Here is a 54373-nt window from a genome sequence, read left to right on the forward strand (position 1 = left end):
GGAATTGTCGAAATCCGGCGCCATCGGCCGGTAGAGCGGGTCGCCGACATTCTGGCGGTCGACGATGGCCGCCATGCGTTGCAGCGAATCCCGCACCTGGATTTCCGAGCAGACCTTGTGGCGCAGCCAGTTGGCGATGTGCTGCGAGGAGATGCGCAGCGTGGCGCGGTCCTCCATCAGGCCGACATCGTTGATGTCCGGCACCTTGGAGCAGCCGACGCCCTGGTCGATCCAGCGCACGACATAGCCAAGGATGCCTTGCGCATTGTTGTCGAGCTCGCGCTGGATCTCGTCCGGCGTCCAGTTCGGCCGCACCGCCACCGGCACCGACAAAATGTCGTCGAGCCTGGCCTTGGGCCGGCCCTTCAGCGCCGCCTGCACGGCGTGCACATCGACCTTGTGATAATGCGTGGCGTGCAGCGTCGCCGCCGTCGGCGACGGCACCCAGGCGGTGTTGGCGCCGGCCCTGGGATGCGCGATCTTCTCGGTGAGCATCGCCGCCATCAGGTCCGGCATTGCCCACATGCCTTTGCCGATCTGGGCATGGCCGGCGAGCCCGCATTCGAGCCCAATGTCGACATTCCAGGCCTCGTAGGCGGAGATCCAGGCGGCCTGCTTCATGTCGCCCTTCCGGATCATCGGGCCGGCTTCCATCGAGGTGTGAATCTCGTCGCCGGTACGGTCGAGGAAGCCGGTGTTGATGAACACAACGCGCTCCTTCGCGGCGCGGATCGCTTCCTTGAGATTGATCGTGGTGCGCCGCTCCTCGTCCATGATGCCCATTTTGATGGTGTTCTTCGCCATGCCGAGCAGCGCCTCGACGCGGTCGAAGATCTCGACGGCGAAGGCGACCTCTTCCGGCCCGTGCATCTTCGGCTTCACCACATATATCGAGCCGGCGCGGGAATTGGCGCGCCGTCCGTTCGGGCCGACGTCGTGCAGCGCGATCAGTGCGGTGAGCGCGGCATCCATGATGCCTTCCGGCACCTCGTGGCCGTCGCGATCGAGGATGGCCGGGTTGGTCATCAGGTGACCGACGTTTCTCACCAGCATCAGCGAGCGGCCGGGCAGGGTGAGCGTGCCGCCGCCGCGCGAGGTGTAGGAACGGTCGGGGTTGAGCTTGCGCGTGAAAGTCTTGCCGCCCTTGGTGATCTCCTCGGCGAGGTCGCCCTTCATCAGGCCGAGCCAATTGCGGTAGACGACGACCTTGTCCCGTGCATCGACCGCCGCGACCGAATCCTCGCAGTCCTGGATGGTGGTGAGAGCCGATTCCAGGATAATGTCTGCAATGCCGGCCGGATCGGTCTTGCCGATCTGGTTGGCGTGGTCGATGACGATCTCGATATGCAGGCCGTTCCTGACCAGCAGCACGGCTTCCGGGGTGGCGGCATCGCCGCGATAGCCGACGAATTGCCTGGGATCGGCCAGCGTCGTGGCGCCGGCGCCCTCGCCCAGCCGCAGCATGCCGTTGACAAAGGAAATGCCGTTGACGCCGGCCCATTTGCCCGTTGTCACCGGTACCGACTGATCGAGGAAATCCTTCGCCCAGGCAATTACCCTGGCGCCGCGCACGGGGTTGAAGCCCTTGCCCTTCCCGGCGCCGCCGGTCTCGGGAACGGCGTCGGTGCCGTAAAGCGCGTCGTAGAGCGAGCCCCAGCGCGCATTGGCGGCGTTGAGCGCATAGCGCGCATTCATCACCGGCACCACCAGCTGCGGCCCGGCGACCACGGCGATTTCCGGGTCGACGTGCTCGGTCGAGACGCTGAAGGGCGGGCCTTCCGGCATCAGATAGCCGATCTGCTTCAGGAAGGTTTTGTAGGCCTCCATGTCGACCGGCGCGCCGTTGGCGCGGTACCAGGCGTCCAGTTTTTCCTGCATGGCGTCGCGCCTGGCGAGCAGGGCGCGGTTCTTCGGCGCGAGGTCGTGCACGATGGCGGAAAAGCCGGTCCAGAAGGCGTCCGGGTCGATACCGGTGCCCGGCGCGGCCTCCTGCGCGACGAAATCATGCAGCTCGCGGGCGATCCGCAACCCGGCGATCTCGATGCGGTCGGTCATCAGGGCTTCTCCAGATGGTAAGGCTTGGCCGGGCGTTTGGCATGTCGGAGGGCGAGGGTCAATTCAGCTTAGGGTGTAGGGAGGATTTTGGCGGTTAGCGAATCTCCCCCCTTGAGGGGGAGATGGCCGGCAGGCCAGAGGGGGTCCTAGCGCATGAAGCGCCAACGTCCCTTTGGCGCAGATCACGCCGGCGCTCCACGCGCGGCGACCCCCTCTGTCGCCTTCGGCGACATCTCCCCCTCAAGGGGGGAGATTTGGCGCTACACCGCAATCCGCGGCCTGCCCGAGGCCACCGCAACCACATGCGCTTCGATGAACATGCGCTGGCTCTCGACTGTGGAAACCCTGAACTCGGTCGCCACGTCGATCTCGGCGCTGTCGGTGCCGGCATCCCTGGCGCGCTCGGCGACGATAGCGCGTACATCGGCTTCCGCCGCCGCGATCGCCTTCGCCTCGTCGGTGAAATCGCGCACCGTTTGCCCCGATGCCAGCCGGAACAGCCCTTCCTTGGGCTGGCTGACGCGCGCCTCGGCCGAGACGCGCACCTGACCGACGACGGCGCCGAGCGCATTGGCGACGTCGGTATCCTCCGGCACCACGCAGCCATTGCCGACCAGCGGCGGCAGGCCGGCATAGTGGAGCGGCGCCGAGGCGCCGAGGCCGATGACCGGGCGGTCGAGCGCGACGCTCAGCCGAGCAATGCCGGGATGGGCGTCGACTGCGCGCTGCACCAGCGCATGCGCGACGGTGGCAGCGCCATCCAGCCCGTCCTCGGCGAAGGCGGTTTCGAGGATGTATTCGGCCGACCAGCGCGTCAGCGTCACCAGCACGCGCTCGCAAAGCGCCTCCGGCGTGGCGGCGATCGCCTGGCCGCGGCCGTCGCGCTTGCGGGCGAAGAGCTCGGCGCCGAGGCGGGCGGCGGCGGCATCCCAGTTGGCCTGCTTGCTCAGCACATGGGCAGCATCGGACGGCGTGAAGCCCGATATGTGCACGAGACCGCGCGCGACCAGCCGGTTTAAGGTGGCGTTCTGGGCGTTGGAGGTCAGTAGCCGGTCGAGCGAAAGCGGCGTGGCGCCGATCGCCTCGTAGAGTTTTGCCTCCGGCGCGGTCAGCCCGGCGGCGAGCCGGTCCGGCACGCCGGTTCGCACCGCGAAGCGGCCGTCCATGCGGCCGGGATTGGGTGCGCGCAGCTGCCGTTCCAGCTCGGTGGTGACGGCCTCGCCATGCGCCATGCCGGCCAGCGCCAGCGGCACCAGGCGGCGCGGCCCGAGCAGGATTTTCGGGTTGAGCGCGCCGTCCTCCAGCGCCACTTCCGAATCGCCGCCGAGGCCGAAGGTGCGCATGGCGACCGCCTCGACCATGGTGCGGAAGCCACCGACGGTGGCGCCCTCCGGATCGAGTCGCGGCCGGCCGGCGTCGAGCACGGCGACGTCGGTGGTGGTGCCGCCGATGTCGGAGACGACGGCGTCGTCGAGCCCGGTCATGTGGCGGGCGCCGACCAGGCTGGCGGCGGGGCCGGATAGGATCGTCTCGATCGGCCGCTGGCGGGCGAACGCCGCCGAGACCAGCGCGCCGTCGCCGCGCACCACCATCAGGGGGGCGGCGATGCCGCGCCGGGCGAGAAAGCCTTCGGTCGCCGCCACCAGGCGGTCAATCATCGAGATCAGCCTTGCGTTGAGCAGCGTTGTCAGCGCGCGGCGCGGGCCGCCGAGCTTGGCCGACAATTCGTGGCTGGCAGTGACCGGCAGCCCGGTCTTTTCGCGGATGAGGTCTCTGGCGGCGAGCTCATGCGCCGGGTTGCGGGTGGCGAAATAGGCGCAGACGGCAAAGCCCGATACCGATCGCCCAAGCTCCGGCAGGGCGGCCTCCAGGCCGGAAAGATCGAGCTTCGCCGCATTGCCGTGCACGTCATGGCCGCCGGGGCAGAACACCACCGGGTCGGTGCCGAGCGCCGTCTTCAGCCCGTCGCGGGCAAGGTCCGCCTCGGAAAATCCGATCATGATGAGCGCCACGCGGCCGCCCTGGCCCTCGACCAGCGCGTTGGTGGCAAGCGTCGTGGACATCGACACAAGCTTGATCGCGGCCGGATCGGTGCCGGCCTTCTCCAGCACCGCATCGACCGCGCCGGAAATGCCGACGGCCAGATCATGGCGCGTGGTGAGCGACTTCGCCTTGGCAAGAACCTTTCCGCGCGGGCCGCCCTGTTCCGACCACAGCACTGCATCGGTGTAGGTGCCGCCGGTGTCGATACCGAGGAAGATAGGGGGAGGCTTGGCGGTCATTTCGGGTTGGCAGTCCGGGAGCAAGAGCTTTGGTGCCTGCCCCTTAGCGGATACCGGCTGGCGGATAAAGGTGGGAGAAGTGGGCCAAGAGGGGAGGGCGCCGGGATATTTATTGGAGACGTCGGCGCGAGGCCCCCCTCTCTGGCCTGCCGGCCATCTCCCCCTCAAGAGGGGAGATCAGATGTCGCCGGCGCTTTCTCCAATCGCCAACGTCGCAAAGGGGCGTCGGCGTCCAAGCTGCCAATCTCCCCCCTTGAGGGGGAGATGCCCGGCAGGGCAGAGAGGGGGGCCTCGCGCCGGCCTGCGCAGCAGTCCTTCAAGCGCCGGCGTTTCCTACTTCGCCGTGACGGTGCCCGTCATCGAGCTGTGGATCGTGCAATGGAACGGATGCGCGCCGGCGGCCGATATCTTGACCTTAGCGCTCTTGCCCTTGGCGAGTTGGCCGGTGTCGAAGGAGCCGTCGTCCGCCGTGGCGGTGTGGGTCTTGGAATCGGCGTTGGTGAACGTCACGGTGTCGCCGACGGCGACATTGATCTTGGCCGGGTGGAATTTCATGTCCTTGATCTGGACCGCATGATTGGCGGCATAGGCGGGCATTGCGAAGGCGAGCAGAGCAAGAACGAGCATGGTGCGCATGATGGATCTCCTCCTGAAGCGCAAGTCCTCATCCTGAAACTAGCGCCGGCGCAGCGTTTGTCACGCCACGAACCCCACTCTTTTGTGCGACCCATCGCAGAACGGCTTATTTGCCGAGTGGCCGCAGCGGCAGAGGAAAACCTTGGTGGTGCGGGCGATGGTGTGGCCGGTGCCGGTGACGATCTCGGCATTGCCTTCGACCTTCAGCGGACCGTTGACGGTGGGGGTCACGGTCAGCGGGCCGTCCCGCGCCTCCAGCACCTGCGCCTCCTTCAGCGGCGGCTCGCCGGTGGCGGTGAAGCCGGCCTTGATGTGGCTGTTGTCGCAGAACGGCTTGTTCTGAGACAGGCCGCAGCGGCAGAGCGTGGCGCGAAAAAGCGTCTCGCCGTTGAGCACGATCTCGGCATGCACCGCCAGCGGGCCGTTTTCCCTGAGCCGCACGGTGTTGACCGCCGGCGGCTGCTCCTGCGGCCCGCCATCCTTGCGGGTGTAGGTGATGGCGCCGGAGGGGCAATTTTCCGCCAGGGCCACCACCTGCTCGACGCTTGCGGCGTCGGGATGGATCCACTCGCCGGGCGCATTGGGCACGAAGACATGCGGGTTGCCGAGCACGCAATTGCGCGAATGGATGCAGCGCCTGCCGCTGAAGGAAACGTCGATCTTCTCGCCTTCGACCGTGCCTGCCATGGGTGGGGTCTCCTGTGATGGAGACAGGCTAGGGCCGTCGGTGCGAAGGCGTCAAGCTGGCCCTCTCCTTCTCCCCTTGCGGGAGAAGGTGGCTCGGCGCGCAGCGCCGAGACGGATGAGGGGTGCGCGAAGAAACGCGGCGCGGCAAAATAGAATGCTTTCAAGCGCTTAATTCTTCAGCGCAGCGATCCTTCCAGCACCCTCATCCGACCGAGCTTCGCTCGGCCACCTTCTCCCACAAGGGGAGAAGGAGAGCGCCGCCACTACTCCGCCAGTTCGATCTCCTCGGTCTGGCCGCCGCTGCAGGTGTAGCAGCAGTCTTCACATTTTTCCTTGTTGCCGGGACCGACGCCCCAATAGGTCTGCTCGTCGCCGTCGACCCAGGCGCCGTAGCAGATCGATTCGCCCTCGTTGCAGGAGATCGGCAGCTCCTTGGTCTCGCCGTCGTCGAGGTAGAAATCCTTGCCATTGCCCGGCCAGACATAGTCGCGGTCCTGGCTGTAGAGCTCGAGCCGCATGGCGTTGGGATGGCTGTTCTTGATCTGGAAGGTGACGTCGCCGGCATGGGCAGCGGGCGCAAACAGGACGGCAAGCGAAAACGCGGCGGCAAGGCGGCGCGCGGCAGAAGAAGACATGGAAACCCCCGATGACGAATCGGCCCCCACGGCCGATCGGGGATTCTTCGCATGATGCGGGCCGGCGCTGAAGGGGCGACGGCGAGAATTCCTGACTGAATTTGGGGTGAATGGCGCGAGTAATCTCCCCCCTTGAGGGGGAGATGGCTGCGAAGCGGCCAGAGGGGGTCGGTCCGACCGGGCTCGGCCTGCTGCGACAGATGGAGGTCGGCGCTCCACGCGAGGCGACCCCCTCTGTCGCCTGCGGCGACATCTCCCCCTCAAGGGGGGAGATTACTCCACCAGGTCGATCGTCTCGGTGGAATGCTCGGTGCAGATGAAGCAGCAATTGTCGCAGGGCTGGTCGTTGTCGGGGCCGACGCCGGCGGAGATGCTGTCATCGCCGTCGACCCAGGCGCCCCAGCAGATGTGCTCGCCCGGATTGCAGGAGATCGGCACCGATTTTTGCGATTGCGGGCGGATGAGAAAAACCTTGTCGCCGCCCGGCCAGACTTCGTTGCGGTCGCGGCTGAACAACTCCACCGCCACACCCTGCGAGCGCAAATTCTTGACGAAGAACGCCATGTCGGCGGCGCCAGCCGGGCTGGCGATGAGAAGGGCGGCGAGGGCGAGGCGAATCATGGCGGGGTTCCAGGGGTGGCGGGGAATAGAGCACGGGCGCAGGAGCGGCGCGAGTAATCTCCCCCCTCGAGGTAGGGCTATCGCATATGAGTAAAGAGGCGGAGCAGGTCTTGATCGGCCCACCGTGCTTTGAGACGTTTGTGGCTGAGAGGAATCTTTTCGGGATCGGCTCTAAGAACATTGAGGGCGAGGCGCCGAAGTATGGCGTGATTGGCGGCTGTGTTGTTCTTGCGGCCTCTGATGTTGTCTTCGCCGAGCAGGACGTCGAGTTGCCAGTGCAGGTCATTCTCGATGCTCCAGTGGCGGCGTACTGTGGCGAGCAGTTCGTGTGCCGGCATTTTGCGCGACAGCGCATAGCAGCGGACCTTGTGTGTGGTCTTGCCTTCGACGGTGCGCCAGCTTTCGACGCGGGCGATGGCGCAAAGGTCGAGAAGGGCATTCTTGCCCGGCATCTGCGCGAAGGGAATGACGAAGGCGCGCCTGACCTCGTGACGACCATGCGCTTGCTCTTCGGTCTGATGGAACTTGGTTGCCTTGCTGGCCGCCGCCTTGTCGAGCGTGGCATTGGCCTCGGTGGCCAGTTTCGACTGGTTGCCCTTGATGGCGATCACGTAGTGGCCGCCGCCCTCGCGCACAGTCTTGGTCATGCGTCGATGGCAGTGCAAGGCATCGGCGGTGACGGTCAACCCCTTGAGCGACAGCAGTTCGAGCGCCGCGATTGCGGCCTGGACCTCGCCGCCCTCCTGCGCCACGGTCTGGGCCAGGCTCATGAAGGTGTCGCAGCCAAAGGCGGTCACCACCAGAGGCGGCATATGCGAGCGGCCCTTGGCGTAGGCGCGTCTGAGGCTCTTGCCGTCGATGGCGAGTTGGCCTGTGGGCGCATCGATGCGCGCCTGCGCGCCGAAAGCGGCCATGAAGCGCATGAAGGCATCGTTGAGGGCAACAGGATCGAGAGCCGCCAGCACCCGGCTGAAGGTGTCGTGGCTGGGCGCGCCGCATTCGAGCGGGATGAACTGCCGCAACAGATCGAGCCGGTTCTTGGCAAACAGCTCCATTTCCGTGCAGTGCGTGGCCCCGCAAAGCACCGCCGCAAGCGCTACGAACAAAATCTCCGGCAACGGGTGCTGCGCGGTCAAGTCCCGCGGGTCCGGGACCTCGCCGAATACATCCAGAAATACCATCGCGACCTCCGATCATTCAGAGGTCCCTCAGAATCGATTTCCACATGCCGCACAAGAGTCCTTTTCTACTCATGTGCGATTCCCCTGCCCCTCGAGGGGGTTGAGGAGCGGTCCGCGCAGCGGACGGAAAGCCAATTGCTTGGCTTTCCGAGTGACGAAAGCCGGCGGGCCAGAGGGGGTCGGTCCGGCCGAGCTCGGCCTCCTGCTGCATATGGATGCTGGCGCTCCACGCGCGGCGTCTGTCGCCTTCGGCGACATCTCCCCCTTAAGGGGGGAGATCAGCGCACCATGTCCGAACCGGATAGATAGGTAACAGAATGGACCGATTAGATGGGTGACAGTTTTCTTGTCCGCCGGGAGGACCGGCGATGGTTTGGCGAGAGACTGGGCTCATGGATGAGCGGCTTCGTTTTGTTGCGGAATGCCTATCTGGCGAGGAGACGATGACGCAGCTTTGTGCTGCCTTCGAGATCTCGCGCAAGACCGGTTACAAATGGCTTGGACGTTACCGGGCGTTCGGGCCGGAAGGCCTGCACGACCAGCCGCGGGCGCCGCTCGAGCACGGCCGTGCCACGGCAGCGGAGCTGGTGGAGCGGATCGTGGCGCAGAAGGAAGCGCATCCGCTGTGGGGGCCGAAGAAGATCATGGCCCGGCTGAAGCGGGCGGAGCCCAGCTGCAGCTGGCCGGCGGTGTCGACAGCCGGCGAGATTCTGAAGCGGCATGGCCTTGTCGGGCGTCGGCGCGCGCGCTGGAGAGCGGCGGGCAACGGTCCATGGCCGGAGCCTGAGGCGGCGAACGCGCTGTGGACGGGAGATCACAAGGGCTGGTTCCGGACCGGCGACGGCTGGCGCTGCGAGCCGCTGACGGTGATGGATGGGGCGTGCCGCTACCTGTTGGCGCTGGCGGCGATCGGCTCGACGTCGGAGGGTGAAGCCTGGCCGGTGTTTGAACGGACATTCGAGGAGCATGGCCTGCCGGATCGGTTCAGAAGCGACAATGGGGCGCCGTTCGCGTCAGCCGGCGTCACCGGGCTGACGCCGCTTGCGGTGCGCTTCATCAAGCTCGGTATCGTGCTGGAGCGCATTCAGCCGGGCAAACCGCAGCAGAACGGATGCCATGAGCGCTTCCACCTGACCATGCTGCCGCTGGCCAAGGCGCCGGAGGCCGACAGGGCCGCCCAGGCTCGGGCTTTCGAGGCTTTCCGGCGCGAGTATAACGAGGAGCGCCCGCACGAGGCGCTGGGTATGGACACGCCGGCACAGCATTACCGCCCCTCGACCCGCGCCATGCCGAAGACGACACCAGAGCCGGACTATCCGGCCGAAGCTGCGGTGCGCAGCGTGCGCCAAAACGGCGAGATCAAGTGGAACGGCGACTTCATCTACGTCTCAAAAGCGCTGGCCGGTGAAGCGATTGCCGCAACCGAGACCGAGAATGGGGAATGGGCACTCCACTTCTATGCCCATCCGCTCGGCTTCATTGACGGCCGACACAAGAAACTGGTCCGCCGCAGTGCCGTTCAACCCCGACCAGACGGCACTGCGGCGGACAGCAACTCAGGGAGAAAACTGTAACCCATGTATCCGGTTCAAAGTGTTACCCATCTATCGGCTGGACAACCAGCGGCGCGGTCATGGGGCGGTCAGCGGGCGGGCCTCAGCAGCGTCCAGATCCAGCCGATGAAGGTGAGGACCAGGAACGGGTAGCCGGCGGCGGGCAAAGGCGAGGAGGTGGGCAGCAAGGGCGCGCCCCACAGCACCATGCCCACCGAGACGACGAACAGCAAAGCGGCGACGAAAGCGGTGAGCCGCATCCACAGCGCAAAAGTGTTCGGCGCACTGACCATGACGAGCGCCGCCGCCCAGAGCGAGATGCCGCCGACATAGGAAGGCACGCTGGCTGGCAAGCCCGCCGCATTGCCGGCCAGCAGCAGGCTCTCGCCGGCGAGGAAGGTGAGGAAGCCCGCCGAGACGAGGTCGTTGTCCAGCCGCTGGTATTTCACCACGAGCAGCGCCGCCGCCACGACGAGCGCCACGCCGTCGATCGCCCACAGCGTTTCGCGCAGCGCGTCGCTCGCCACGAAGGTGCCGGCAAGGCCGAAGACGCCGCCGATGGCGAGGCCGATCGCGGCGACGGTGTCCGAGGTGGAGCGCATGTGATGGGTCCCCGAGCCGGGGAGAGGATACGCCAAGGTGGGGCGTTTCAAAAGGGTAGCCGCCAAAGCGCGCCCCAGCCAGGCTACCAAAGCTGGCTAAACCAACGACGAGACCTCCGACCCTATCGGATCAACGTTTCAAACAACTTGGTCCACTTCTCAACAATCGATTTGTCGACCGCATTCAGGTCAAGTGTCAGGAGGCGTTTTTTCACCGCAATCGCTATGGGAACCTTCCATCCCTTCTCCAAAGTCTGACCCTGCTGAGCCGCCCAATTTTCAATCTGCGGCACAATCGGCGTACCGGGTTTATGGGTGTCTGCAAAAAGCTCGTCTAGACGAATATTCCTGTCTAGAGCTTCAACTATGACGTCCGCAGGAACCAAGTCCTCGATCTCGGACCCGGGCACATCCGTGAACGTGGCGACGTTATGCAGTTTCGATTCGTGACCCTTGTATAGCTCCTGCTTGAGTTCCTGTGTCGCCTTGCGACCCACAGTGTCGTCGTCTAGAAGCACAGCGGGGAGATCATCATCTCTCCCCAATAGGATACCCGATATCACCTTCACACTCTTAGCCCCACCGCTAGGCGGAAAAACCAACTCCTTCTTTGGTTTGATCTTCCCCGCCGATATCAGGAGCGTTTTGACAGCAGTCAGAATATACTGATCAGAGGGGCCTTCGACGATAATTGGCTCACATCCAATCAAAAGACTTTCAGCGACGTGAAGGTTCAAGGCTGAATTAAGTGCGTATGTCGCACCTGGCTGACTCTTCTTCGATTCTCCCTCGTTAAGATTACTCGTTGCCTTCGTCGTTCCGTTCTCGGAAACATATACTTTTCTCGCCTTGTCCAAATTGTCAGCATCGACAAGGAAGGGGGAATGCGTCGTAAATATTATTTGATTCGTCGCGGACAAATTCTCAAAGAAAAGCGCCAGATTCTTTTGAGCTAGCGGGTGGAGAGACAGGCCAGGTTCATCCAGAAGCAGGATCGCATTCTTGTGCTCCCCTTCGCTCTCAACGAGGAACACCAGGTAGAAACTCAAGAACCACTGAAGACCCGTGCTTCGTCCTTCAAGCTCAACTTCGTCAGGCCTGCGATCATCGCTAACCCGCTTCTCTCACCGAATCTATCGCCGGGCTGCGCTTTGAGGCGGCGCGGCCATTGGCATGGCTGTGGAGTTCGAGGACGGCGGCGATCAGCGCCGCGGTGTGGCGACGGTCAGGTCTTCAGCAATGTGTCCTCTATTGTTTGTGAGAAGGGTTCAGGTCCGGCGGCATTACAGAGCCGCGGCACGTATTCGGGCGTGAGCCAGGGCGAACTCCTCGGCATAGGGACACGCTGAGGCCATCGCCACCTTGATGCGACGAACCGAGACGCGCACCTGCGCGCCGATCTTCAGCAGTTTCAATCTGATCGTGCCGCAACTGGCGTTGGCGAGCCGGGTATGGGCAAGACCGAGGCGACGCAAGGCGCAGATCAGGACATACGCAAACGAGGCGAACCACAGCCGCAGCTGATTGGCGCGCATGGTGTTGGCACTGGTGCGATCAGCGTAGAGGTCGAGCTGGCACTCCTTGATCCGGTTCTCCATGTCGCCGCGGGCGCAGTAGAGCTCCTCGTAAAGCACCCGTGCCGCCCAGCGCCCCGGCTTGAGTGACGTCACGATGAAGCGCGGATTGGCGCCCTGCGTCGTCCATTCGGCCTTGGCCACGACCCGCCTGCGGCGCGACCAGCTGTCTTTTGTCGACCACCTGAAGTCGCGGAAGACCCGGGCGGCCTGCCCGCTTGCCCGAGATGCCAGGCAGGCTTCCTTCAAGGTCGGGGCGATCTTGGTTTCCAGCCGTTCATTGCGGGCGAGGCCGAAGACGTAGTCGACGCGATTGATCTCGCACCAGGCCATCAGTTCCTCGCGCGCAAAGCCGGAATCAGCGCGCAGGATGATGTGGACCCTGGGCCAGGTTTTGCGGATCTGGGTCACGATCCGCTCAACCTCCTCGACCGCTCCTTTGCTGGCATCGATGTTGGAACGCCTGAGCTTTGCCGCCAAAAGGTGCCGGCCGCAGAAGATGTAGAGCGGCAGGTAGCAGTAGCAGTTGTAGTAGCCGTGAAAGAACCTGCCTTCCTGCCGGCCGTGCAGCGGATCATCGGTGGCGTCGAGATCGAGCACGATCTCGGCCGGCGGCTTGTCGTGGGCTTTTAGGAACAGGTCCACGAACAAGGCCTCCAACGCTAGCCTGTCGTAGCTGATCTTGTGATAGCGCGTCGGCTCCCCGACCCGGCCATGCTCCAGCCGGTTGAGCGTCGACTTGCCAGCAAGCACCGCACAATCGTCTCGCTTCGGCGTCAAGCGTTCCGACACAAGTGCGAGCACCGGGTCGTGGCGAAGCGTGTCGTGGTCGTCGATGTCCTCGTATCCCAGCGCGATCGCTGCGATGCGTTGCCCGACCAACGTGCGGACGCTGTGAACCGTGAGATCCGGATCGCGGTAATCGACGAAGCACGAGGCCACCCGGTCGAACAGCCCGATGGCCCGATCAACGTGACGCAGAAGCAAGGCGCCCGCGTCTGAGGTAATGGCTCCGCCGTCGAAACCAGCCACAACTTTGTGGCCGTCGAAGCCTTCAAATTCAAGCTGCTCGGAAGTACAGTGTGTCTGCATCGGACCCCGTTCCTGAATCTGATAACTCTTTGTTGCAAAAGCAGTTTCTCAGATTCTCGGGGCCGATGCACTTCTTTTGGTGAGATATTCGGGCTAACCCATATCCTGAAATGGTCGCCGTCCGCCTCAAAGCGAAATCGATAATCGCCCTGTTTCCACCAGTCCTTAAATTTGCCCGTCAGCTTCGTGCCGGCGGACTGCAGAAGTATCGAGCGCTCTTTCTTCTTTAGATTTATCGCCTCTATCTCTGCGTCTTTCGGTTTCCGGTTGGGATCTTGTGGGTCTTTGAAGTCACGACCAAGCTCCAGTATTTCCTGCGGGTTTAGTCCGACAAACCCGAACAAGACCCGGAGCGTTCTTGCTTTGGCAGCCTCTTTCAGTCCGAGTCCCTCGCGTGCCAAGTTGTCAACTACGTGCGGTAGATATATCTCCGAGTCAAGGTTTCCGTAATTTGAGTAGTAGAGGAAAACCGGCATCCTTTTGTGGAACTCGTCCCAGACACCTTCAAATTCACCGGGAGATTTCCGATGAAATACCGACGACAGCCTCCCCATTTGCTCAATTGATTGAAGGATCCTTGGATGGATGGAGCTTGATTTTGCATGCTCTGGGTTATGCAGTGATTTTATTTTAGCCAACAACGAATCAAGTTCGGACCCCTTGATTTGATCGTTGAGTGAGGATTGAGCTGAAGCTACCTCACGAAGGACGCGCTCCTTAAGGCCACCCTCGCTGGCAAGCTCGCTTGTGGCTGATATACTGGTTTGAAGGCTGTCAAAAATTGAGCGCACCTCATCCGTTTTTATCGAATTGGGCGCGACGGCCTTGGGAAATGACCATTCATAGCTTCCATCAAATCTTCGGGAGAGGTGAACTATATCTATTTCCGACTCTCGATAACCCGTGAGCTTAGCGATTGCGCCAGCATCTTCTTCTAAATTAAATACTGCCTCAACAAACTTATACCCGTTTGGATTTTTTCTTATATCGCCGTATTTATTTTTCGGATAATCAGCTGTTGGCTCGATACTCCCTTCTTTTGCTGGATTAAGCTTCCATAGCGGCAACAATAAATTGGTTTTACCGGACTCGTTGACTCCAACAAACGCAGTAACGTTGTCCAGCTCAATCCAGCCGCTATCCTCTACGGATCGAAAATTCGTGACCCGGAACTTGCTCAGTCTCATTGCCACCCTCCCTGTCTCACTTTGTGAGTGTTACTCGATTCGAGGGAGGTTAGAAATAACTGCGCTAGCTGAGCGGCATATGCAAAGCAGGTGCGATTAACTTTTGCGAATGAGACTTCCTCAGCGAGATTGCCTCTTATGGCATCCGCGCCATTGTGAACAATTTCACGCATAGGTTCGCGCTCAATACGACAGTCCTCGCGTTGGCGAGTTGCGCGCCCGATAGCGTCACCGCACTGCCGCAACCCCCGGGGGTGGGACTCGCTGCCTGCTGCAGCTCGACCCACCGGGTCGATGCGAGCGGCCGAGGGCCGGACCCCTCAATCCCCCATCTTCAGCGCCTGGATGAACGCCTCCTGGGGAATATCCACCTTGCCGAACTGGCGCATGCGCTTCTTGCCCTCTTTCTGCTTGTCGAGCAGCTTGCGCTTGCGGCTCACGTCGCCGCCGTAGCATTTGGCGGTGACGTCCTTGCGCAGGGCCGAGATGGTCTCGCGGGCGATGATGCGGCCGCCGATCGCGGCCTGGATCGGGATCTTGAAGAGGTGGTGCGGGATCAGCTCCTTCAGCTTCTCGCACATCTGCCGGCCGCGCTTTTCGGCCGCCGAGCGGTGCACCAGCATGGATAAAGCGTCGACCGGCTCGTCATTGACCAGGATCGACATTTTCACCAAATCGCCCTCGCGATAGTCGGTCAGATGATAGTCGAAGGAGGCGTAGCCCTTGGAGATCGATTTCAGCCGGTCGTAGAAATCGAAGACGACTTCGTTGAGCGGCAGGTCGTAGGTCAGCATGGCGCGCTTGCCGACATAGGAGAGATCGGCCTGGATGCCGCGCCTGTCCTGGCAGAGTTTCAGGATGCCGCCGAGATAGTCGTCGGGGGTGAGGATGGTGGCGCGGATCCACGGCTCCTCGATCGAGGCGATCTTGACCACGTCGGGCATGTCGGCCGGGTTGTGCAGTTCCTTCACCGTGCCGTCATTGAGGTTCATGCGGTAGACGACGGAAGGCGCCGTGGCGATGAGGTCGAGGTTGAACTCGCGCTCCAGCCGCTCCTGGATGATCTCCAGATGAAGCAGGCCGAGGAAGCCGCAGCGGAAGCCGAAGCCGAGCGCGGCGGAGGTTTCCATTTCATAGGAGAACGACGCGTCGTTGAGGCGCAGCTTGCCGACGGCGGCGCGCAGATCCTCGAAATCGGCGGCGTCGACCGGGAACAGGCCGCAGAACACCACCGGCTGCGCCGGCTTGAAGCCGGGCAGCGCGGTCGCGGTCGGGCGGCGGTCCTCGGTGATGGTGTCGCCGACACGGGTATCGGCCACTTCCTTGATCGAACCGGTGAAAAAGCCGAACTCGCCGGGGCCGAGCTCGTCGACGACGATGCGGGCCGGCGTGAAGACGCCGGTGCGCTCGACCAAATAGCGGGCGCCGGTGCCCATCATGCGGATGGTCTGGCCCTTCTTCAGCACGCCGTCGATGATGCGCACCAGCACGATGACGCCGAGATAGGCGTCGTACCAGGAGTCCACCAGCATCGCCTTCAAGGGGGCGGCGATGTCGCCCTCGCGCGGCGGCGGCAGTTGGTGGACGATCGCTTCGAGCACATCAGGGATGCCGAGACCGGTCTTAGCCGAGATCAGCACGGCGTTGGAGGCGTCGATGCCGATCACCTCCTCGACCTGCTCGCGGATACGCTCGGGCTCGGCGGCCGGCAGGTCGACCTTGTTCAGCACCACGACGATCTCGTGGTTGTTGTCGATGGCCTGGTAGACATTGGCCAGCGTCTGCGCCTCGACCCCTTGCGAAGCGTCGACCACCAGCAGCGAGCCCTCGCAGGCGGCGAGCGAGCGCGACACTTCATAGGCGAAGTCGACATGGCCGGGCGTGTCGATGAGGTTGAGCACATAGTCCTCGCCATTTTGGGCGCGGTAGTTCAGCCGTACCGTCTGCGCCTTGATGGTGATGCCGCGCTCGCGCTCGATGTCCATGGAGTCCAGCACCTGCTCCTTCATGTCACGCGCGTCCAGCCCGCCGGTGAGCTGGATGAGGCGGTCGGCAAGCGTGGATTTGCCATGGTCGATATGGGCGACGATGGCGAAGTTGCGGATGTGGTCGAGCGGGGTGGTCATGCGGCGCGCTTTAGCAGGGGCGGGTTGCAGGGGCAAGTTGCCTTTCCCTTCTCCCCTTGTGGGAGAAGGTGTCGCCGAAGGCGACGGATGAGGGGTGTTCCAGGGAACGCCAGCGCCTCACTCCGCTGGAACACCCCTCATCCGTCTCGGCGCTGCGCGCCGATCCACCTTCTCCCACAAGGGGAGAAGGAAAAAGGCGTCCCACATATTCAAATCCGCTTAAACTTTCATCCATCCCTTTAGGGCATCTTCGCCCATGGATGGTAAATCGGCTCCCTGCCAAGGCTCGCTCAATGCTCAGACATGCCCAGAAATTCAGCCCGGCCGGGATGGCCGGATCGGTGAAGCAATTCCTCTCCTCCAGAAGCGGCTCGCTGGCGCCGATGCTGGTGATGGCGGTCATCCCACTGCTGCTGGCGGTCGGCTTTTCCGTCGACTACACCTCGGCGATCCAGACCCGCAGCAACATGCAGAACGCGCTCGACGCGGCGATTCTGTCGATCACGACGCTGCCGACGACCACAACTGACGCCGACCGCCAGACGGCGCTGCAGCAGGCCTATGTCGCCAATAGCGGGCTGGGCACGGTGAAGCTCACGGCCGTCAACGTCGCCGCCGACGGCACCGCCAGCTTCTCGGCCAAGGCGAATTATCCGATGCCGACCACTTTCATGTCGATCGCCAGGGTCAATTCGGTGCAGGTCGGCGTCGGTTCCTCGGTGCGCAAGACGCCAGCGCTGGTGCAGACGACCTTCAGGGTGACGAAAGTGTCGGGCTATTGGGGCAAGACGATGTACCTCTACGGCACCAAATTCGGCGACACCGTGGCCAAGCCGCTGATGACGATCAGCTACGCCTATAACGGCTATGGCGATCCGAAGGGCTACGGCACCACAACCGTCAACACCATCAACGGCTCGACCACAACGACGGTGCAGAAGCAGGTCTGCACGACGAAGACCGTCAGCAATTTCAACAACCTTCCCGTCGGCGCCATCACCCAGACCAGCGGCAGCAAGAAGTATGTGACGACCTGCGCCGACACCTTCTATCCCGCCAACGGGGCCGGCGCGGTGATCGACGTCAGCCAGATGGACCAGCTCTATCTGGAGATGGACGTGCCTTCCGGCAACCCGAAGGTGTTGAAGTCCAACGATCCCAGCACTTCGGACCGGCTCTACATCGGTGTCAGCCAGAGCACCATGCCCGAAGTGGCGGTCGGCCAGACCGTCAACATCTTCACCGCCGTGCCGTGCGGCCAGACCGGCTACCAGGCCTGGGAAGACGGCGGATCGGCGGTGCCGACGTCCGCCTCCGTGGGCACCACCCAAGCCGACTTCTTCTACACCGTGCAGGGCAAGTGCAACTACAACCAGCGCCCGTCCGAGACGGTGCTGACGCAGTAGGGCCTCTCTTCCCTTCTCCCCTTGCGGGAGAAGGTGGCTCGGCGCGCAGCGCCGAGACGGATGAGGGGTGTTGGACGGAGTGCGACCGCGGGCTAATCTCACTCTATGCCGCATCAACCGGTCACACGAGCCAAGCGCAGTTTTGCCCGTTCGCTCCGCCGTGAGATGACGGAAGCGGAGAACAAGCTTTGGCAAGAACTGCGCGATCGCAGGCTCGACCGGATCAAGTTTCGGCGTCAAGTTCCCATTGGAAAATATATCGCCGACTTCGTCTGCCTCGAAGCACGCCTGATCGTCGAAATCGATGGCAACCAGCACGCGGACTCGGATTCCGATCGGATCCGTAGCGCCGAGTTGAAGGGAAACGGCTTTCGCGTGCTGCGCTTTTGGAACGACGATGTCCTAAAGGATTTGGACGGCGTCTGCGGGACGATTATCGCTTATGTGAGAGATACCAGCCTGCAACCATGGCGGTGAAGTGTCCCCGTCGGCGTCAAGCTGGAGCACCCCTCATCCGTGTCGGCGCTGCGCGCCGAGCCACCTTCTCCCGCAAGGGGAGAAGGAAGAGCGTCAGCGCCCCCAATCACAAACCGGTGATGGTTGTAACGAAGCCCGTGGCGGCGGCGAAACTGGGGATGTGGCCGGCTGACGGCCCCCGCCGCAACGGAGACTTCCCATGAAGAAAGCAACAACCGGCAAGGTCTGGCTCGCCGCGCTGGCGGCGCTTGTCGCGACTGCGGGCACGGCCGCCCCACAACCGCTCACCGTGGTCGAATTGTTCACCAGCCAGGGCTGCTCGTCCTGCCCGCCGGCCAATGCCAATCTGATCAAGGTCAAGGACCAGCCGGGCGTGCTGGCGCTGTCGTTCAACGTCACCTATTGGGATTATCTCGGCTGGAAGGATACGTTCGGCCGGCAGGAATTCACCCAGCGCCAGGTCAACTACGAGCCGTCGCTCGGCCATGACGGGCCGTTCACGCCGCAGGTGGTGGTCAACGGCCGCACGGACGCCGTCGGCGCCCGGCCGGGCGAGATCCAGGGCCTGATCGCCAGCAGCGGCCAGGCCGCCGGGCCGTCGCTTTCGCTCGCCGGCGGCAAGATCTCGATCGGCGCCGGCAAGGCGCCTTCCGGCCGCGCCGACATCTGGCTGGTTCGCTATAACAAAGGTGTCGTCGAGGTGCCGGTGGCGCGCGGCGAGAACACCGGCCGCACGCTGCCGCATGCCAACGTCGTGCATTCGCTGCAGAAACTCGGCAGCTGGAGCGGCGAAGCGAAGACGCTGCCGCTGCCGGCCGCCACCGGCGGCCTCAGCACCGCGGTGCTGGTGCAAACGCCGGGCGGCGGGCCGATCCTCGCCGCGGCAGCCGACTGATTATTCCCATGCGACGCCACAGGACGCGGCAACGCATCATCCGGCCCGCATCCGCGCGTCACAACCCCCACGGAAACTCTAAGAGGAGACCACCATGACCAGATATCTGACGCTGCCGGCACTCGCCTTGGCGCTTGCGGCCACGGCTTTCGCCGCCGGCGCCCGCGCCGACGATGCGACCAACGCCATGAAACCGGCCGCGACGACCGAGGCGATGAAGCCGGCGACGGATGCGATGAAACCGGCCGACGCGATGGCACCGGATGCCATGGCGACGCAGGCGATGAAACCCGCTACCGATGCGATGAAGCCCGCCGATGCCATGAAGCCGGCGGATGCGATGGCTCCGGCTCAATAAAGTTGAGCTATGGCTGTTGACTCCCCCTCACCCAGCCTCCGCTTCGCTCGGCTGACCTCTCCCCGGCGGGGAGAGGAGGCGGTCAGCGCCGGCGCCAGTCTCTTCTCCCCAGTGGGGAGAAGGTGGCCCGAAGGGCCGGATGAGGGGGAGCGCCGCACGGCAAAGTGAGAACCCGGGGGCGGCCTCTTTCGTATATAATGAACAGCAACAAGGGAGATTGAACATGAACGGCATCGACAAAAAACCCGCGCGGCGATCACCATTCCTCGCTGCGCTGGCGGCGCTTGCGATCACCGCGGCAGCGGCAATTTTCTGGCAGACGCCGGCCCGCTCGGCCGAGGACGCGGTGGTGATCCCGCCGCCGGCAATGGATGAAAAGGCTGCCGGCGGCAGCGAGAAGGCAATCTTTGCCGGCGGCTGCTTCTGGGGCGTGCAGGGCGTGTTCCAGCACGTCAAGGGCGTGACCAAGGCCGTCTCCGGCTATACCGGCGGCAGCGCCGAAAACGCCGTCTACGAGATCGTCGGCACCGGCCGCACGGGACACGCCGAGTCGGTCGAGATCACCTACAATCCGTCGCAAGTGACCTACGGCCAGCTCTTGCAGGTGTATTTCTCGGTCGCCCACAATCCGACGCAGCTCAACTACCAGGGACCGGACTCAGGCACCCAGTACCGCTCGACGATCTTTGCCGAGAACGATCAGCAGAAGAAGATCGCCGAGAGCTACATCGCCCAGCTCGACAAGGCCAAGGTGTTTTCGAAGCCGATCGTCACCACGCTGGAGACCGGCAAGACCTTCTATCCGGCGGAAAACTACCACCAGGATTTCCTGACGCTGAACCCGACCTATCCCTACATCGTCTACAACGACCTGCCCAAGATCGAGAACTTGAAGTCGCTGTTCCCGCAGCTCTACAGCGAGAAGCCGGTGCTGGTGCTGGCGTCGAGCAATTAGGGTCAATCTCCCCCCTCGAGGGGGAGATGGCCGGCAGGCCAGAGGGGGTCGGTTCGACCGGGCTCGGCCTGCTGCAGCAGAAGGAGGCTGGCGCTCCACGCGCGGCGACCCCCTCTGTCGCCTTCGGCGACATCTCCCCCTCAAGGGGGGAGATTGCTCTCAATCATACGTCAGATCCGTCGCCTTGCCGCTGAAGACGCGGTAGGCGTAGAAGGAATAGAAGATGATGACCGGCAGCACGACGACGGTGCCGGCCAGAATGATGGCGAGGCTTTCCGGCGCGGAAGCCGCCTGCCAGATGGTCAATTTGTCGGGCACGACATAGGGGTAGAACGACCAGGCGAGCCCGGCAAAGCCGAGCGTGAAGATCGCGGTGAGCGCCAGGAACGGCCTGATCGCATGGCGGTCGTCGGGCTTCGGCAGGTCGAAGGTCTGCCGCCATAGCCACAGGAACAGCAGCGCCGACAGGATGGGCAGCGGCGACAGATAGAGGATCTGCGGCCAGACGAACCATTTGTCGAAGATGCGCGGGCTGGCGAAGGGCGTGGCCAGCGACACGGCAATCATGCCGAGCGCCGTCAGCACCAGCGCGGTGCGCAGCCAGCGCACCGCCTTCTTCTGCAGATCGTCCTCGGTCTTGTAGATCAGCCAGGCGGCGCCCATGGCGGCATAAGCCGCCGACAGGCAGAGCGCCACCAGCGCGCCGAAAGCCATGCCGCCAAGGCCGACATCGAGGCCGAGCACATAGACGCCCAGCATGTAGCCCTGCGCCAGCGAGGCGGTTGCCGAGCCCAGAAAGAAGATGCGGTTCCAGCGGTGCTTCTTGCCGGCCGGCACCTTGGCGCGGAAATCGAAGGCGACGCCGCGCAGGATCAGGCCGACCAGGAGCACGAAGACCGGAAGGTAGAGCGCAGTAAGGATGGTGCCGTGCGCCATCGGGAAGGCGACCAGCAAAAGCCCGACCGCCAGCACCAGCCACGTCTCGTTGGCGTCCCAGAACGGGCCTATGGCCGCGATCATGGTGTCCTGCTCGGCGTCGCCGGCGGCGGCGAACAGGATGCCGATGCCGAGATCGAAGCCGTCGAGCACGACATAGATCAGAATGGCGAGGCCCATCAGGCCGGCGAAGATCAAAGGCAGCGCGGTTGGCCAGTCGAAGGTCATCGTTTCACTCCCCCGCGGCCGGCTGCGAAAGGGCCGCGTTCATGACGCCAGGCAACGGCGAGGTGTCGCCGTCCTTGGCCGCCTTCAGCGCCAAATGCGCCAGCACGCCGAGATAGGCGATCAAGAGCAGCACATAGAGCATGAGATAGACGGCCAAGGTCAGCGCGACGTGGCTGCCGGCGACCGGGCCGACGGCGTCGGCCGTCTTCAGGACGCCGGTCACCAGCCAAGGCTGGCGGCCGATCTCGGTGGTGTACCAGCCGGCGAGCGTTGCCAACCAGCCGGAAATGGTCATCGGCACCATAATGATGGCCAGCGGCTTCGGCAGGCTGTGCCGGCGCCAGAGGAACCAGGCCGCCGACCAGGAAACGATCAGCATCAGGATGCCGGTGCCGACCATGACGCGGAAGCCCCAGAACACCGGGAACACCGGCGGATGGTTGCCGGGATAGTCGTTGAGGCCGGGCACGACGCCGCCGGTCGAGTGACGCAGCACCAGGCTGGCGCCGTCGGGAATGGCGATCTCGAACCTGTTCTCCTTCGCTGCTTCGTCGGGCAGCGCGAACAGGACCAGCGGCACGTTGGGGCCGGTGTTCCAGTTGGCCTCCATGGCGGCGATCTTCTGCGGCTGGTGCGCGAGCGTGTTCAGGCCGTGCTGGTCGCCGGCGAAGATCTGGATCGGGATCAGGATGGCGGCGGTGAAGACGCCGGTGCGCAGCGCCTTCCACATCGATTCCGAGCGGTCGCCGTAAAGGTAGCGCAGCGCCGACAGGCCGGCGATCAGGAACGAGACGGTCAGGCCCGAGGCCAGCAGCATGTGAACCAGGCGGTAAGGCATCGACGGATTGAAGACGATAGCCCACCAGCTGACCGCATGCGCGACGCCGTCGCGCATCTCGAAGCCGGCCGGAGTCTGCATCCAGGAGTTCAAAGCGATGATCCAGAAGGCCGACACCGTGGTGCTGCCGGCGACCAGCACCGTCGCCAGAGTGTGGATGCGGTTGGAGACGCGACGGAAGCCGAACAGCATGATGCCGAGGAAGGCCGCCTCGAGAAAGAAGGCGGTGAGGATTTCGTAGGCGAGCAGGGGACCTGCGATGTTGCCGACGGTCTTCATGTAGCCCGGCCAGTTGGTGCCGAACTGGAAGCTCATGGTGACGCCGGAAACAACGCCCATGGCGAAGGACAGCGCGAAAACCTTCACCCAGGTGAAATAGGCGTGCATCCAGGCGGAATCGCCTGATGCGTTGTAGCGCAGCTTGAAGAACAGAAGCACCCAGCCAAGTGCAATGGTGATCGCCGGAAACAGGATGTGAAACGAAATGTTCGCGCCGAACTGGATACGCGACAGAATGAGCGGGTCCATGGCGGCTCCGGCTGCTGTTATTCTTTGAGGGTAGGCCTCAAAACCCGTCCCGGTCAAAGCGGCGCGGCGTCACGCGAGGCGCGTTGTCGCAGCGCCAAGCGCGGCCGTGCCGCGGCCTTGATAAACGCCTCGCGTGACAGCTTGCCGACGACGACACACCGCATTAGAGCCGGCCAAGGTCCCTCGACTGTCCAGAGATGTCAGGAGCAGGATCGATTTGCGGTTTGCATGAAACGACATCCGACCTATATGAGGTCACCTTTTCCAGCCAAGCCGTTTTCAGCATGTCATCCATCATCTCAATTTCCGGTGTCACGAAAACCTATGCCACCGGCTTCAAGGCGCTGAAGGAAATCAATCTCGACATCGAGCGCGGTGAGATCTTCGCGCTGCTCGGGCCGAACGGCGCCGGCAAGACGACGCTGATCTCGATCGTCTGCGGCATCGTCAACCGTTCCTCCGGCACCGTCACCGTGGACGGCCACGACATCGGCAAGGATTACCGCGCCGCGCGCAGCCTGATCGGGCTGGTGCCGCAGGAATTGACCATCGACGCTTTCGAGACGGTCTGGGCGACGGTCAGCTACAGCCGCGGCCTTTTCGGCAAGCCGGCCAACCCCGGCTTCGTCGAAAAGGTGCTGCGCGATCTTTCGCTGTGGGACAAGAAGGACGCCAGGGCGATCACGCTGTCCGGCGGTATGAAACGCCGGCTGATGATCGCCAAGGCGCTGTCGCATGAGCCGCGCGTTTTGTTCCTCGACGAGCCGACGGCAGGCGTCGACGTCGAGCTGCGCCAGGACATGTGGGCGATGGTGCGCAGGCTGCGCGAGGACGGCGTCACCATCATCCTCACCACACATTACATCGAGGAGGCCGAGGCGATGGCCGACCGCGTCGGCGTCATCAACCGCGGCGAGATCATCCTGGTCGAGGGCAAGGCGGAATTGATGCGCAAGCTCGGCCGCAAGCAGCTGACGCTGGAACTGCGCGCGCCGCTGAATACGCTGCCGGACGGCCTCTCGCGCTATGCGCTGGAGCTGTCGCCGGATGGCGGACAGCTGACCTACACTTATGACAACCAGAGCGACCGGCCGGGCGTCGCCTCGCTGATCCGCGACCTCCAGGCGGCCGGCGTCCAGTACCGCGACATGGACACCAAGAACAGCTCGCTCGAGGAGATCTTCGTCAACCTGCTGAGGCAAGAGCCATGAACCCGCGCGCGACCGTGAATCTTCGCGCAGTCTGGGCGATCTACCGGGTGGAGATGGCGCGCGCCTTCCGCACCGTGCTGCAGAGCATCATCTCGCCGGTCATCTCGACATCGCTCTATTTCGTCGTCTTCGGCTCGGCCATCGGCTCGCGCATCACCGAGATCGACGGCATCAGCTACGGCGCCTTCATCGTGCCGGGGTTGATGATGCTGTCGCTCTTGACGCAGTCGATCTCGAACGCGTCCTTCGCCATCTATTTCCCGAAATTCGTCGGCTCGATCTACGAGCTCCTGTCGGCGCCGGTCTCCTATCTGGAGATCATCCTTGCCTATGTCGGGGGTGCGGCGACCAAATCGATCCTGCTCGGCCTGATTATTCTGGCGACGGCGGCGCTGTTCGTGCCGCTGAGGATCGAGCACCCGTTGTGGATGATCGCCTTCCTGGTGCTGACGGCGGTGACCTTCAGCCTGTTCGGCTTCATCATCGGTATCTGGGCGAAGACCTTCGAGCAGCTGCAGCTGGTGCCGCTGCTGATCGTCACGCCGCTGACCTTCCTCGGCGGCAGCTTCTATTCCATCCATATGCTGCCCGGCATCTGGAAGACGGTCACGCTGTTCAACCCGGTCGTCTACCTGATCAGCGGCTTCCGCTGGAGCTTTTACGGCAAGGCCGACGTCTCGGTCGGCGTCAGCCTCGGCATGACGCTGGTGTTCCTGGCTGTCTGCATCGCAATCGTGGCGTGGATCTTCAGGACCGGGTATCGGCTGAGGAACTGACGCGGCTTGGGTTCCTTCAAATCGCCTTCACCAGCCGCAGCAGCCCCAGCATTTCCATCAGCGTCCCTTTGCGGAAGGCGACGTAGGTCGGTTCCTCGACACCGTGGAAGCGGCGCTTGAAGGCTGCTTGGCCCTGCAAGTTGAACCTTGAGCGGTTGACCCAAGGCGACTGGTAGGCGCGCTGGAAGGCGCCGCGCCAGAAGCTCGATTCGGCAAAGCCGCTGGGCTCGACATCGACCAGCGGCGACAGACCCAGCGTGACCACCGAAATGCCCTCCTCGCGAAAGCGGTCGACGGCGAACTTGGTCAGCCCGATCTCGGCATGCGGCGTGGCGTCGACCTGCTTGCGCTTGAAGGCCGTGGTGTAGCCGATGACCTTGCCGTCGCTGAACAGCGGATCGAAATCGAGCAGAGCGACGAGCTCGCCCTCCGGCCCGTGCAGGACGAAGCGACGCATGTCGGCGCCGAGGTGATAGGCGAAGGGGCGGTTGAGGAAGCCCATTTCCCAGCGCTTGACGATGCGCTCGCCGCGCCAGTTCTCGGAAAGCCTCGTAACTTCGTCGAGCAGCATGTTGTTTCTGTCCTCGGCGAAGGTGAAGCCTTTCTTCATCAGCCAGCGTTCGGAATAGCGCACCGTTTCGTTGCGCTTGCCGGAGAAATCATGGGCCGGCAGCTCAAGCCTGGTGTCGATGCCCAGCCGGTTGACCTGGTAGCCGAGCCCGGCCAGCACCTTTGCCGTGGCGGCGCTGATTTGAACGAACCACGGGCCGCCCGCGGCTTCGACGAAACGCTTGATGTAGGCGGGCCGATCCGCCGTATCGACGACCGGATCGCCAAGGGCAAAATGGTGCTTCATCTTGCTGCCGAAGGCGATGTAGCCGTCGCCGTCGCTGAAGTAGGACAGTTTTGGCTGCACGGCGGTGGAATAGGCGAGCGAGAAATCGCCATGGCGGCGGACCAGCGCCAGGCGTTCGATATGCGTCAGCTCGCGCCGCTGGACCTTGGGCGCGGCGCCTTCGAGAAAACCGTCGATGTAGATGCGCAAGGAGGGCATGGGTCCACGTGCCGATTTTGATGGATCCCCCCGAATCAATCGCCTCGTCGCGATTGAATAACGATCATATCGCGCACGCGCCATATAGGACGCCGCCGGCTCCCGCAGAAGGGGAAATCCGAGCCCGATTGGTGAGCGACGGTGAAGGAGCCTTCTTGCTTCTTGGGATGCTGGAGTTTTTGACCTTCACTTCCCGAAGCTCGCCGGTTACATTTTAGTGACAGCGGCGTGATCCGCCTTCGGATATTTATTTGCCGGCTGATCACTGCTTTAATCGCCCAGAGGTAGAAGCGTCCTCGGTCGACGCGGCGACGGCAGCCGCTTAGAGGGAAGAAAACTGAGCTTCCGGGGGCGCTCGCCGCGGTCGCGCTGATCACGCTCGGGCCCTATATGCGGCGGCTGTTGACGGAACTGCGGCAAGATGAAATCGACCACAAGCGCGCTGCTCAACAGAATAGAATTTCCGGTGCTGCTCGCCGGGCTGCTGATCGCTGCTGGCCTCTGGGGGTTCGTCGAGCTGATGGAGCTGGCGCGCGCGGCCACGCCGCATGCCTTCGACACCGAAATCCTGCTCGCCTTCCGCCATGCCGGGCAGCCCGACAATCCGATCGGCCCGCTTTGGCTGCAAGGCGCGATGCGCGACATCACCAGCCTCGGCAGCACCAGCGTGCTGGTGCTGGTTACGACGGCGACGATCATCTATCTGCTGCTGATCCGCAGACCGGCGGCGGCACTGCTGATGTTCGTGGCGGTGGCGGGTGGGAAAGTTCTCTCGATCCTGCTCAAATTCGAGGTCGACCGGCCGCGGCCCGAACTTGTCTCGCATCTCGTCAACGAGACGTCGCTGTCCTTTCCGAGCGGCCATGCCATGCTGTCGGCGATCACCTATCTGACGCTCGGCTCGCTGGCGGCGCGTTTCCTGCCGGACCGCACGACCAGGATCTTCGTGCTTGGCCTTGCCGTGCTCACCACAGTGCTGGTCGGCATCAGCCGCGTCTATCTCGGCGTGCATTGGCCGTCGGACGTGCTTGCCGGCTGGTGCGCCGGTTTCGCCTGGGCCATGCTGTGCTGGCTTGCGGCGCGCCTGCTGCAGCGGCGCAAGGTGCTGGCGGACAGCGAGTGAGCCGCGCCGGCGAGATGCTTCTCAAACCGCCGCTTCGATCGGTTCGGCAAGTTTCGGGTTTGCGCGCGCGGCGATCAGGCAGCCGGCGACGATCAGGCATGCTCCTGCCAGCGTGGTCCAGGCCACCGCCTCATCGAAGAAGAACCAGCCAAGCGCGATTGCCCAGATGAAGGCCGAATATTCCGTCGGGATCAGATATTGCGCTTCGGCGCGGGCGTAGGACCAGCTCATCAGGAATTGGCCGGCGAGCGACAGCACCGTCACCCCGACAAGGGGGAGCCATAGATCCCTCGGCATTGCAACGGCGAGCCACGGCGCGGCGAAACCAAGGATGATCGCGACGCAGAGGTTCTGGAACAGCATGATCTCGACCGGTTTGGCCAACAGCGCCTGCCGCCGGGCGAGGATCAGATTGTAGCCATAGAATACCGTCGATACGAGCACCGCCGCCGTGCCGAGCAGGGCATCCTGCGAATGGCCGGCCTGACCGAACTGGCCGGCCAATATGATCGCGACGCCGGCGATGCCGGCCAGGGACGCCCACACCGCCTGCCGTCGGATTCGTTCGCCCAGCAACAGCGCGGCGAGGAAAAGGGCGAACAGGGGCGCGACAAAGCTGAGCCCGATCGCCTCGGCGAGCGGCAGCCTGGCCAGACCCCAGAAGAATGAGACCAGGACGATGCCGACGACCGCGGCGCGCAGCGCATGCAGCCTCAGCACCGGCAGGGTCGGTTTCGAACGCGGCCCTGCCGACCAGGCCGCGCCGGCGACCAGCGTCGCGACCATGCTGCGCCACAGCACCGTGTTGTATACACCGACCGCAATGACCAGCGACTTCATCGCCGCGTCCATCCCGGACAGCAGGAAGATCGCCAGCGCGCATATAAGCACCGGGATCATCGGCGAAACGGCGCCGCTCAGGCTGGATGTCTTCACGGCTTCGCTCATGCGGCGGACGGATATCCCGGAGCGAATGGCAGAACCAGATGGCAGTTCCGCCGATACGGCGGTCCAATCCTGATATGGAGGCCAATCGTGGATATGGAGGCCGATCCTGATAGACGGTATTCGCGCAGCGACGGCTGTCAGTCGATCTTCAGCGCCGCGACCGCGCCTTCGTTCATCAGCGGGACATAGATGGTCGAGTTGCCGTCCGTGCCGATGTCGGCGCTGCCCGGCTTAAAATGCGCCACCGCTTCCGGGGCATCGCCGGTCTGGTAGCGGTAGAGCGTGCCGGTCATGTAGGCGGTCGCATAGATGATGTCGCCAATGGCGATGACGCCGTCGAGGTCGGCGAAGTTCTGCGCGCCCGGCAGCGGCGTTATCTTTTTACCGGCAAGGTCGACCGACAGCAGGCCACCCGGCTCGGCGGTGCTGAAATCGGCCTTGATGCCCTTGCCCCAGGAGGCGACGATCAGCCTGCCGCCGTCGGCAAAGACGCCGTTGGGCGAAGCCAGAAGTGGGTCCTTCACGAACAGTTCCGGCCGGCCGCCGTCGATGCGGTAGATGGCATCGGCCAGCATATCGGTGACGTAGACCTTGCCGGCGCTGTCCTGGGTCATGTCGTTGAGGAAGACCGCGCCAGGCACGTCGATGGTCGAGACCAGCTTGCCGCTGGCAAGATCGACGACGCGGATTTTGGTGATGTCGGCGACATAAAGCTTGCCGCCGGCGATCGCCATGCCCTTGGGCGCGTCCATGCCATCGGTCCAGTGACGGGTGATGATCTTGCCGTCCAGCGACAGCAGCGACAGATAGCCGTTGCCGTCGGCATCGCCGGGATTGCCGACGATATTGGAAACGACGATGCGTCTGTTGGCGGCATCGAAAAGCGCCGATTCCGGCTGCTCGAAACCGGCCGCGCGCCAGATTTCTCCGGCCCGGGCGGCGGGAACGGTTGCAATGGAGATGATGGCGAGAAAGGTCGAGGCGATGAGGGTTTTCATGGGTGCTCTCCTGTGATGACGACGGAGAGCTACTTTTTTCGATACTTTTCCGGAAGACAGTTCAAGTCTAGTATCGAAGATCGATACGAATTCGCGCAAAAGAGGTGCATCCCATGAACGGTCCGATCTTCGAAGCATTGAAACGGACGCTGAAGGCGAAGGGCCTGACCTATCGCATGCTGGCCGAGCGCATGGGGGTTTCCGAACCGACGGTGAAGCGCATCTTCCACGAACGAAACTGCAAGCTCGACCGGCTGATGGAAATCTGCGCCGCGGCCGAGGTCGAGCTGGAAAACGTGCTGGGCTCGATGAACAGGGGGCCCGGACCGGCCAATCACATCGCGCCGGAAATCGAGCGCAAGCTCGCCGGCCGGCCGGCGCTGCTGTTCGTCTTCGTCATGCTGTCGGAAAAATTCACGCCGGAAGGCATCATGCGCTCGCAAGGCCTGAGCGAAGCCTCGATGTTCCTCTATCTGCGCGATCTGGAGGAGCTCGGCCTGGTGGCGCTCGGACGCGGCCTGTCTGCAAGGCTGCTGGTCGAGACGCCGATCCAGTGGAATTTCGAGGGGCCGCTCAGGCCATCCTTCGAGATGACCAACAAGAATTTCATCGGCTGGGCGATCGGCCATCTGGAGCGGGAGGCGACCTTCGTCAGCTTCTCCAGGCGCATGCGGCCGGAGACGGCGCAGATGGTTCGGCGTGAGGCGGAAGAGCTGGCCGAACGCGCCAAGCTGCTTGCCCATCACGACCAGCACACAACACCGGAAGACCAGCTTATCGGCTACAAATGGACGTTTGCCTTCGGCGCGACGCCGTTTGCGTCGATCATGCCGATCGGCCCGCACGCGCGGGACGCAGGCGCGCGAACGGATAGCGGGGCGAAAGGGCGGCGGCCGCTGCCGGCGTGACGGTTGAAATCCAGCGCTTGGCACCCCCAGTCCGGACACCCGGGGAGAGTATTGGATGTCGTGGAAACTCGATGAGACCGTGCAAACATCCGCGGGCACAGTGGCAGCGGGTCGACTGGGTAGCGGGCCTGCGCTCGTGCTGGCTCATGGTTGGCCGTGGTCTTCGTTCTCATGGCATCGGATCATTCCGGACCTCGCTAGGCGGTATCGCGTCCATTGGTATGATATGCCCGGCTACGGACAATCCGAAAAAGACGCGCGGCAGCGCACGTCGCTCGACGTGCAAGGAAAGATATTCGCCGAGATGCTTGCCTGTTGGGATATCGAACGTCCGATCGTCATTGCCCACGATATGGGTGGAGCGATAACACTACGAGCGCATTTGCTGCATGGCTGCGACTTCGACCGGTATCTGCTGATGAACGTTGTCGCGATGCGCCCTTGGGGATCGGAGTTCTTCGATCATGTCGGTCGCCATGTCGATGCCTTTCTGGGCCTGCCGCCGCACATCCACAGGGCTATCGTAGAGGCCTACATCAAGGGAGCCATCATAAATGACATCGATTCCGGAGATTTCGAGAAGCTTGTCGAGCCGTGGCTTTCCGAGGAAGGGCGCGCGAGCTTCTATCGCCAATTTGCGCAAGCCGATGAAAGACTTACCGCCGAAGTCGAGCCGATGTTTGGGGACATACGCTGTCCGGTAAAGATAATCTGGGGTGAGGACGATCCATGGATTCCGCTGACGCGAGGCAAAGCGCTTCATGCGTTGATCCCGCAAGCGTCGTTCGAAACACTTCCTGGCGTCGGCCACCTGCCTCAGCTTGAAGCTCCGGATCTGGTGCTGAGGCGGCTGAGCGCATTTTTGGGTGGACCTTGATGACATCTCCGCGCGACGCCAGTCGTCGATGGTTTCGCAAGGCCCGGCGGCCGCAAAGATACTCCCTCACCCTGCGGGAGGGCAGGGGTTGGACATGCGATGGTAGAGTCTATTGCCTGACACAGTCCCTCGGAGAGGCCAGATATTCGCTCCAAGTCAGCTGGCGGCCGCGCCTACCTCTTCCGGCTGGCCGGCGAGATCGCCGCGTGCCTTGCGCGCAAGCTTCTTCGTCGAACGCTTCGGGCTGTCGCCGAACAGTTCGGCGGCGTCGGCCAGACAGGCCTTGCTGAGGCTCTTTTCCGAGCGCTTCAAAAGCTTGCGCAGAAGCCTGGTCTCTTCGGGCGGACCAAGCGGCTCGCCATCGGCGTCGAGCAGGCCGCGCATGACGAAGACGTCGTGAAGGTCGCCGAGCTGGTCGCCCAGCTTGTCGACGGCTTTACGGCGACCCTTGATCGGCGTCGGCCACAAACGGCCGAGCAGCGACAGATGCATGGAGTGCGTCTTGGCCGCCTTGCGCAGGTCATGGAAATCGTCGGCGGCGCCGCGCGAACCGGCCTTGTCCAGCCCCTTCCTGGCGCGCCGCAAGGTGGCGCGGGCGCCTTCGGCCAGGATGTCGGCGGCCTGCTCGGGCTGATCGGGCAGGGCCAGCCTGCCGATCCGCTCAAGGCCTTCCTGACAGGCGGCGACGGCCGCGTTGATGGCGGCGTCGAGGCCGGCGCCGGCATGAAGCTCATGCTGGCGCAGCACCAGCCGGTCGCGGACGGGGTCGAGGCCGCCGCCGGCGCTCTGCTCCGGAAAAGCCTCGGCGAGGCGATCAATGGTCTCGATCAGCGCGGTCGCCTCGCGCGGGCCGGCAAGCAGCGCCGACACCTGCTTGTAGCATTCGTTTTCGGTCTGGCAGAACGGTTCGTCCCCGGAACGAACCAGGCGCAGCAAGGCGCGCACGCTCTTCAGCCGCTTGCGGCATTTGTGCAGCCCCTGCTCCGGCTTCTCGCGCGCCAGTTCAAGATGACTGAGCGCCCTGCCGATTTCGTCGGCAAGGATACGTCTGACCTCGCCGGTCAGCGGCAGGCGCGGATCGATGCGAAAGCTCATGCGGCGATCTCCGGAATCCCCCCAAGGGCGAGCGACGCGTTGTAGAACCTCGATTGGCCGGTGACCTCGCGACCGAGCCAATCAGGCAGCATTTCGTCTGGTACGTCCTCCGGCGTCTCGAGCTCGGCGACCACCAGCCCCGCGAGCATTCCGCCGAATACATCGACTTCATAGAGATAGCCGCGGTGTCTAACATGGTGGCGTGTCTTCTCGATGACACGTCCGAGCGCGAACGCCGTCAGCTCCTCGGCCTCGGCAAGAGGGATGGAATATTCGAACTCGTCGCGCTCACGCTCGCTGGCGCCGAATTTGAGCGTCAGCTCGGCGGAGCTGCCGTTGCTGATGCGCACGCGCACCGTGCGCCCCGGTGTGGCGGCAAGGTAAAACTGGCGAATGCGGATTTCCGCTTCCACCAGATCGCGCCAGGCGGCGCCGGCGACCAGAAACTTGCGCTCGACTTCCTTGCCCATGGCCGCGCACTAAAGCGTGCGGGAAATGAGAAGGCAAGCCGCGCAGGAAACGAAATTGACTTTAATCAATCGATTGATTAAAATGCCGACCATGATCAAAGTGCCGGACAGCAAAACATCGCGCCATGACACCTCGCCCGCCGAGCAGACGCGTGCTGCACTGGTGCGCGCCGCGCTGAAACTGTTCGGGCGGCAGGGCTTCGACGGCACCTCGACGCGCGAGATCGCGGCCGAAGCCAAGGCCAATATCGGCTCTATCGCCTATCATTTCGGCGGCAAGGAAGGACTGCGCGCCGCCGCCGCCGATTACATTGTCGACACCATCCAGGGAATCGCCGGACAGGCGCTCGGCGCCCCGCAGGCGACTGCACCGCCGAACAACCCCGAAGCGGCGCGGGCGCTGCTTTCCACCGCGCTGGAGCGGATGGTGGCGTTTGTGGTGGCGACTCCCGAAGCAGGCGAGATCGTACAATTCGTACTCGGAGAGCTGTCGCATCCGACGGCGGCGCTCGACCGCATCTATGCCGGCGTGTTCGAGCCGACGCATCGCCGGCTTTGCCAGATCTGGGAGCAGGCGACCGGCGAACCGGCCGAAAGCGAAGCCACGCGGCTTACCGTGTTCACGCTGATCGGCCAGGTCGTCTATTTCCGCATCGGCCGCGAGGCGGTGATGCGCCGGATGGGCTGGCGCGAGATCGGCGAGGCGGAGGCGGCCAAGGTGGTGGCGGTCGCGACCGGCAATTTGAGAGCAATGCTGGCGGCACGCGGTGCAGCCGCCGGCAAGGAGGACAAGTCATGAGTTTCCTGTGTTCGCTGCCGCTCGCCGCACAGTTGTTCGGCGCCTGCGCGCCGGCGGCACCGCTCGCCGTCGGCTATGTCGAGGGCGAATATGTGCTGCTGGCGCCGATCGAGGTGGCGCAGGTCGAGACGGTCGCCGTCAAGCGCGGCGACCGTGTCGCGCCCGGCGCGCCGGTGGTGACGCTGGAAAGCGCCGACGCCAAGATCGCCGTGGCGCAGGCGCAGGCGGCACTTGCCCAGGCCCAGGCGCAGCTTGCCGACCTGCAGGTCGGCAAGCGGCCGGAAGAAATCGCTGTGCTGAAGGCCGCCGTCGATATGGCCAAGGCGCAGGCCGCCGACGCCAAGCGCAAATATGACCGGGCCAGCGACCTCTACAAGCGCGGCACCGGCACCCAGGCCGATTATGACACCGCCTCGGCGACGCTGGAGACCGCCACCGCGCAGGTCGGCCAGGCGGAAGCCAATCTCGCCGTCGGCGGCCTGCCGGCGCGCGCCGAGACGATCAAGGCCGCCGACAACCAGGTCAAGCAGGCGAAGTCGGAACTCGACCAGGCGCAATGGCGGCTGTCGAAGCGCGTGCTGGCGGCGCCCTCGCCCGGTCGCGTCAACGACGTCATCCGCAATCCCGGCGACACCGCCGGGCCGACCGCGCCGGTGCTCTCCATGCTGCCCGATGGCGCCATCAAGCTCAGCGTCTATGTGCCCGAAAGCGCCTTCTCGTCGGTCAAGGTCGGCACCATGCTCAGCGTCCATTGCGACGGCTGCAGCGCGGACGTGAAAGCGCGCGTCAGCTACGTCTCGCCCGATCCGGAATTCACCCCGCCGGTGATCTATTCGCTCGAGAACCGGCAGAAGCTTGTCTATCTGGTCGAGGCGCGGCCGGAAGGCGGCGCCGGCCCGCTGCAGCCCGGTCAGATCGTCGATGTCGACTTGGCGGACCTCGGGGCGGACCTCGGGGCGGACCTCCAGAAATGAACGTCATTGACGTCCATGACCTGGTCAAGCGCTTCGGCGACAAGACCGTCGTCGACCATGTGACGATGACGGTGGCCGAGGGCGAGATCGTCGGCTTCCTCGGGCCGAACGGCTCGGGCAAGACGACGACCATCCGCATCATGTGCGGCCTCTTAACGCCGGATGAGGGCGAAGGCACGGTGCTCGGCTACGACATCCGCACCGACTCGCTCAGGATCAAACGCGAAGTCGGCTACATGACGCAGAGATTCTCGTTCTACGAGGATCTGACGATCGGCGAGAATCTCGAATTCGTGGCGCGACTCTATCAGCTGAAGCCGGTCGAGGAGCATGTGGCCCGCACGCTTGGGGACCTTGGCCTGACGAGCCGCCGAAACCAGCTGGCCGGCACGCTTTCCGGCGGCTGGAAGCAACGGCTGGCGCTGGCCGCCTGCATCATGCACGAGCCGAAACTGCTGCTGCTCGACGAGCCGACGGCCGGCGTCGACCCGAAGGCGCGGCGCGAGTTCTGGGACGAGATCCATCACCTCGCCAGCGGCGGGCTGACGGTGCTGGTCTCCACCCATTACATGGACGAGGCCGAGCGCTGCCACCGCATCAGCTACATCTCCTACGGCAAGATGCTGGCCACCGGCACCGTCGCCGAGGTGGTGAAGAATGCCGGGCTGACCACTTTCGTCCTGCAAGGGCCGCGCCTCGACAAGGTCGCGGAGGCGCTGCAGGGCCGGCCGGGCATCGACCAGGTGGCGCCGTTCGGCGCGGCGCTGCATGTCGTGGGCTCCGACAAGAAGAAATTGGAAGCGGCCCTGGCCGATGTCGAGAAGGAGCACAAGGGCGTGACGGTGGCGCCGGGCCAAACCAGCCTGGAGGACGTGTTCATCCAGTTCATGTCCGGCTCGAAGGACAACATGGGATGAGAAACGGGATAGCTAGCATTTTTTCCTTCGCCAGGCTCGGCGCGCTGCTGATCAAGGAGTTCATCCAGATGCGTCGCGACCGCATCACCTTCGCCATGATGCTGGGCGTGCCGCTGATCCAGCTGGTGCTGTTCGGCTACGCCATCAACAACGACCCGAAGAGCCTGCCGGCGGCACTGGTGGCGACCAGCAGCGATCCCTACACGCGCGCCATGGTCTCGGCGCTGCAGACGACCGGCTATTACCGCTTCGACCAGGTCGCGCAAAGCGCCGAGAAAGCCGAGTTCCTGATGGCGCGCGGCGACGTCGCCTTCGTCGTCACCATCCCGGCTGATTTCGGACGCCGCGTGGAGCGCGGCGACAAGCCGCAGATCCTGATCGAGGCCGACGCCACCGATCCGGCGGTGGCCAGCGGCGCCATCTCGACGCTGGGCACCGTCGCCAGCCAGGCGCTGCTGAGAGCCCAGGGCATGCAGGAGGCTGCCGCCGAGGCGGCGCGCGGCCAGCTCGATGTCGTCGTGCACCGGCGCTACAATCCCGAAGGCATCTCGCAATACAACATCGTGCCCGGCCTGCTCGGCGTCATCCTGCAGATGACGATGGTGATGATGACGTCGATCGCGCTGACGCGCGAGACCGAGCGCGGCACGATGGAAAACCTGCTCGCCATGCCGTCCAGCCCGCTCGAGATCATGCTTGGCAAGGTGCTGCCCTATCTGGCGGTCGGCGCCGTGCAGGTGCTGGTGGTGCTGGCGGCGTCGAAGCTGCTGTTTGCCATTCCCTTCATGGGCTCGATCTCGCTGCTTCTGACGGCCGTGCTGATCTTCGTGCTGGCACTGGTGCTGCTCGGCTACTCGATCTCGACGATTGCCCGCACGCAGATGCAGGCGCTGCAGCTCACCTTCTTCTTCTTCCTGCCCTCGATCATGCTGTCGGGCTTCATGTTCCCCTATCGCGGCATGCCCGGCTGGGCGCAGATTTTTGGCGAGATCTTCCCGCTGACGCATTTCCTGCGCATCACCCGCGCCGTCATGCTGAAGGGCGCCGAGCTGCCAGCGGTGGCGACCGAGATCGGCTGGCTGGTCGTGTTCGTGGCGCTGTTTGCCGGCGTGGCGCTGGTGCGGTTCAGGCGGACGCTGGATTAGAACTAAAGCTCATCCGCCGGACGAGCGAGAGCGGCTCGAACAGCCTCGCCGTGGTCAGGAACGGACAAGGAAGAACGGCACCCCTGTCCAAGGAAGGGCAGAACCGTTCGTGCTCAGGGACGCACGTGGATGATCGTCTTGCCCTTGCGTCGCTCGGTCGGGTTGAAGGCAGCGATGGCATCGTCGAGGGTCGAGACGCTGCCGATGTTCGTCCGCAGTCGCCCGTCCCGCACCCGCTGGACGATCTCGCTCAGCTGGGCACGATCGGACTCGACAACGAAGTCGACGGCCAGGCCATCGGCGGGCCGCACCTCGGCCGGCCCGACGACGGACACCAGCGTTCCTCCGGTCCGAACCATGCCTGCGGACCGCTTGCCGACGTCGTCGCCGATGACATCGAACACCAGATCGACTTTGCCGGCGTCTTCCAGGATGTCGTTGTCGAGGTCGACGAACTCATTGGCGCCGAAGTCGAGCGCCGTCTGACGGTCGGCGGCGCGTCCGCTGCCGATGACGTAGGCACCGGCCTCTCGTGCGAGTTGCGTCACCATCGAACCGACCGCGCCGGCTGCGCCGTGCGCGAGGACGCTCTGCCCCGCCCGAAGGCGGCCGTGCTCGAACAGTCCCTGCCACGCGGTCAGGCCCGAGATCGGCAAGCTCGCGCCCACCGTGAAGTCGACGTCGCCCGGCAGTGGCGCCAGGTTGCGCGCCTCCATGGCGACATACTGCGCCAGGGTACCGTCGCGATACCAGTCGGCGAGGCCGAACACCCGCTGTCCTACCGACAATCCGGTCGTGCCGTAGCCGAGAGCGGTGACCACTCCGGCCAGCTCGTGTCCGGGGATCGACGGTGTTCGATCACGGTCGCGGCGATCGGTCCAGGTCGAGGGCCACGCCAGCTCAGTCGGGACGAATCCCGACGCATGAACCTGAACGACGACGTCGTTTATTGCTGCCTGCGGCTCGGGCCGTTCCACCAGCGTCATCCCGGCCGTTCCCGCAGCCTGGTCCGTCACCACAATTGCCTTCATGAAGTCCTGCTTTTCGTCTGTCGCTTCGGTGCGCAGCACCGCGCTCATCGGCAATCTGGCGACGCGCACGATGACGCCTTGCCGCTCTGGCAGCTGCCAAGGATCAGGAAATCAAAATCTTGGGGCATGAGATTTCTCCTCTGCGTTCCGGAAACGATAATGGCATATCCGGCAGCAGGCGTCCGTCCGCTTGCTGCCGGATTTTTCGACTGAGGCTGGCAAATCAGCGCTGCCCGCCCGAAGCGGTGATGCGTTCACCCGTCAGCCAGGCGGACTGGTCGGAAGCGAGGAAGACGGCGACGCGGGCGATATCGTCGGGCAACCCGATTCGGCCCATCGGCAAGGTCGCTCCGATGGTCCTGGCCGTTTCGCCCTCGATGCCGGCGGCCGCGAGCCCTTCGGTTTCCGTCATGCCCGGCGCGATCGCATTGACGCGGATCTTGCGGGTGGCCAGTTCGTTGGCAAGCGCCCTGGTGATGGTATCCACCGCGCTCTTCGAGGCCGAATAGACAACCGAGTTAGGCACAGGATTGGTGCTCGAAATCGTGCTGAGATTGATGACGCTGCCGCCATTGCCGTCAAAAGACCTTGCCGCTTCCTGGGTCGTCAGGATCGTGCTCAGCACATTGATGTTGAACTGCCGGTGGAACTCGGCTTCCGTCACTTCCTCCAACGGCCCGAAGCGGTAGACGCCGGCATTGTTGACGAGGATGCTGGGCGTGCCGAAGGCCGCCTTGGTCTCGGCGAAGAGCCGCTTCACGTCGGCGCCCTTGCTGACATCCGCCTGGACCGCAACGGCCCGGCCGTTGTCGCGCAGGATGTCGCCGACCACCTTGTCCGCGTCTTCCCTGCTCGAACCGTAATTCACCACCACTGCGGCGCCCGCCTTTGCCAACTGGCGCGCGATTGCCGCGCCGATGCCCTTCGAGGCTCCGGTGACGATCGCCACTTTGTCTTTCAGCTCGTCCATGGTCTTTCTCCTTCAATTCTGCGAAGCGCCGTCAATCGGCGTGTTGATCAGGAGATAAATCATGCGTTGCGGAGGCAGTAGCCTGGCAAATCTCATATGATATATACGTTTGTCGTATGAATGACCGGCTGCAGCAACTCGCGATCTTCGTCCGCACCGTCGAGACCGGCAATTTCTCGAAAGTGGCACGGGAGTTCGGCCTGTCGCAGCCTTCCATCTCGCGCACGATCGCGGCGCTCGAAGAGCGGCTCGGCGTCAAACTGCTCACCCGGACAACGCGCCAGCTGTCGATAACCGATGCCGGCGAAGCGTTACTTTCGCGTGCCCGCGAGGCGCTAGCCGGCATCGAGGAGGCGGAGAACGCCGCGCGCGGCGCGGACCGGCTGTCCGGCATGCTGCGCGTGGCGTTGTCTACGACCTTTGGAGTCGGGCAGATCGTGCCGTTGCTGCCCGCCTTCCTCGAACGGCATCCGCTGCTCAGGATCGACCTGATGATGTCCGATCGCTACGAGAATTTGATCGCCGAAGGCGCCGACATGGCGCTTCGCCTCGGCAACCAGCCGGATTCGAGCTTCGTGACACGCAAGCTAGCCACGACCCGGCGCCTGTTCGTCGCCGCGCCTGCCTACCTTGCCGGCCGCGGCACGCCGAAAAGGCTCGCGGACCTCGGCCAGCACCACCTCATCGGTGGGCCTGGCGATTGGGGCGACCAGACCTGGACGGCGCAACGCGATGGCGTGACCGAGGTTCAGCCGGTCAATCCGCGCGTGCAGACCCGTTCGGCCATCGGCGTTGTCGCCAGTGCGAGCGCCTGCCTCGGCATCGGCATCGCCTCGACTTGGATGTGCGCGGGCGAGCTTGCTTCAGGCACACTCGTCGAGGTCCTGGCCGATTATCGGCTCGAGCCGATAACGGCCTATGTGGTCTTTCCCGCCGGACGGCGCCCTTCGCAAAAGGCGCGCGCCTTCAGCGACTATCTGGAGCTGGCGCTGGCGAGCGAATGAGCGCCGCGCCAGCCCTAAAGCATATCGCGTGAAAAAGAATTCACGCGACATGCTTTACGTCTTTGATCTAAGCATGTCTTTGTCCCGAAACAGCTGCACACTTTCGGGAGACATGCTTTAAGCAGCGGCCATGATCCCGGCATAGGTGCCGAGATCGACATTGCCGCCGGAGAGCACGACGGCGACGCATTTGCCGGCAATGTCGATCCTGCCCGATGCGAGTGCCGCCAGGCCGACCGAGCCGCCGGGCTCGACCACCAGCTTGAGATGGGCCATGGCGTCGCGCATCGCCTGTCGGACCGCGTCCTCGGAGACGGCGATGCCGCCGGCGAGGTTCCTGCGGTTGATCTCGAAGGTGATCATGCCCGGCTCGGCGACCAGCAGCGCATCGCAGATCGAGGCGTGGCCGGGCTCGTTGGCGACCCGGGCGCCCTTGGCCAGCGAGCGGCTGGTGTCGTCGAAATGCTCGGGCTCGGCTATCCAGACCGACGTGGCCGGCGAAGCATCCTTAACCGCGATCGATATGCCGCTGCTCAACCCGCCGCCGCCGCACGGGATGACGACGGCGTCGAGGCTGACGCCAAGCGCCTTCGCCTGGGCGACCAGTTCAAGGCCGATCGTGCCCTGGCCGGCGATGATGGCCGGATCGTCATAGGGCGGCACCAGCACCATGCCGCTTTCGACATAGGGCCGGACCACCACGGTGCGGTCTTCGCGGAAGCGATCATACGGCACCACCTCGGCGCCCAACTTGCGGACATTGTCGATCTTGATGGCCGGCGCATCGGCGGGCATGACGATGACGGCCTTGACGCCGAACATCGCGGCCGACGCCGCGACCCCTTGCGCATGGTTGCCGGAGGAATAGGCGACGACGCCGCGGCTGCGCTCTGCCTCGCTCAGCGACGAGAGCTTGTTGTAAGCGCCGCGGAACTTGAAGGAGCCGGTGCGCTGCAGCGTCTCGGGCTTGAACAGGATGCGGCCGCCATAGCGTCTGTTGAGCTCTGCCGATTCGATCAGCGGCGTTTCGACGATCAGGCCGGAAAGCCGCGCGGCGGCGGCGTGGATATCGGCGATGCCGGGCGGGGTTGTCATGGGCGTGGCCTCGCGGGGGATTGGTTACCTATGGTGCACGGAAATTATCCCGGCGCGCCAACGAAAAAATGTGACGGGTACAAAGTTGGAGAATCCTGCCCGACCCGACAGAGCCGCGCCGAGGATGGCGGTTGGCGATGGCTCCTAGAGCGTTTCACCGTTTCACAGAAACGGCGAAACACTCTATCTGTTTGTCTTTACGCAATTCCGGACGGAAAACCGTGTCACACTTTTCCTGGAATTGCTCTAGCCTCTGTTTCGGCCGCTACGCGGACTTCACCTCACCCCAGCAACGCCCTTTTGCGCTTGCTGCCGCCCAGCTTGCGCCAGGTATTGAAGCGGTGGGAGGCGGCGGCGAACGAGATCTTCATCTGCTGGGCGACCGAGTAGCGTGATTTGCCTTCATCGAACATGCGGTAGCAGCACTCGACACCTTCCTCGGTTAGCTTGCCGTCTAAGGTCTTGTTGTGCGGGTTGGCAGGGTCGAACTTTTCCACCTGCTGCTCGACCAGACCCTTGAGGCGCTGCAGATCGGCCTCGATGCTGGCGATAAGGTCGAGAACGGGTTTCGCGTCGAATGTGTGCGGAGGTTCCGTCATCCCTTGCTTCCTTTCTCTTTTGCTTAACGTAACGCTATATAGGTGAACATTCGGCAATAATGAAGGGCGGCAAGTGGATTGATGATTTCGGCGTCCGCCACGGCGAGCGCGATTGACCCCCGGCGCTCGAAATCCTAGTTTAGAATAATTCTAAACTAGAGAGATTTCATCATGCTTTCCCGTGTTTTCGGCTTCGGCCGCCGTTCCTTCGATTCGCTCACGGAGCAGGAAATCCTGGCGCTAGCGATCTCGTCCGAAGAAGATGACGGGCGCATCTACCGCGCCTATGCCGATGGGCTGGCACAAGATTTCCCACAATCGGCCAAGGTATTCGAGGCCATGGCCGAGGAAGAGGACGGCCATCGCGATTCACTGATCGAGCTTCACCGCAAGCGCTTCGGCGAGCGCATCCCGCTGATTCGCCGCGAGCATGTGCGGGGCTATTACGAGCGCAAGCCTGACTGGCTGGTGCGGCCGCTCGGCATCGAGCATGTGCGCCGGCAGGTCGAGGAGATGGAGCAGCAGGCCTACCGTTTCTATGTCGAGGCGGCCAAGCGCACCACCGACGCCTCGACCAGGAAGCTGCTCAACGACCTGGCGGCCGCCGAGCAGGGCCATGAGAGCGCGGCGCATGAGCTGGAGCAGAAGCACGTCCCCGGCGAGGTCAGGGCCGAAGAGGCGAGCGCCGAGCAGCGGCAGTTCATCCTTACCTATGTGCAGCCGGGCCTGGCCGGATTGATGGACGGATCGGTGTCGACGCTGGCGCCGATCTTCGCCGCCGCCTTTGCCACCCACCAGACGTTCCAGACCTTCCTTGTCGGCCTCGCCGCCTCGATCGGCGCCGGCATTTCGATGGGTTTTACCGAAGTCGCTTCCGACGACGGCAAGCTGTCTGGCCGCGGCTCGCCGGTAAAACGCGGGCTCACCGTCGGCATCATGACGACGTTGGGCGGGCTCGGCCACGCGCTGCCCTATCTCATCCCGTATTTCTGGACGGCGACAGCCGTGGCCGCGGTGGTGGTGTTCTTCGAGCTGTGGGCGATCGCCTTCATCCAGAACCGCTACATGCAGACGCCGTTCTGGCGCGCCGCCTTCCAGGTGGTGCTTGGCGGCGCGCTGGTGTTCGCGGCGGGCGTGCTGATCGGGAATGCGTAGCGCTCTTCCTTCTCCCCCTGTGGGAGAAGGTGGATCGGCGCGTTAGCGCCGAGACGGATGAGGGGTGCGTGCCAGAGTGAGACGTCGGCGTTCCCTGGAACACCCCTCATCCGTCGCCTTCGGCGACACCTTCTCCCACAAGGGGAGAAGGTGGAGCTTCACTCATTTACCGCACGGCTATCCGCCGGCGCCTCGGCCCTTTCGGTGAGCCCGTAGTCGCGCACGACATGGGCGATGCGCAAACGATAGCCGGCAAAGATTCCGCCGCGACCGGCCTTTTGCGCCTGCCGGTGCTCCTCGGTGTTGCGCCATGCCGTCACTGCTTCCTCGTCGCGCCAAAAGGACAGCGACAGGATGCGGCTCGGATCGGCCAGGCTCTGGAAGCGCTCGACCGAGATGAAGCCGTCAATGCCGTCGAGCAGGGGCTTAAGCTCGGCGGCGATGCCGAGATAGGCATCGCGTTTCCCTTCAGCCGGCTCGACCTCGAAAATGACAGCAATCATGCCTTTGTCCCCTCTTCCACCGTCACATTGGTCTGAAAGATCTGCCTCGGGCCATGCGGCCCCGACACCAGCTTCAGGAAGACGCGGTCTTCCTTCAGGATGAACTTTTCGCGCCGCGCGAATTCGTAGTTTGCCTTGCCGGCGGCATCGGCGGCAAGCCGGGTGCGGTAGGCCTCATAGGCCGCAAGGCTTTCGATGTTGTAGGCGGCGTAAGCGGTGGTGGCCGAGCCTTCATGCGGCGCGAAATAGCCGATCAGATCGGCGCCGCAGCGCGGAATGGCCTGGCCCCAGGCGCGCGCATATTGCTCGAACGCCGCCTTGCCGAACGGGTCGATCTCGTAGCGGATGAAACAGGTGATGGTCATGTGTCGGTCTCCTCGTCGGGTTGCGTCCTGCGATGACAGTTCGACCGTGGTCGAAACATCGCTTGCGTCAGTGTGCTAGGCATTTCGTGTCAGGAGCGTTTGCCGCTGTCGTCGTCGGCTGCTTGAGCTGAAGCGATAATAGTGCTTCCCTCACGGGGATGCTTCGATGAGGATCGAACTATGCGTGAAGGACCCGACATCGCCCGCATCGCCAGCCTGGTCGGCGATCCGGCCCGCGCCAACATGCTGAACGCCCTGATGGGCGGCACGGCGCTGACGGCGTCCGAGCTGGCGCTGGAGGCCGGCGTGTCGCTGCCGACCGCCTCCTCGCATCTGTCGAAGCTGATGGAAGGCGGGTTGCTGTCGCTGGCCAGCCAGGGCCGCCACCGCTATTACGGCCTCGCCGGCCCGCAGGTGGCCGGCATGATCGAGGCGATCACCGGTGTCGCCGAAGCCGTCGGCCCAAAACGGGTGCGGCCCGGGCCGCGCGATGCGGCAATGCGGGTGGCCCGCGTCTGCTACGATCATCTCGCCGGCGAACAGGCGGTCGCCATGCTCGACCGGCTTTTCGACAAAAAAGTGCTGCTGCGCGACGACAACGAGATACGGCTGGCGCCTTCCGGCGCCTCGCATTTTGCCACGCTCGGCATCGCGATCGACGCCAAGGCGCGTCGGCCGGTGTGCCGCGCCTGCCTCGATTGGAGCGTGCGGCGCTCGCATCTGGCCGGCACGCTGGGCGCGGCCATCCTCGACAAGATTATCGCCGAGAAATGGGCTCGGCGCGAGAAGGACAGCCGCGCCGTGGTGTTTTCGCCCAAGGGCAAGCAGGCGTTTGAGAGGGTGTTTCTCGCTTGATGGTTAGCCGCGCTTCAGCGGCTTGCCAAGCTTGAAGAAATCCTTCCACGGGTCGGCCTTCTTCAGCTGCTGCAGCGTCGTTTTATCGCCAATCGGAAAAGCGTTGGGGGGCAGACCCTTTTCGATCTCCGGCCATGTCGCCGGCATCGACACGGTCGCGCCCTTCTTGGCGCGCGAGGAATAAGGCGCCACCGTGGTCGCGCCGCGGCCGTTGCGCAGATAGTCGACGAAGATTTTTCCGGTGCGCGCCTTCTTCGACAGCGTCGCGGTGTAGCGGTCGGGCGAAGCCTGCTCCAGCGCGCGGGCGAAATCGTGGGCGAAGTCCTTGACCTCGTCCCAGTCCGCCGACGGTTTCAGCGGCACCAGCACGTGGTAACCCTTGCCGCCGGACGTTTTGACCAGGTTCGGCAGCGACAGCTCGTCCAGCCTGGCATGGATGTCGAGCGCCGCCTCGCGCACCTTCTCGACGTCGACGCCCTCATCCGGATCGAGGTCGAAGATGATCTGGTCGGGCTTTTCGAGCTCGTCGACGGTGCAGCCCCAGATATGGACCTCGACGACGCCGTACTGGACCAGTGCCGCGATGCCGTCGAAATCCCTGATGAACAGGATCTCCTCGCCGTCGGTCGGGTCTTTCATCCGGGCGATCTTGTCGCTCATGCCGGCCGAGGCATGTTTCTGGAAGAAGCGCTGGCCGCCGATGCCGTCCGGCGCCCGCACCAGGCTGAGCGGCCGGTTGACGACGAAGCGCTCCATGCGCGGCCAGACCAGCGCGTAATGCTCGAGCAGATCCTGCTTGGATATTTTTTCGTCGGGCCAGAGCAGCTTGTCCGGATGGGAAAGCTTAACAGAGGTCTTGAGCGCCCCGCTCGACCTTGCCTTTGGCGGCGCCTTGCCGTCACCCGACCGCGCCACGCTTTCGGACTTGCCGGTGTCCTGCTTCGGCTTTTCCTGCACGACTTCCTCCGCCGGCTTGTCCTCGCGCAATCCCTGGAACGAGGCGTGGCGGATTATACGGTCGGATGTCCAGCTGCGAAACTCCACTTCGCCGACAAGTTCGGGCTTGACCCAGGTGAGGCCCTTGCCCTTCGGCACGGCCGCCGAGAAGGGCGAGGTTTTGGCCTCAAGCGCGTCGAGTTTCTTCTTCAGATCCGCCGCCACCTTGCCGGAAAAACCGGTGCCGACGCGGCCGGCATAATGCAGCTTGCCGCCCTCGTAATAGCCGACGAGCAGCGAGCGCAGGCCGCGCCCGGTCTTGTCCGACGGCAGATAGCCGCCGATGACGAATTCCTGGCGCAGCGTGCATTTGGACTTTATCCAGGCGAGGCTGCGGCCGCTGCGATAGGGCGCGTCGGCGCGTTTGGAGACGACGCCTTCAAGACCCATGCGGCAGACATGCTGCAGCATGACCTTGCCCGGCTCGTGGAAATGGTCACTGAAGCGCAGCGCCGAGTGTTCGGGCTGCTCGCCGAGCAGTTCGGCCAGGGCCTGCTTGCGTTCGACCAGCGGCTCGCGGCGCAGATCCTCGCCGTCAAGCCGCAGCAGGTCGAAGACATAATAGACGAAGCGGTCGGTGCGGCGGGCCGACAGATCGGCCTGCAGCAGGGCGAAGGACGACACGCCGTTGTCGGCGAGCACCACGATCTCGCCGTCGATGATGGCGTCGCGGCATTTTAGGCCGGCAAGGGCGGCGGTGACGGGGCCGTCGAATTTCCCGGTCCAGTCGAGACCGGCGCGCGTCAGCAGCCTGACCTCGCTGCCGGCGATCTGCGCCTGCATGCGGTAGCCGTCGAATTTCACTTCGTGCAGCCAGTCTTCGCCGGCGGGCGCATCTCTCTCCAATGTGGCCAGCTGCGGCTCGATGAAGTCAAGCCGCCTGGCGTGCCCGGCCTTTGCCTTGGAGGCGGCCGGCTTGTTGGACTGCCAGACCTTCGGCTTTTCGCCCCTGGCCGCCCTGCCCTCGCCGACTTCCTCGATGGTCAGGCCCGACTTCACCGATTTCGGCTCTTCCTTGAGGATGTCCTCGCCGGGGCGGGCGGCGGCGTCGTTGGACTTGATCAGCAGCCAATTGTCGCGCTTCTCGCCGGGGCGGGGCCTTAGCCGCACCAGATGCCAGCGGCCATTGAGCTTGTGGCCTTCGAGCTCGAAATCGATATGGCCCTTCTTCATCGCCATGGCGGGATCGCCTTCGGGGATCCATTTGCCTTCGTCCCAGAGAAGGACGGCGCCGCCGCCATACTGGCCTTTCGGAATGGTGCCCTCGAAGGAGGCGTAGTCGATCGGGTGATCCTCGACATGGACGGCCAGCCGCTTCTCGTGCGGATCGAGGCTCGGGCCGCGCGTCACCGCCCAGCTCCACAGCACGCCGTCATGCTCCAGGCGGAAATCATAGTGGAGGCGGGTGGCCGCATGTTTCTGGATGACGAAGATGCCGCCGGCTTCGCCTTTTTTGCCGCGTGCGACCTTACCGGCCGGCTCCGCGGTTTTCTTGAAGTCGCGCTTGGCATGATACTGCTCAAGGCCGGCCATATTGGCGTGCTCCTATGCGGATTTGCGCCTGGGCGCAGCGGCTTTGGCCTTGCTCCGCCCGGTCGCCGCCTTCGTCTTCGAGGACGCTTTGCCGCCTTCCGAGTTCAGGCTCTTCTTCAGCGCGTCGAACAGGTTGACGACGTTGGACGGCTTGGGCGGCGCCTTGGCCTTCGGCGCCTTCTTGCCGGCCTTCTTGGCGCGGATCAGCTCGAGCAGCGCCTCCTCGTAGCGGTCATCGAATTTCGAAGGATCGAATTTCGCGTGCTTCTTGTCGATGATCAGCTCGGCCAGATCGGTCATCTCCCGGTCCGTCTTTACCGACTTGATCTCGCCGAACACCGTGTCCGGCTGGCGCACCGTGTTGTCGTAGCGAAGCGTGGTCAACACCATGCCCTTGTCCAGCGGCTCGATCACCACCGGGCGTTCGCGCCGGTAGAGGACGATCCGGGCAAGGCCGGCCATCTTCTTGCCGGCCATGGCGTCGCGGATGACGGCGAAGGCCTCCTCCGACACCTCGTCGGCCGGCGATACATAATAGGGCGTATCCAGATAGATCTGCTCGATCGAGGCTTTGTCGACGAAGCCGTCGAGGCTCATCGTGTGCGAGGACTCGACCTGCACCGCCTCGATCTCGTCCTCCTCGATGTGGATGAAATCGCCGTCGTCGTCCTCGTAGCCCTTGATCTCGTCGCCTTCCTCCAGCGGCTTCCCGGTCTCGGCGTCGATATAGATGCGCTTGACGGTGTTGCCGGTCTTTCGGTTGAGAATCCGGAACGAAACCTTCTCGGCATGGGTGACGACGTTGGTCAGCTCGATGGCGCAAGTGACCAGCGACAGCTTCAGATAGCCCTTCCAGGCGGGGCGCGGTGCCAAGGCGAACTCCCTGCGCTATGCGATTCCAACCGCAACGGGCAGGGGCTCGCTTCGGTTCCGAACGAGGCCGGCAGCCCAGTGCGGCGCCGGGGCGGCCCTTGCCGTCAGCCTATTCGGCGGCCTGAAGATTGACCCTGCTCTCCGCGATTTCGGTGAGCTTGCGGTCGGTTGCCTGTTCTTCCTTGAGGTTCCTGGCCAGCACGTTGGCGCAGTCGCTGCGGCCGAGCTGCTTGGCCCAGGCGATCAGTGTGCCGTAGCGGGTCATTTCGTAATGCTCGACGGCCTGCGCGGAAGCGATCAGCGCGGCGTCGAGGACCTCCTTGTCGTCGACGTCGCCGCTCACCTCGTCAGCCTCCTCGAGGATGCCGTCGATGGCCGGGCAGTTGACGGTCTTGGCCTTGACGCCTTGCAATTCGAACACCTGCTCGACCCGCTCGACATGTCCCCTGGTCTGCTCGAGGTGCTTCTCGAAGCCGGCCTTCAATTGCGGATCGGTCGCCTTGCCGATCATTTTCGGCAGCGATTTCTCGATCTGTTTTTCGGCGTAGTAGATGTCACGCAGCGTGTGGATGAAGAGGTCGTCCAGCGTCTTGATGTCTTTCGAAAAGAAACCCATGGCGGTTGCCCTTTCCTTGCTCTTGCTGTGTTTGGGGGTCCGGCAGCGGCCAGAGCCGCTGTCGGCAAAGCCGGTTTCACACGGTCTGAAGCTAACGTGCCGCCGCCGGCCATGTTCCTTGGCGCGAGCGACGGAATGTCTCCACGCCGCGCCGACATGAAACAAAACCGCGCCCAAGCGACATCGAAACGAAACACAACCGACAGAAAAGCGGCGCCGGGCACTTACAAGCCAATGGAGATACCGAAATGACCAATATCCTTCGCAACGCGTTGCTCGCGGCTGTCGCCATATCCGGCCTGGCCGGATCGGCAATGGCCGGTCAGCAGATGACCTGCGGCAACACATCGAACGACAAGCTCTGGGCCGGCCGTTGCTGCGGCATTCACGGGGCGAATTGCCTCGGTGGCGAGAGCCACGACCATGACCGCGACCGCGGTCGTCCAGCGTAATCGTTTCGATGCCGGAGGCCTGGCCGGCTAACCGCCGCCACGCCTTCCTTGAAGGCGCCGATCAAAAAGCGAACCGGCCGGCTAACCGCCGGCCGGCCCTTCCGCAAGGGCAATCGATCCTCGGCGGCAAACCCACGAAAAGACCCCGAATCAGCCGCATTGCAGCCACGAACCAAGGCATTTCGGACCAGAAATTAACATCACGTTCACTGACTATTCACGCCTCGACGCTATGCTCGCGAACAATTCGGACGGGACATCCGAAACCGGGACAGGGGACAGTTAAATGAAGTTTTGGAACCATATCGCCGGCTACGCCGCCGCCATCCGGGAGTTCGTCGCGCCGACCTATCGGCCGGAGCGCTACTACATGCGCGGCCCCGGCCCGGCCTGCGCCCGCCGCGGCAACTCGCTCGGCGTCAGCGCGCACTGATCATGAGCTTCGAAAACCGTCATAACAGCCGGATCTGCAAGCCGGCCGCCGACCATCGCGCAACCACCTATCGCGCCGAGCGCCCCGCGCTGGCCAAGGGGCGTGCGACAACGCCGCGACTTTGACGCTGCCGCCGGCTGATTTAGTGTCTCGAGGCACAAGCAGCCGGGGCCGACATGACCGATCCGCCCGAACCGAGCCGTCCGCCTCTCCAAGTTCTCGATGCGAGCCAGCCGCTGATCGTTTTCGACGATGCCCGCTCCGTTCGGGCTTCGCCGGAGTACCGCTCGTCGCTGAGAGGCGTTTCTCTTCCTGGTAGAGTGGCGCGGGAGGCGCTGCCTGTCGGCTACCTTCCGCGCCATATGTCAGCTCTTGATTTCGATGCGCTTAGCCGGTGACTGCGCTTTCGCGGTCTTCGGCAGCGTCACCGTCAAGACCCCGTTTTTGAAGCGGGCGTCGACCTCGCCCTCCTCGACTTCGTAACCGAGGGGGATGCGTCGCTCGAAGCGGCCGTAGTAGCGCTCCGAGAACTGCCGGTCCCTGTCCTCCGTTTCGGAGCGCTTCTCACCCTTCAGCGTCAGCACGCCGTCGTCGAGCAGCACTTCGATGTCCTTTTCCTCCAGACCTGGAACCTCGGCCGTCACCTTGATCTCCTTCTCGCCGTCGGAAATCTCGACGCTCGGCCAGCCGCTACCGAAGGAAGATACCGTGCCAAAGGCCGGTAGCGCAGGGCCGAAGCCGCGGAAAGCGTCGTCGAACAGGCGGTTCACCTCGCGGTGCAACGAGAGAAAGGGGTCGCGCTCGTCATCGCGAAACAAGCTCGGAAGCCGGCTATTTTCCCGTCTCCAAGGAATCAGATCACGTACACTCATTGTTGTTCTCCTTCTATTGATGGGCCGATCGTTTCGCGACGGCACCGGGCAAGGCCCGATGCCGTGCGCGTCAGGCCATCAGCAGGTCTCAGGCGACCTGCTTCTCAGCTTCGATCTTCCGGTTCGCCGCGACCTTCGGCATCGTCTTGTCGGATGCGATTTCGATCCTGCGCGGCTTCATCTCTTCGGGAATCTCGCGCTTGAGATCGATCGTCAGCAAGCCATTGACAAGACGGGCGCCGACAACCTTGACGTGATCGGCCAGTTCAAAACGGCGCTGGAAGGCTCGGCCGGCAATGCCGCGATGCAGGTAATGGCTGTTGTCCTCGCCGACCTTCTGGCCAGACACCATGAGCATGTTCTGCTCCTGCGTGATGGTCAGTTCGTCTTGGCTGAAACCGGCGACCGCCATGGTGATGCGGTAGTCGTCCTCATCGGTCTTGGCGATGTCATAGGGCGGCCAGTTGTCGATCGGCTCGCCTCTGCTCGCAGCCTCGAGCGCGTTCAGCATGCGGTCGAAGCCGATGCTCGACCTGAACAGAGGGGTAAAGTCGAATGTCGTTCTCATAGCTACATCCTCCATTGAGCAACATAGATACGAGGAGCGCCAAGGATGCGGCGCTCCTTGACCTTCGCTGGCCCTTTCAGGCGCCAGCAAAATCGATCTGGGAATTCAATTCCACCGCGTCAAGAGGCAGGGCGGCAATCATCATGGCGCCCGAAGGCATCGCCGAGCCGATCGGTCTGCCGGCTGCCGATGGGGAGGTTCAACGGTTCGACGCCGGCCATGCGGCAGCCTTGACACGGTGCGGGTGGCCAACCATCTCGACGTCGGGCGTTCGCTCATGGCGCCCCCTATTGCTTGCTCGCAAAAAGACTTGAAACAAACGGAGGAAGTGATGAACGACGTTCGGTTTCCCGAACCAGTCAAGCTCGAATTTCCCGCCGCTTCGCGCAAGGTCGCCAGCAGCTTCGAGGCATTGGAATGCCTGGATCAGCAATGGCCCGAATGGGCGCAGGAACGGAGCTGGCGCGCCGCAGAGCGGGCCTGCCGCGACGCGCTGGACGGCTGGCGCAGCGGCCGTGAGGCTTATAACGCTTTCAAGAAAGCGGCGAAACGCGCCGGCCTGATACCGGCGGATGGCCGTTCCGCGCGCCGCAAATTCCGTCCGGTAAGGATAACCGGAGGCTTGCGACCTGACGTCACGCTCAGTGGATGGCAATGATCCCGTCGACCGCGCGCCATTCCGAAGGTTGGATGAGGCGATGGTGGGCGACGCGCACGGAATGCAGCGCGCCCACCAGTTCACGCTCCCAATAGCCCAGGAATTCTTGCAGCTCCGGAAACTCCGGCGCCAGGTCATATTCTTGCCAGACGTAGAGCTGCAGCAGGCTCGGGTGATCGGGAAGATGGTAATGGATCTCGGCGGTGGTCAGCCCGTAGCCAACCATCTGCAGTCGGAACTCCCTGCTGACCGTGTTGACCATGTGCTTCTCCTTGACGATTTCATGCGTCCAGTCGGTCAAACATGTGCCGATGATCGGTTGCCGGATATGGCGTCGCAGCCTCGACATCGAGTTTGCACAAGGCATCCATGATCTGATCGAAGGTTACCGGCCGCCCGGTACCCGGCGGCTGACGCAGCGCCGGCATGGATTCCACAGCGCAGGCATCCGAAGCCCAGGACGACAGAATCGCCCGCTTTTCCTGGAGATCGAGCGTCTCGTCCTTCAAGACCTCGTCGGGATGCTTGAAATGCCTGGCCGGCGCCAGCAGGCGATCGAGCGAATAGTCGGATGTTTCGGGGGCAAGAGAGGGAATTATCGGCGAAAACGTCTGGTGGTTCATCGATGTCCTCCGTCTGCAAGAACTCCTCGACAGCGTTCATGTTTCCAGGCTGCTCATGGGAGCAGCAGCAGCGATAATTTTGTCTGCGAGTCGCGAAAATTCAAGCGGCAAAATCTCCCGTTCGAACGAAATAGCTGCACGATAACAGTCTGTTGGCACTCTCATACGCCGAGTGCTAATTTTTTTTCATCGGCCCCTTGAAACCCGAAAATCCCAAAACTAGCTCGATATGCGCGCGCGATGCCCGAGAGGGTCGCGTCGCCCCGCACCGGCCGATATTGCCGGTCCGGTGCGGAGGAGCCTCAAAATCTGTTTGTCCTTGAAGGAGAACGACATGGCGTTCCGTCCATTGCATGACCGTATCCTGGTCCGCCGCATCGAAGCCGACGAAAAAACGGCGGGCGGCATCATCATCCCCGATACCGCCAAAGAGAAACCGAGCGAAGGCGAAGTCATCGCCGTCGGCTCTGGCGTTCGCGACGACGGCGGCAAGCTGGTCGAACTCGATGTGAAGGTCGGCGACCGGATCCTGTTCGGAAAATGGTCCGGCACCGAGATCAAGCTGAACGGTGAGGACCTGCTCATCATGAAAGAGAGCGACGTGATGGGCGTGATCGAGCAGACTGCCACGCTGAAGAAGGCCGCCTGACGGCTTTTTCAAACAGTCAACCAGTCAATGAAAGCTGCCTAAAGAGGAGTTATCCAATGGCTGCCAAAGAGGTGAAATTCCATACAGATGCCCGCGAGAAGATGTTGCGGGGCGTCGACATCCTCGCCAACGCCGTGAAAGTGACGCTGGGACCAAAGGGCCGCAACGTCGTCATCGACAAGTCGTTCGGCGCGCCGCGCATCACCAAGGACGGCGTCACCGTCGCCAAGGAGATCGAGCTCGAGGACAAGTTCGAGAATATGGGCGCGCAGATGGTGCGCGAAGTGGCATCGAAGACCAGTGACATTGCCGGCGACGGCACGACCACGGCAACCGTTCTTGCGCAAGCGATCGTCAAGGAGGGGGCCAAAGCCGTGGCCTCGGGCATGAATCCCATGGACCTGAAGCGCGGCATCGACAAGGCCGTCGACGCGGTGGTCGCAGAGCTGAGGGCCAACGCCCGCAAGGTAACGAAGAACGACGAAATCGCGCAGGTCGGCACCATATCGGCCAATGGCGATGCCGAGATCGGCCGCTTCCTGGCCGAGGCGATGGAGAAGGTCGGCAACGAAGGCGTCATCACGGTCGAGGAAGCCAAGACCGCCGAGACCGAGCTCGAAGTCGTCGAAGGCATGCAGTTCGACCGCGGCTATCTCAGCCCGTACTTCATCACCAACCAGGACAAGATGCGCGTCGAGCTCGACGAGCCCTACGTGCTCATTCATGAGAAGAAGCTCTCCAACCTGCAGGCCATGCTCCCCGTGCTTGAAGCGGTGGTGCAGTCAGGCAAGCCGCTGCTGATCATCGCCGAGGACGTCGAGGGCGAAGCGCTGGCCACGCTGGTGGTCAACAAGCTGCGCGGCGGTCTGAAGGTCGCTGCCGTCAAGGCCCCGGGCTTCGGCGACCGTCGCAAGGCCATGCTCGAGGACATCGCCATTCTCACCGGCGGCACCGCGATTTCGGAAGATCTCGGCATCAAGCTTGAGAATGTCACGATCCAGATGCTGGGCCGCGCCAAGAAGGTGGCGATCGAGAAGGAGAACACCACGATCGTTGACGGCGTCGGCCGCAAGGAAGAGATCCAGGGCCGCATCGCCCAGATCAAGGCGCAGATCGAGGAGACGACCTCGGACTACGACCGCGAGAAGCTGCAGGAGCGGCTGGCCAAGCTCGCCGGCGGCGTCGCGGTGATCCGCGTCGGCGGCTCCACCGAGGTCGAGGTCAAGGAACGCAAGGATCGTGTCGACGACGCGCTTCATGCGACCCGCGCGGCTGTCGAGGAAGGCGTGCTGCCCGGCGGCGGCGTCGCCCTGCTCAGGGCCGCAAAAGCGCTCGATAACGTGGCCGTCGACAATGCCGACCAGAAGACCGGGGTCGAAATCGTTCGCCGCGCGATCGAAACGCCGGTGCGCCAGATCGCCGAGAACGCGGGAGCCGAGGGGTCGATCATCATCGGCAAGCTGCGCGAAAAGGCGGAGTTCGGCTGGGGCTGGAATGCCCAGACCAACGAATTCGGCGATCTCTACACGCAGGGCGTCATCGACCCGGCGAAGGTCGTGCGCACCGCGCTGCAGGATGCCGCCTCGGTCGCGGGCCTGCTCGTCACCACGGAAGCCATGGTGGCCGAGAAGCCTAAGAAGGAAGCACCGGTCCCGGCGATGCCGGGCGGCGGCGGAATGGACTTCTAAGCGCGGGCAGACTGCTCGCTCCCCACGTGGGAGCGAGCATCGCCTGATCGATTGGGGAGAGTATCATGAATGTGATGACCGGCGAGGGAACCGTTCCGGCCCCGACATGCTCGGCGAGCGAATTCCTCGCCTATGAAGAGGAATGCCGAAAGGTGCTCAAGCCGCTGCTGACGGGCTTGCTGGACGTGGCCGAATCCGCGGGCTGGAACCGGCGCACGGTGGCCTCGACACTCATGTTCCTGTCGGCGCAGCACGTGTCGGCGGCATCGGGCGTGTCCGCGGAGAGCCGACCCTGATGCTCGAATTTCGCACTTTGCGGCAGGGCGGCGTCGAGCTGTCCTCGCGGACAAGCCCGTTGTTCGGCACGCCGCAGTCGCAACGCTATCGAATGGAGGCTCGAGTCATGAGAAACATGCGCTTTGAACAACCTGTCACGGTCCTGGTAGGAATGGGTTTCCCGGTGACGATCGAGAACGTGATGGAAGCATATTCCCTGCTTCAGGACTGGCCCGCCACCGGCAGCAACGGGGCCCATGCGGTCGCGCTCAACGCCTGCAAAGCCGGCATTGCCGGTGAGGTTGATCCGGAGATCGTGCGGGCAACCCTGGTCGCCTTCGCGCGTCGCAATGACATACTGGTGCCGAACTCGCTGGTAGCGAAAACGACCTCGCGGACCGAATCCGCGGGC

The 54373-nt window shown here is 63.6% G+C and carries 57 protein-coding genes and 1 pseudogene (2 of these 58 cut by a window edge); 26 read left to right on the forward strand and 32 right to left on the reverse strand.

Annotated elements, in window-relative coordinates:
• From FJ974_RS03195 to FJ974_RS03225, 7 genes are all read right to left on the reverse strand, one after another.
• Positions 1–2055: the 5' portion of a malate synthase G gene (locus FJ974_RS03195; protein ID WP_140537475.1), read on the reverse strand. The gene continues 120 nt to the left of window position 1, outside the view; only the first 2055 of its 2175 coding nucleotides appear in the window; its start codon is at positions 2053–2055; its stop codon lies off the left edge, out of view.
• Positions 2056–2315: 260 nt separating this feature from the next.
• Positions 2316–4337, reverse strand: a complete 2022-nt coding sequence (locus tag FJ974_RS03200; protein WP_140537474.1) for a hydantoinase/oxoprolinase family protein — start codon at positions 4335–4337, stop codon at positions 2316–2318.
• Positions 4338–4670: 333 nt separating this feature from the next.
• Positions 4671–4973, reverse strand: a complete 303-nt coding sequence (locus FJ974_RS03205) for a cupredoxin family copper-binding protein (RefSeq protein WP_140537472.1) — start codon at positions 4971–4973, stop codon at positions 4671–4673.
• 60 nt (positions 4974–5033) lie between these two features.
• Positions 5034–5660: a CDGSH iron-sulfur domain-containing protein gene (locus tag FJ974_RS03210; protein WP_140537470.1), complete on the reverse strand. Its 627-nt coding sequence runs from the start codon at positions 5658–5660 to the stop codon at positions 5034–5036.
• 263 nt (positions 5661–5923) lie between these two features.
• Entirely contained in the window at positions 5924–6295 is a 372-nt protein-coding gene (locus FJ974_RS03215; protein ID WP_140537468.1) for a hypothetical protein, read from the reverse strand.
• 273 nt (positions 6296–6568) lie between these two features.
• Positions 6569–6916: a hypothetical protein gene (locus tag FJ974_RS03220; protein ID WP_140537467.1), complete on the reverse strand. Its 348-nt coding sequence runs from the start codon at positions 6914–6916 to the stop codon at positions 6569–6571.
• Between the two features lie 77 nt (positions 6917–6993).
• Positions 6994–8097 (reverse strand): ISAs1 family transposase, encoded by a 1104-nt coding sequence (locus FJ974_RS03225; RefSeq protein WP_226891457.1) that lies wholly within the window; start codon positions 8095–8097, stop codon positions 6994–6996.
• Positions 8098–8465: 368 nt separating this feature from the next.
• Between FJ974_RS03225 and FJ974_RS03230 the strand changes: the two genes are divergently transcribed.
• Positions 8466–9671 carry an integrase core domain-containing protein gene (locus tag FJ974_RS03230; RefSeq protein WP_140539330.1) on the forward strand — a complete coding sequence of 402 codons (1206 nt, stop codon included), beginning with the start codon at positions 8466–8468 and terminating at the stop codon, positions 9669–9671.
• Between the two features lie 68 nt (positions 9672–9739).
• Here the strand turns inward: FJ974_RS03230 and FJ974_RS03235 are convergent, their stop codons facing one another.
• The 5 genes and pseudogenes from FJ974_RS03235 to lepA form a co-directional block, all read right to left on the reverse strand.
• Complete coding sequence (locus FJ974_RS03235) at positions 9740–10252, reverse strand: hypothetical protein (RefSeq protein ID WP_181177354.1); 513 nt, start codon at positions 10250–10252, stop codon at positions 9740–9742.
• Positions 10253–10374: 122 nt separating this feature from the next.
• Positions 10375–11301, reverse strand: a complete 927-nt coding sequence (locus FJ974_RS03240; protein ID WP_226891458.1) for an ATP-dependent nuclease — start codon at positions 11299–11301, stop codon at positions 10375–10377.
• A 234-nt stretch (positions 11302–11535) separates the two neighbouring features.
• Entirely contained in the window at positions 11536–12918 is a 1383-nt protein-coding gene (locus tag FJ974_RS03245) for an IS1380 family transposase (protein ID WP_140539328.1), read from the reverse strand.
• Between the two features lie 1097 nt (positions 12919–14015).
• A pseudogene (locus FJ974_RS30140) lies at positions 14016–14105 on the reverse strand (hypothetical protein); the annotation flags it as partial.
• A 320-nt stretch (positions 14106–14425) separates the two neighbouring features.
• Positions 14426–16231: a translation elongation factor 4 gene (gene lepA / locus FJ974_RS03255; protein ID WP_140539318.1), complete on the reverse strand. Its 1806-nt coding sequence runs from the start codon at positions 16229–16231 to the stop codon at positions 14426–14428.
• A 293-nt stretch (positions 16232–16524) separates the two neighbouring features.
• Between lepA and FJ974_RS03260 the strand changes: the two genes are divergently transcribed.
• The 5 genes from FJ974_RS03260 to msrA all read left to right on the forward strand — a co-directional run bounded on the left by FJ974_RS03260 (position 16525) and on the right by msrA (position 20322).
• Positions 16525–17637 carry a TadE/TadG family type IV pilus assembly protein gene (locus tag FJ974_RS03260; RefSeq protein ID WP_226891460.1) on the forward strand — a complete coding sequence of 371 codons (1113 nt, stop codon included), beginning with the start codon at positions 16525–16527 and terminating at the stop codon, positions 17635–17637.
• A gap of 105 nt (positions 17638–17742) precedes the next feature.
• Positions 17743–18114: an endonuclease domain-containing protein gene (locus FJ974_RS03265; RefSeq protein WP_140539319.1), complete on the forward strand. Its 372-nt coding sequence runs from the start codon at positions 17743–17745 to the stop codon at positions 18112–18114.
• A gap of 199 nt (positions 18115–18313) precedes the next feature.
• A complete protein-coding gene (locus FJ974_RS03270; RefSeq protein WP_140539320.1) occupies positions 18314–19009 on the forward strand; it encodes a DUF1223 domain-containing protein in 696 nt (231 codons plus the stop codon).
• 94 nt (positions 19010–19103) lie between these two features.
• The gene (locus FJ974_RS03275) at positions 19104–19367 is read left to right on the forward strand and encodes a hypothetical protein (RefSeq protein ID WP_226891461.1); all 264 of its coding nucleotides are present in this window, start codon (positions 19104–19106) and stop codon (positions 19365–19367) included.
• 223 nt (positions 19368–19590) lie between these two features.
• Positions 19591–20322 carry a peptide-methionine (S)-S-oxide reductase MsrA gene (gene msrA, locus FJ974_RS03280; RefSeq protein ID WP_140538860.1) on the forward strand — a complete coding sequence of 244 codons (732 nt, stop codon included), beginning with the start codon at positions 19591–19593 and terminating at the stop codon, positions 20320–20322.
• 159 nt (positions 20323–20481) lie between these two features.
• Here the strand turns inward: msrA and FJ974_RS03285 are convergent, their stop codons facing one another.
• Both FJ974_RS03285 and FJ974_RS03290 read right to left on the reverse strand, forming a co-directional pair.
• Positions 20482–21486 (reverse strand): cytochrome d ubiquinol oxidase subunit II, encoded by a 1005-nt coding sequence (locus FJ974_RS03285; RefSeq protein WP_140538861.1) that lies wholly within the window; start codon positions 21484–21486, stop codon positions 20482–20484.
• Positions 21487–21490: 4 nt separating this feature from the next.
• A complete protein-coding gene (locus tag FJ974_RS03290; protein ID WP_140538862.1) occupies positions 21491–22852 on the reverse strand; it encodes a cytochrome ubiquinol oxidase subunit I in 1362 nt (453 codons plus the stop codon).
• Between the two features lie 284 nt (positions 22853–23136).
• On the opposite strand from FJ974_RS03290, the gene FJ974_RS03295 reads away from it, so the two are divergent.
• Together FJ974_RS03295 and FJ974_RS03300 are read left to right on the forward strand one after the other, a co-directional pair.
• Positions 23137–24063: an ABC transporter ATP-binding protein gene (locus FJ974_RS03295; protein ID WP_140538863.1), complete on the forward strand. Its 927-nt coding sequence runs from the start codon at positions 23137–23139 to the stop codon at positions 24061–24063.
• Positions 24064–24077: 14 nt separating this feature from the next.
• Entirely contained in the window at positions 24078–24839 is a 762-nt protein-coding gene (locus tag FJ974_RS03300) for an ABC transporter permease (RefSeq protein ID WP_140538905.1), read from the forward strand.
• A gap of 16 nt (positions 24840–24855) precedes the next feature.
• On the opposite strand, the gene FJ974_RS03305 is transcribed toward FJ974_RS03300, so the two are convergent.
• Positions 24856–25893, reverse strand: coding sequence for a phosphatidylglycerol lysyltransferase domain-containing protein (locus FJ974_RS03305; RefSeq protein WP_140538864.1), 1038 nt, complete (start codon positions 25891–25893; stop codon positions 24856–24858).
• A 421-nt stretch (positions 25894–26314) separates the two neighbouring features.
• On the opposite strand from FJ974_RS03305, the gene FJ974_RS03310 reads away from it, so the two are divergent.
• Entirely contained in the window at positions 26315–27016 is a 702-nt protein-coding gene (locus FJ974_RS03310; RefSeq protein WP_140538865.1) for a phosphatase PAP2 family protein, read from the forward strand.
• A 21-nt stretch (positions 27017–27037) separates the two neighbouring features.
• On the opposite strand, the gene FJ974_RS03315 is transcribed toward FJ974_RS03310, so the two are convergent.
• Positions 27038–27964, reverse strand: coding sequence for a DMT family transporter (locus tag FJ974_RS03315; RefSeq protein WP_140538866.1), 927 nt, complete (start codon positions 27962–27964; stop codon positions 27038–27040).
• Positions 27965–28101: 137 nt separating this feature from the next.
• Positions 28102–28962, reverse strand: a complete 861-nt coding sequence (locus tag FJ974_RS03320) for an SMP-30/gluconolactonase/LRE family protein (RefSeq protein ID WP_140538867.1) — start codon at positions 28960–28962, stop codon at positions 28102–28104.
• Between the two features lie 113 nt (positions 28963–29075).
• Between FJ974_RS03320 and FJ974_RS03325 the strand changes: the two genes are divergently transcribed.
• The gene (locus FJ974_RS03325; protein WP_140538868.1) at positions 29076–29870 is read left to right on the forward strand and encodes a helix-turn-helix domain-containing protein; all 795 of its coding nucleotides are present in this window, start codon (positions 29076–29078) and stop codon (positions 29868–29870) included.
• Positions 29871–29925: 55 nt separating this feature from the next.
• Positions 29926–30747 (forward strand): alpha/beta fold hydrolase, encoded by an 822-nt coding sequence (locus FJ974_RS03330; RefSeq protein WP_140538869.1) that lies wholly within the window; start codon positions 29926–29928, stop codon positions 30745–30747.
• Positions 30748–30903: 156 nt separating this feature from the next.
• Here FJ974_RS03330 and FJ974_RS03335 read toward each other — a convergent pair whose 3' ends face one another.
• Together FJ974_RS03335 and FJ974_RS03340 are read right to left on the reverse strand one after the other, a co-directional pair.
• Complete coding sequence (locus FJ974_RS03335) at positions 30904–31842, reverse strand: CHAD domain-containing protein (RefSeq protein WP_140538870.1); 939 nt, start codon at positions 31840–31842, stop codon at positions 30904–30906.
• Positions 31839–32312: a CYTH domain-containing protein gene (locus FJ974_RS03340; protein ID WP_140538871.1), complete on the reverse strand. Its 474-nt coding sequence runs from the start codon at positions 32310–32312 to the stop codon at positions 31839–31841. Before FJ974_RS03340 ends, FJ974_RS03335 begins: the two co-directional genes overlap by 4 nt.
• A gap of 91 nt (positions 32313–32403) precedes the next feature.
• Here FJ974_RS03340 and FJ974_RS03345 point away from each other — a divergent pair, with 91 nt between their 5' ends.
• Genes FJ974_RS03345 through FJ974_RS03360 form a run of 4 tightly spaced genes read left to right on the forward strand, consistent with a single transcriptional unit; the run spans position 32404 to position 36147 of the window.
• Positions 32404–33111 (forward strand): CerR family C-terminal domain-containing protein, encoded by a 708-nt coding sequence (locus FJ974_RS03345; protein ID WP_140538906.1) that lies wholly within the window; start codon positions 32404–32406, stop codon positions 33109–33111.
• On the forward strand, positions 33108–34085 hold the full coding sequence (locus tag FJ974_RS03350) for an HlyD family secretion protein (RefSeq protein ID WP_140538872.1): 978 nt from the start codon (positions 33108–33110) through the stop codon (positions 34083–34085). Before FJ974_RS03345 ends, FJ974_RS03350 begins: the two co-directional genes overlap by 4 nt.
• The gene (locus FJ974_RS03355; RefSeq protein WP_140538873.1) at positions 34082–35002 is read left to right on the forward strand and encodes an ABC transporter ATP-binding protein; all 921 of its coding nucleotides are present in this window, start codon (positions 34082–34084) and stop codon (positions 35000–35002) included. The genes FJ974_RS03350 and FJ974_RS03355 overlap by 4 nt, the downstream gene beginning before the upstream one ends.
• Positions 35003–35010: 8 nt before the next feature.
• Positions 35011–36147, forward strand: coding sequence for an ABC transporter permease (locus FJ974_RS03360; protein ID WP_140538907.1), 1137 nt, complete (start codon positions 35011–35013; stop codon positions 36145–36147).
• A gap of 113 nt (positions 36148–36260) precedes the next feature.
• Here the strand turns inward: FJ974_RS03360 and FJ974_RS03365 are convergent, their stop codons facing one another.
• A complete protein-coding gene (locus FJ974_RS03365; protein ID WP_140538908.1) occupies positions 36261–37178 on the reverse strand; it encodes an NADP-dependent oxidoreductase in 918 nt (305 codons plus the stop codon).
• 223 nt (positions 37179–37401) lie between these two features.
• The gene (locus tag FJ974_RS03370) at positions 37402–38148 is read right to left on the reverse strand and encodes an SDR family NAD(P)-dependent oxidoreductase (protein WP_140538874.1); all 747 of its coding nucleotides are present in this window, start codon (positions 38146–38148) and stop codon (positions 37402–37404) included.
• 116 nt (positions 38149–38264) lie between these two features.
• Between FJ974_RS03370 and FJ974_RS03375 the strand changes: the two genes are divergently transcribed.
• Positions 38265–39152, forward strand: a complete 888-nt coding sequence (locus FJ974_RS03375) for a LysR family transcriptional regulator (RefSeq protein ID WP_140538875.1) — start codon at positions 38265–38267, stop codon at positions 39150–39152.
• Between the two features lie 117 nt (positions 39153–39269).
• Here FJ974_RS03375 and FJ974_RS03380 read toward each other — a convergent pair whose 3' ends face one another.
• On the reverse strand, positions 39270–40247 hold the full coding sequence (locus tag FJ974_RS03380; protein WP_140538876.1) for a threonine/serine dehydratase: 978 nt from the start codon (positions 40245–40247) through the stop codon (positions 39270–39272).
• Between the two features lie 281 nt (positions 40248–40528).
• Entirely contained in the window at positions 40529–40846 is a 318-nt protein-coding gene (locus FJ974_RS03385) for a hypothetical protein (protein WP_140538877.1), read from the reverse strand.
• Between the two features lie 171 nt (positions 40847–41017).
• On the opposite strand from FJ974_RS03385, the gene mbfA reads away from it, so the two are divergent.
• Positions 41018–42001, forward strand: coding sequence for an iron exporter MbfA (gene mbfA / locus FJ974_RS03390; protein WP_140538878.1), 984 nt, complete (start codon positions 41018–41020; stop codon positions 41999–42001).
• Positions 42002–42159: 158 nt separating this feature from the next.
• Here mbfA and FJ974_RS03395 read toward each other — a convergent pair whose 3' ends face one another.
• Positions 42160–42504 (reverse strand): antibiotic biosynthesis monooxygenase family protein, encoded by a 345-nt coding sequence (locus FJ974_RS03395; protein ID WP_140538879.1) that lies wholly within the window; start codon positions 42502–42504, stop codon positions 42160–42162.
• Positions 42501–42869 carry an NIPSNAP family protein gene (locus FJ974_RS03400; protein WP_140538880.1) on the reverse strand — a complete coding sequence of 123 codons (369 nt, stop codon included), beginning with the start codon at positions 42867–42869 and terminating at the stop codon, positions 42501–42503. The genes FJ974_RS03395 and FJ974_RS03400 overlap by 4 nt, the downstream gene beginning before the upstream one ends.
• 180 nt (positions 42870–43049) lie before the next feature.
• Here FJ974_RS03400 and FJ974_RS03405 point away from each other — a divergent pair, with 180 nt between their 5' ends.
• Positions 43050–43724 (forward strand): ArsR/SmtB family transcription factor, encoded by a 675-nt coding sequence (locus tag FJ974_RS03405; protein WP_140538881.1) that lies wholly within the window; start codon positions 43050–43052, stop codon positions 43722–43724.
• Between the two features lie 3 nt (positions 43725–43727).
• On the opposite strand, the gene ligD is transcribed toward FJ974_RS03405, so the two are convergent.
• The 3 genes from ligD to FJ974_RS03420 all read right to left on the reverse strand — a co-directional run bounded on the left by ligD (position 43728) and on the right by FJ974_RS03420 (position 47742).
• Positions 43728–46253, reverse strand: coding sequence for a DNA ligase D (gene ligD / locus FJ974_RS03410; RefSeq protein WP_140538882.1), 2526 nt, complete (start codon positions 46251–46253; stop codon positions 43728–43730).
• Positions 46254–46265: 12 nt separating this feature from the next.
• Positions 46266–47126, reverse strand: a complete 861-nt coding sequence (locus tag FJ974_RS03415) for a Ku protein (RefSeq protein ID WP_140538883.1) — start codon at positions 47124–47126, stop codon at positions 46266–46268.
• Positions 47127–47235: 109 nt separating this feature from the next.
• A complete protein-coding gene (locus tag FJ974_RS03420; RefSeq protein ID WP_140538884.1) occupies positions 47236–47742 on the reverse strand; it encodes a ferritin-like domain-containing protein in 507 nt (168 codons plus the stop codon).
• Positions 47743–47990: 248 nt separating this feature from the next.
• Between FJ974_RS03420 and FJ974_RS03425 the strand changes: the two genes are divergently transcribed.
• From FJ974_RS03425 to FJ974_RS30145, 3 genes are all read left to right on the forward strand, one after another.
• Complete coding sequence (locus FJ974_RS03425; protein ID WP_140538885.1) at positions 47991–48194, forward strand: hypothetical protein; 204 nt, start codon at positions 47991–47993, stop codon at positions 48192–48194.
• Positions 48195–48480: 286 nt separating this feature from the next.
• Positions 48481–48627 carry a hypothetical protein gene (locus tag FJ974_RS03430; protein ID WP_140538886.1) on the forward strand — a complete coding sequence of 49 codons (147 nt, stop codon included), beginning with the start codon at positions 48481–48483 and terminating at the stop codon, positions 48625–48627.
• A gap of 2 nt (positions 48628–48629) precedes the next feature.
• A complete protein-coding gene (locus tag FJ974_RS30145) occupies positions 48630–48752 on the forward strand; it encodes a hypothetical protein (protein WP_264296800.1) in 123 nt (40 codons plus the stop codon).
• A 240-nt stretch (positions 48753–48992) separates the two neighbouring features.
• On the opposite strand, the gene FJ974_RS03435 is transcribed toward FJ974_RS30145, so the two are convergent.
• Positions 48993–49499, reverse strand: a complete 507-nt coding sequence (locus tag FJ974_RS03435; RefSeq protein ID WP_140538887.1) for an Hsp20/alpha crystallin family protein — start codon at positions 49497–49499, stop codon at positions 48993–48995.
• An 88-nt stretch (positions 49500–49587) separates the two neighbouring features.
• A complete protein-coding gene (locus tag FJ974_RS03440; protein ID WP_140538888.1) occupies positions 49588–50067 on the reverse strand; it encodes an Hsp20 family protein in 480 nt (159 codons plus the stop codon).
• A 244-nt stretch (positions 50068–50311) separates the two neighbouring features.
• Here FJ974_RS03440 and FJ974_RS03445 point away from each other — a divergent pair, with 244 nt between their 5' ends.
• A complete protein-coding gene (locus tag FJ974_RS03445; RefSeq protein WP_226891463.1) occupies positions 50312–50725 on the forward strand; it encodes a DUF982 domain-containing protein in 414 nt (137 codons plus the stop codon).
• Here FJ974_RS03445 and FJ974_RS03450 read toward each other — a convergent pair.
• Both FJ974_RS03450 and FJ974_RS03455 read right to left on the reverse strand, forming a co-directional pair.
• Positions 50709–50987: an usg protein gene (locus FJ974_RS03450; RefSeq protein ID WP_140538889.1), complete on the reverse strand. Its 279-nt coding sequence runs from the start codon at positions 50985–50987 to the stop codon at positions 50709–50711. The genes FJ974_RS03445 and FJ974_RS03450 overlap by 17 nt on opposite strands.
• 19 nt (positions 50988–51006) lie before the next feature.
• Positions 51007–51348, reverse strand: a complete 342-nt coding sequence (locus FJ974_RS03455; protein WP_140538890.1) for a hypothetical protein — start codon at positions 51346–51348, stop codon at positions 51007–51009.
• Positions 51349–51682: 334 nt separating this feature from the next.
• Between FJ974_RS03455 and FJ974_RS03460 the strand changes: the two genes are divergently transcribed.
• The 4 genes from FJ974_RS03460 to FJ974_RS03475 form a co-directional block, all read left to right on the forward strand.
• Positions 51683–51997, forward strand: a complete 315-nt coding sequence (locus FJ974_RS03460) for a co-chaperone GroES (protein WP_140538891.1) — start codon at positions 51683–51685, stop codon at positions 51995–51997.
• A 56-nt stretch (positions 51998–52053) separates the two neighbouring features.
• Positions 52054–53685 carry a chaperonin GroEL gene (gene groL / locus FJ974_RS03465; RefSeq protein ID WP_140538892.1) on the forward strand — a complete coding sequence of 544 codons (1632 nt, stop codon included), beginning with the start codon at positions 52054–52056 and terminating at the stop codon, positions 53683–53685.
• A 65-nt stretch (positions 53686–53750) separates the two neighbouring features.
• A complete protein-coding gene (locus FJ974_RS03470; protein ID WP_140538893.1) occupies positions 53751–53981 on the forward strand; it encodes a hypothetical protein in 231 nt (76 codons plus the stop codon).
• A protein-coding gene (locus FJ974_RS03475) for a DUF982 domain-containing protein (RefSeq protein ID WP_226891465.1) crosses the window boundary here: on the forward strand, positions 53981–54373 show its 5' portion. The gene runs 12 nt beyond the window's last position; only the first 393 of its 405 coding nucleotides appear in the window; it begins with the start codon at positions 53981–53983; its stop codon lies off the right edge, out of view. The genes FJ974_RS03470 and FJ974_RS03475 overlap by 1 nt, the downstream gene beginning before the upstream one ends.

This window comes from Mesorhizobium sp. B1-1-8 (assembly GCF_006442795.2).
In the GTDB taxonomy this organism is placed as follows: Bacteria; Pseudomonadota; Alphaproteobacteria; order Rhizobiales; family Rhizobiaceae; genus Mesorhizobium.

What these genes read in the sequence shown, in the direction of transcription:
- FJ974_RS03200 (WP_140537474.1), bottom strand. Translation starts at nt 4,337, where the DNA reads ATGACCGCCAAGCCTCCCCCTATCTTCCTCGGTATCGACACCGGCGGC.
- FJ974_RS03205 (WP_140537472.1), bottom strand. Translation starts at nt 4,973, where the DNA reads ATGCGCACCATGCTCGTTCTTGCTCTGCTCGCCTTCGCAATGCCCGCC.
- FJ974_RS03210 (WP_140537470.1), bottom strand. Translation starts at nt 5,660, where the DNA reads ATGGCAGGCACGGTCGAAGGCGAGAAGATCGACGTTTCCTTCAGCGGC.
- FJ974_RS03215 (WP_140537468.1), bottom strand. Translation starts at nt 6,295, where the DNA reads ATGTCTTCTTCTGCCGCGCGCCGCCTTGCCGCCGCGTTTTCGCTTGCC.
- FJ974_RS03220 (WP_140537467.1), bottom strand. Translation starts at nt 6,916, where the DNA reads ATGATTCGCCTCGCCCTCGCCGCCCTTCTCATCGCCAGCCCGGCTGGC.
- FJ974_RS03225 (WP_226891457.1), bottom strand. Translation starts at nt 8,097, where the DNA reads ATGGTATTTCTGGATGTATTCGGCGAGGTCCCGGACCCGCGGGACTTG.
- FJ974_RS03230 (WP_140539330.1), top strand. Translation starts at nt 8,466, where the DNA reads ATGGTTTGGCGAGAGACTGGGCTCATGGATGAGCGGCTTCGTTTTGTT.
- FJ974_RS03235 (WP_181177354.1), bottom strand. Translation starts at nt 10,252, where the DNA reads ATGCGCTCCACCTCGGACACCGTCGCCGCGATCGGCCTCGCCATCGGC.
- FJ974_RS03245 (WP_140539328.1), bottom strand. Translation starts at nt 12,918, where the DNA reads ATGCAGACACACTGTACTTCCGAGCAGCTTGAATTTGAAGGCTTCGAC.
- lepA (WP_140539318.1), bottom strand. Translation starts at nt 16,231, where the DNA reads ATGACCACCCCGCTCGACCACATCCGCAACTTCGCCATCGTCGCCCAT.
- FJ974_RS03260 (WP_226891460.1), top strand. Translation starts at nt 16,525, where the DNA reads ATGCTCAGACATGCCCAGAAATTCAGCCCGGCCGGGATGGCCGGATCG.
- FJ974_RS03265 (WP_140539319.1), top strand. Translation starts at nt 17,743, where the DNA reads ATGCCGCATCAACCGGTCACACGAGCCAAGCGCAGTTTTGCCCGTTCG.
- FJ974_RS03270 (WP_140539320.1), top strand. Translation starts at nt 18,314, where the DNA reads ATGAAGAAAGCAACAACCGGCAAGGTCTGGCTCGCCGCGCTGGCGGCG.
- FJ974_RS03275 (WP_226891461.1), top strand. Translation starts at nt 19,104, where the DNA reads ATGACCAGATATCTGACGCTGCCGGCACTCGCCTTGGCGCTTGCGGCC.
- msrA (WP_140538860.1), top strand. Translation starts at nt 19,591, where the DNA reads ATGAACGGCATCGACAAAAAACCCGCGCGGCGATCACCATTCCTCGCT.
- FJ974_RS03285 (WP_140538861.1), bottom strand. Translation starts at nt 21,486, where the DNA reads ATGACCTTCGACTGGCCAACCGCGCTGCCTTTGATCTTCGCCGGCCTG.
- FJ974_RS03290 (WP_140538862.1), bottom strand. Translation starts at nt 22,852, where the DNA reads ATGGACCCGCTCATTCTGTCGCGTATCCAGTTCGGCGCGAACATTTCG.
- FJ974_RS03295 (WP_140538863.1), top strand. Translation starts at nt 23,137, where the DNA reads ATGTCATCCATCATCTCAATTTCCGGTGTCACGAAAACCTATGCCACC.
- FJ974_RS03305 (WP_140538864.1), bottom strand. Translation starts at nt 25,893, where the DNA reads ATGCCCTCCTTGCGCATCTACATCGACGGTTTTCTCGAAGGCGCCGCG.
- FJ974_RS03310 (WP_140538865.1), top strand. Translation starts at nt 26,315, where the DNA reads ATGAAATCGACCACAAGCGCGCTGCTCAACAGAATAGAATTTCCGGTG.
- FJ974_RS03315 (WP_140538866.1), bottom strand. Translation starts at nt 27,964, where the DNA reads ATGAGCGAAGCCGTGAAGACATCCAGCCTGAGCGGCGCCGTTTCGCCG.
- FJ974_RS03320 (WP_140538867.1), bottom strand. Translation starts at nt 28,962, where the DNA reads ATGAAAACCCTCATCGCCTCGACCTTTCTCGCCATCATCTCCATTGCA.
- FJ974_RS03325 (WP_140538868.1), top strand. Translation starts at nt 29,076, where the DNA reads ATGAACGGTCCGATCTTCGAAGCATTGAAACGGACGCTGAAGGCGAAG.
- FJ974_RS03330 (WP_140538869.1), top strand. Translation starts at nt 29,926, where the DNA reads ATGTCGTGGAAACTCGATGAGACCGTGCAAACATCCGCGGGCACAGTG.
- FJ974_RS03335 (WP_140538870.1), bottom strand. Translation starts at nt 31,842, where the DNA reads ATGAGCTTTCGCATCGATCCGCGCCTGCCGCTGACCGGCGAGGTCAGA.
- FJ974_RS03340 (WP_140538871.1), bottom strand. Translation starts at nt 32,312, where the DNA reads ATGGGCAAGGAAGTCGAGCGCAAGTTTCTGGTCGCCGGCGCCGCCTGG.
- FJ974_RS03345 (WP_140538906.1), top strand. Translation starts at nt 32,404, where the DNA reads ATGATCAAAGTGCCGGACAGCAAAACATCGCGCCATGACACCTCGCCC.
- FJ974_RS03350 (WP_140538872.1), top strand. Translation starts at nt 33,108, where the DNA reads ATGAGTTTCCTGTGTTCGCTGCCGCTCGCCGCACAGTTGTTCGGCGCC.
- FJ974_RS03355 (WP_140538873.1), top strand. Translation starts at nt 34,082, where the DNA reads ATGAACGTCATTGACGTCCATGACCTGGTCAAGCGCTTCGGCGACAAG.
- FJ974_RS03365 (WP_140538908.1), bottom strand. Translation starts at nt 37,178, where the DNA reads ATGAAGGCAATTGTGGTGACGGACCAGGCTGCGGGAACGGCCGGGATG.
- FJ974_RS03370 (WP_140538874.1), bottom strand. Translation starts at nt 38,148, where the DNA reads ATGGACGAGCTGAAAGACAAAGTGGCGATCGTCACCGGAGCCTCGAAG.
- FJ974_RS03375 (WP_140538875.1), top strand. Translation starts at nt 38,265, where the DNA reads ATGAATGACCGGCTGCAGCAACTCGCGATCTTCGTCCGCACCGTCGAG.
- FJ974_RS03380 (WP_140538876.1), bottom strand. Translation starts at nt 40,247, where the DNA reads ATGACAACCCCGCCCGGCATCGCCGATATCCACGCCGCCGCCGCGCGG.
- FJ974_RS03385 (WP_140538877.1), bottom strand. Translation starts at nt 40,846, where the DNA reads ATGACGGAACCTCCGCACACATTCGACGCGAAACCCGTTCTCGACCTT.
- mbfA (WP_140538878.1), top strand. Translation starts at nt 41,018, where the DNA reads ATGCTTTCCCGTGTTTTCGGCTTCGGCCGCCGTTCCTTCGATTCGCTC.
- FJ974_RS03395 (WP_140538879.1), bottom strand. Translation starts at nt 42,504, where the DNA reads ATGATTGCTGTCATTTTCGAGGTCGAGCCGGCTGAAGGGAAACGCGAT.
- FJ974_RS03400 (WP_140538880.1), bottom strand. Translation starts at nt 42,869, where the DNA reads ATGACCATCACCTGTTTCATCCGCTACGAGATCGACCCGTTCGGCAAG.
- FJ974_RS03405 (WP_140538881.1), top strand. Translation starts at nt 43,050, where the DNA reads ATGCGTGAAGGACCCGACATCGCCCGCATCGCCAGCCTGGTCGGCGAT.
- ligD (WP_140538882.1), bottom strand. Translation starts at nt 46,253, where the DNA reads ATGGCCGGCCTTGAGCAGTATCATGCCAAGCGCGACTTCAAGAAAACC.
- FJ974_RS03420 (WP_140538884.1), bottom strand. Translation starts at nt 47,742, where the DNA reads ATGGGTTTCTTTTCGAAAGACATCAAGACGCTGGACGACCTCTTCATC.
- FJ974_RS03425 (WP_140538885.1), top strand. Translation starts at nt 47,991, where the DNA reads ATGACCAATATCCTTCGCAACGCGTTGCTCGCGGCTGTCGCCATATCC.
- FJ974_RS03430 (WP_140538886.1), top strand. Translation starts at nt 48,481, where the DNA reads ATGAAGTTTTGGAACCATATCGCCGGCTACGCCGCCGCCATCCGGGAG.
- FJ974_RS30145 (WP_264296800.1), top strand. Translation starts at nt 48,630, where the DNA reads ATGAGCTTCGAAAACCGTCATAACAGCCGGATCTGCAAGCCGGCCGCC.
- FJ974_RS03435 (WP_140538887.1), bottom strand. Translation starts at nt 49,499, where the DNA reads ATGAGTGTACGTGATCTGATTCCTTGGAGACGGGAAAATAGCCGGCTT.
- FJ974_RS03440 (WP_140538888.1), bottom strand. Translation starts at nt 50,067, where the DNA reads ATGAGAACGACATTCGACTTTACCCCTCTGTTCAGGTCGAGCATCGGC.
- FJ974_RS03450 (WP_140538889.1), bottom strand. Translation starts at nt 50,987, where the DNA reads ATGGTCAACACGGTCAGCAGGGAGTTCCGACTGCAGATGGTTGGCTAC.
- FJ974_RS03455 (WP_140538890.1), bottom strand. Translation starts at nt 51,348, where the DNA reads ATGAACCACCAGACGTTTTCGCCGATAATTCCCTCTCTTGCCCCCGAA.
- FJ974_RS03460 (WP_140538891.1), top strand. Translation starts at nt 51,683, where the DNA reads ATGGCGTTCCGTCCATTGCATGACCGTATCCTGGTCCGCCGCATCGAA.
- groL (WP_140538892.1), top strand. Translation starts at nt 52,054, where the DNA reads ATGGCTGCCAAAGAGGTGAAATTCCATACAGATGCCCGCGAGAAGATG.
- FJ974_RS03470 (WP_140538893.1), top strand. Translation starts at nt 53,751, where the DNA reads ATGAATGTGATGACCGGCGAGGGAACCGTTCCGGCCCCGACATGCTCG.